The organism is Bacillus sp. N12A5, from assembly GCF_026790125.1.
Lineage (GTDB): Bacteria > Bacillota > Bacilli > Bacillales > Bacillaceae > Bacillus.
In genome coordinates this window covers 227,414-285,084 of record NZ_JALAMR010000008.1, presented here as the reverse complement: position 1 = coordinate 285,084, position 57,671 = coordinate 227,414, and the positions used below count along the sequence as shown (strand labels likewise).

The following is a 57,671-nucleotide window of genomic DNA, read 5'->3' as shown; positions in this document are numbered from 1 at the left end:
ACTTTCCTTTGTTTGAGGTTCCTTCGTTTCAGCAGCAGGAGCAGCCATAGGAGCAGCATCAGCTTCCTTCCTTTCAGGCTCAGAGGTTTCCGGCAGCTGGAAGGATTGAAAAGGAGTTTCTTCCTCAGGCTCTTCAGCCGGAGGTATTTTTCTCACTTCAATTTCAAAGCTTTCCTCCTCTTGTTCTTCCTTTTCCAGCAGCTTAGGCGCTGAATAAAAAGAATCCTCCTCTTCTTGTTCGGGCAGGAATGTACGGTATGCCGGTTCAAGCTCTGCTTCTTGAGGTGCCTCCTCCGAGCTTGCTTTTTGAGTGAATTGAAAGTGCAAAGCGGCTTCATCTCGCTTTACATATGCAGCTGATGCTGGTTCCCTCTCTCTTTCTTCTTTGGAAAGGACAGCCTCAGACACAGTCTTCGATGCTTCATCAGCTTCTTGACGAAGCACGGGCTCTGTTTCTTCCGTTCGATCCGCTTCTTTCGTTTCCTGACGAAGCACAGGCTCTCTTTCTTCTGTTCGATCTGCTTCTTCCACTTCTTGGCGAAGTGCGGGCTCGGCTTCTTCCGTTCGATCTGCTTCTTCCGCTTCTTGGCAAAGTGCGGGCTCGGCTTCTTCCATTCGATCTGCTTCTTCCGCTTCTTGGCGAAGTGCGGGCTCGGCTTCTTCTGTTCGATTCACTTCTTCCGCTTCTTGACGAAGTACAGGGTCGGCTTCTTCCGTTCGATCTCCCTCTCCTGCTTCTTGGCGAAGTGCGAACTCCGCTTGTTTGGATTGATCAACTTCTTCATTTTGAGCCTCTTGGCGCATCGCATATTCAAGTATAGGAGACACTGCTTTTTCCTCCGAGATCGCAGTCTCTCCTTCCAAAACAGGAGATTCTTCTGCTCCAGAATCTTCACGAATCTCTGCTGAAGAGTTCGCTTTTTCACGAGCGTCCGCTATTGAAGCTGCTGCTAGCTCTGGCGTTTCTTTTTCTGCATTAACGATCTCTTGACTCTTCACTTCTGAAGTTTCAAGCTCTGGGTCAACTTCTTCTGTTTCCGCTTCTTCACGAAATTCTTCTTCCGGCGCGATAAATTCTTCCGGCTCGGCTTTCACTTTCACATCTTCTCGTGCCTCTGCTTCCGAAGCAACTGATTCCGGCGCCTCAGATTCTGCTTTTTCTGTTTCAAGCTCTTCACGGAGACCCGCTTTCGAGACAAAAAGCTCCGGCGTTTCAGCTGGCGTAACATCTTGGAAAACCGCTTCCTCTGCCGGAGGTGCATCCGGTTCTAATCCACTTCGTCTTGGCGGCTCAGAAAGTTCTTCCTCTCTGAATGCCGCAGGAGCTTCATATAATGGAATTTCCGGCTCTTTATCTGCCGCATCATCCAGAAGCCCTTCAATCGCTAAATCAGCCTGAATCGTTAATATGCGAGAATCAGTTAATTGATAGTCGAAGGCATCAATAAAGACGAAGACATCCTGTAAATGGCTCACTTTATTTTTCGGAATGGTAATATCCACAGGAAAACAGTGAGTCAGTTCCGCGCTCCCATCCTCTCTCTTTCTGACTTCTTCAACAAACCGCTTATCCGTATAAAACTCCTCAGTATGTTTGTTTTGATCTATGTTGTACTCACCTGTAAGTTCAAGCGATCCTCTGATTGATACATAATCATTTACTTCCTGAACCCTGATATCAGGATCTAATGAAATAGATAGAAGTTCAGAAACTTCCTGTCCTTTTTGGAAACAGATCGATTCTTCTACAGAAAATTGCAATCGATGATTTTGCGGCAAGTTCATATCCTCCTTTCATCTAATCCTTAAAATTAGATGTCACTAAAGGTGTATGTATGAACTAGGAAAAATATGAGTGGGGGAGCACACAAAAAAACCGGTACAAGGTTGTTCTTGTACCGGTTTTATACTCTTATCCGCGGCTGATCTCAGCGAATACTTTCTCAGCTGCCTGGATTGTGTTTTCAATATCTTCATCAGTATGGGCCGTTGAAAGGAAAAGGCCTTCGAATTGTGATGGCGGAAGGAATACACCTTCATTTGCCATGCCTTTATAGTAGTTAGCAAACAGCTTCAAATCAGAGGCTTTGGCTGTTTCATAATTGATGACAGGTTCGTTTGTAAAGAAGAAGCCGATCATTGAACCTGCGCGGTTAAAGGTATGCGGAATGCCGTGAGCCTCGGCGGCTTTTGAAATGCCTTCTTCCAGCCTGTCGCCTTTTTTGATGAAATTCTTGTAGGATTCAGGTGTCAGCTGCTTCAATGTTTCTAAGCCAGCCGTCATCGCAAGCGGGTTGCCTGACAATGTGCCGGCCTGATAAATCGGACCGCTCGGAGCGATCTGCTCCATGATTTCAGCCTTGCCGCCATAAGCACCGACAGGAAGCCCGCCCCCGATCACTTTTCCTAAACAAGTCAGATCAGGCGTTACGCCGAAGTATCCTTGAGCACAATTATAATCGACGCGGAAGCCTGTCATTACTTCATCAAAAATCAGCAGGGAACCGTATTGCTCAGTGATATCACGCAGCCCTTGCAGGAAGCCTTCTTGCGGCGGAACAACGCCCATATTTCCGGCAACCGGCTCTACAATAACACCCGCAATGTCTTCACCGTATTGCTGGAAAGCAAGCTTGACACTTTCTAAATCGTTGTATGGAACGGTGATGGTGTTTTTTGCAATTCCTTCAGGCACACCGGGACTGTCAGGCAGACCAAGAGTCGCCACACCAGAACCCGCTTTAATCAAGAGGGAATCGCCATGTCCGTGGTAGCAGCCCTCAAATTTTAAAATCTTGTTGCGGCCCGTATAGCCTCTTGCCAAACGGAGGGCACTCATTGTGGCCTCTGTTCCGGAGCTGACCATTCGTACAATTTCTACAGATGGCACACGATCAATGACGAGTTTTGCCAGTTCATTTTCTGCTTCAGTCGGAGCACCGAAGCTTGTCCCGTATTCAGCCACTTTTTTGAGGCTTTCTACGACGCGGTCATTTGTATGCCCTAAAATTAAAGGTCCCCATGACAAGACGTAGTCAATATATTCATTTCCGTCAATATCAAAGATTTTTGAGCCTTTTCCGCGCTCCATAAAAATCGGGTCCATATCAACCGATTTAAAGGCGCGAACGGGACTGTTCACACCGCCCGGCATGAGTTTTTGCGCTTCATTAAAAGCTGCTTTTGATTTTTCATAGCTTCTCATCTGCCTCAACTCCTGTCAACTGAATAAAATTACTCCGCAAGCCATTTCGCTGCGTCTTTCGCATGATACGTAATAATCAGGTCTGCACCTGCGCGCTTCATGCTTGTCAAAATTTCTAACACGATTTCTTTTTCTTTGATCCAGCCGTTCTGCGCTGCAGCCTTGACCATTGAATACTCTCCGCTTACATTATAAGCGACGAGCGGCAAAGTAAACTCATTTTTTACGTCACGCATGATATCCATATATGAAAGCGAAGGTTTGACAATCAAAAAGTCCGCGCCTTCCTCGACATCTGATTGTGCTTCGCGGAGTGCTTCCATACGGTTAGCAGGGTCCATCTGATATGTTTTTCGGTCCCCGAATTGCGGCGTGCTGTTTGCTGCATCACGGAACGGACCGTAAAACTCACTTGAATATTTCACAGCGTAAGACATGATCGGAATATTGACGAATCCTTCTTTATCAAGCGCTTCTCTGATCACTGTAACAAATCCGTCCATCATGTTTGACGGCGCAATGATATCCGCACCTGCTTTCGCCTGGCTGACTGCTGTCTGCGCCAAAAGCTCCAGCGATTCATCATTGAGGATGACCCCGTCTTTGACAAGTCCGCAATGGCCGTGGTCTGTGTATTCGCATAAGCATGTATCAGCGACAACAATCATTTCAGGGAAGTGTTTTTTAATCTCTGTGATGGCTTTTTGGACAATCCCGTGATCGTGGTACGCTTGCGTTCCGCAATCATCTTTTTCTTCAGGGATGCCGAACACGATGACAGATTGAATGCCCAGTTTGACCAGCTCCGCCACTTCCTCCTTCAATAGATCTAATGATACATGGTAAACATCAGGCATTGATGGAACAGCTTTTTTGCCTTCCAGCCCTTCAACGACAAAAATCGGATAAATAAAATCTGATGGATGTAAACGTGTTTCCTTTACCATCTCTCTCATTGCTTTTGATGACCGCAGGCGGCGGTGTCTGTTAAATGATTGACTCATATTCTCTCTTCCTCTCTTGACATGCTGCACATTAACTCAAGCATGCCATCTATTGTAAATGTATCAGGCGTATGCGAGGTGATGCCATACGTCAGCAGGGCGTCCCTTGTTAAAGGTCCAATGCTGATACAGGACGTCCCGTTCGCCTTCCATTTTTTCAATTCTTCCCCCACGACATGCATAAACGTATGTACGGTTGATGAACTCGTAAATGTTACATAGTCAAATGAATATTGACCCGCAGCCTCTTTCAGTGCCTCGATGCCTTCTTCATCAGGAATCGTTTCGTAAACAACCCATTCCTTCACTTCAAAACCGAGCGGGACAAGCTCTTGTTTTATCACATCACGTGACAAATTGCCTTTCACCACTGTAATCCGTTCCGCCGGTTCAGCATGCTGCTTAAGAGCCTCCGCCAATTGTTCAGCAATATAGTCCTTAGGCATGACATCAACCGATACGTTATACGTTTCCAAACGGCGGGCCGTTTTTTCACCGACAGCCGCAATTTTTTTATGCGCAGGAAGAATGAGCTGATTTTCCTTTAGATAAGAAAAAAAGAAGTCCGCTCCATTCACACTTGTGAAAACAAGCCAGCCGGGTGCAGCAAGATCCGCTTTCACCTGTTTCGCAACATCATTCGGCAAAGCCGGGCGAAACGTAATCAAAGAGGTCAAAACCGTTTTTCCGCCAAGCTCCTCCACTTTTTGCCGAAACGACTTTGCCTGCGCCTTATTCCGGGTGACCAGCACAGTTTTTCCTTTCAGCGGAACATCATTTTCCATCCTCATCAAGCTCCCGTTTCACACGATCGATTAATTCTTTAGCTCCTTTGTCAGCCATAAGAGCGGCACAGCGCTTTCCGACTTCCTCCGGATCGCTTCCTGTTACGGTTTCTTTAAAAATGATCTTGCCGTCAGGAGAAGCGACAAGCCCTGTCAGTTCAATTTCATCCTGCCCGTTTAACACTGCGTAGCCTGCGATCGGAACCTGGCAGCCGCCCTCCATCGCGTTTAAATAAGCACGTTCCGCTAACACGGTTCGTTTTGTATATTCATCCGTAAACTGAGAAAACAACGCCAGTAGCTCATCATCCGATTCTCGGCACTCAATCGCCAATGCTCCCTGACCCACAGCAGGCAAACAGCGCTCAGGTTCAAGGAATTCAGTTACGACGTCTTGCTTCCACCCCATTCTGGAAAGTCCGGCAGCAGCTAAAATAATTGCGTCATAATCCTCAGTTTCCAGCTTTTGAAGTCTCGTATCTATATTACCTCTAATCCATTTAATTGTAATGTCAGGACGCTCGATCAAAAGTTGTGCGCTTCTTCTTAAACTGCTTGTGCCGATGACAGCGCCTTCCTTCATTTCTGAAAGCTTAACGCGATTCTTTGAAATAAGGGCATCACGAGGATCTTCCCGTTCAGGTATACAGCCGATCATAAGGCCTTCAGGCAAAACAGCAGGCATGTCCTTCATGCTGTGTACCGCCATATCAATCTCTTCGTTTAAAAGCGCTTGTTCAATCTCTTTGACAAACAGCCCTTTCCCGCCCACCTTTGAAAGCGTAACATCGACGATCCGGTCGCCCTTTGTCACGATTTCTTTAATTTCAAAGGCAAACGAAGGATTGATTTCCTTCAGTTTTTGAATGACCCATTTTGTTTGAGTCATAGCGAGTTTGCTCCGTCTGGAACCTACTTTAATCGTTCTCATCATTTTCTTTCCTCCCGAATCTGCTTGGGACGTCATTTAACTGAACCAATGGAATTGCGACAGGCTTCCAAGCAGGAAATAATTGATCATCAGCACGAGAAAACAAGCCGTATTCCACAGTGCCGCGACCTTTCCTTGCAGCTCTTTAATCAGCCTGATATAAAGATAATAGCTGTACAGCAGCAGAACGACAAACGAACCAAGCACTTTGGCGTCGAACCAATACAGCGTTTCTAGTGAGACATACGCCCAAATGACGCCGAGAATCAAACTCAGCAGCAGCATCGGGACCCCGATGACATTCAGAACATATGCCATATAATCAAGCTTAGACAAATCTTCTATTCTCAACATCCATTTTCCCCATTTTTTCTTTTTCAGCAAATGATATTGAAACAGATATAGCACAGAAAAAACGAAAGAAAGGGAAAACGCGCCGTATGAAAGAATCGCCATTGTAATATGAATCACCAAAAGCTCAGATACAAGCTGCCCTGAAAAAGCGGCTGACTGCTGCTCTGTCGGTGAAAATGTATGAATGGCGATCATAGAAAACCCTATTACATTTGTAAAAAACACAATAAAGTCAACTCGTAGAAGCTTTGTCAGTACAAGTGACAGCGTGACAAGCACCCAGGCATAAAAATAAAGCGCCTCCGTCACATTTAATACCGGAAACCGCCCCGTCACCCACATAAAGTAGGCCAAGTATACGGTTTGCAGAGTCCAGACAATAGAAAGCAACCAGAAGGCCATTTTTCCAGCCTTCCGGTTGTGTTGAAGAAAATCTATAAAATAAAAGAGTACACTTAATGCGTAAATGACGATTGTCCCCTCATTAAGTCTTGCCATTGCAGTATCAATCATTCAGCTTTCACTCACTTACAAGTGGGGCAAAGCCCGCTTTTGATTCAGCCTTCTTAAAAGAATGGACCTTTTGGCTGCTTTCAACAGTTTTCATCATTTGACGGCCCGCAGCTTCTTCAATATCAAAAATCTGCATAAACAAGGCCAGTTTCTCTTCAGAATCAGCATCTGCCGCAAGCTCTTTCACCTTTAATATCGGATCGCGCAGCATTTGGTTAATGATACTTTTGGTGTGTTTGTTCAACAGTTTTTTCTCTCTAGTGCTTAAGTGAGGCAGCTTCCGCTCGATGCTGTCCATTGTTTCTGACTGGATGGCAAGCGCCTTTTCCCGCAATGCGGAAATAACCGGCACAACGCCAAGTGTATTCAGCCATTGTTTAAACTCCACAATGGTTTCTTCAATTAACAGTTCAACTTTTTCAGCCGTTTCTCTCCGCTCTTTCATGTTCGCCTCTACAATGCCTTCCAGATCATCGATATCATACAGAAAGACTCCTTCAAGATCATTCAGCGCGGGATCAAGGTCTCTTGGAACCGCAATGTCCACCATAAACAGCGGACGTCCCTTGCGAAGCTTATTCGCGTTTTCCATCATTTCTTTGGACACAACAAAATCACTTGCGCCAGTTGAACTAATTAAAATATCGGCCTCCGCAAGCGCGCTTTCCAGCTGATTCAAGCTTCTTGCTTCACCGGAGAAACGGTCTGCAAGCTCCTTCGCTTTCAAGTATGTTCGGTTAATGACAGTGACCTTGCCGATTCCCTGTCCGTGCAGGTTTTCCGCAGCAAGCTCGCCCATTTTTCCCGCACCGAGAATCAAGATGTGCTTGCTTGAAAGGTTCCCGAAGATTTTTTTGGCAAGTTCAACTGCTGCATAGCTTACTGACACTGCATTTGAGCCAATGTCGGTTTCAGCGTGAGTCCGTTTGCCTACTGTAACAGCCTGCTTAAACAGCTCATTAAAAATAGTCCCGATCGTTTTTTCTTGCTGAGCTGTTTTGAAGCTGTCGCGCACCTGGCCAAGAATCTGGGTTTCACCAATCACCATAGAATCAAGTCCGCAGGCTACACGGAATAAATGCTCAACAGCCGCATCACTCTCGTAAAATGTTAAGAACGGTGACAGCTCTTCTTTGCTTAATTGAAACCAATCAGCTAAAAACTTTTTTATATAATAACGGCCGGTATGGAGCTGGTCGACTACCGCATAAATTTCAGTGCGGTTGCAGGTGGAAACGATGATGTTTTCAAGAATGCTTTTCTTTTCCTTCAGCTGCACCATCGCTTCTGCCAGCTCATTCGGCTGAAAGCTTACTTTTTCACGTATTTCAATAGGGGCGGATTTATAATCTACTCCCACAACAAGTATATGCATCGCTTTTTACACCCCCAACACCCAATCTTTATTTATAATTATTCTAACATAGAACTCATTATTTGTAATAATTATAACATAGTTTCTTTCACAAAATGTGAACAGATTTTAAAATTCTTATGCTATATTAGAAAAAGCTTCATGGAAAAGAAGCATTCCTATTGACAATACCAAAAACAACAGAAATTTACTACACATCAGCTCTAAAGAACAAGAAGGTGATATGCATGAAACAAAAATCAATTTTATTCCCTTGTCTGCTCCTTGCCGCAACTGTATATGCATGGCTTGAAAGCGGCCAAGCCGAACTGTTTTCTGGACAGGGGCAATGGCCTGTTCTCCTCATGCTGTTAGGCGCTGCCTTTGTATATCAAGGAAAAAAGGAAGCCGTCACACCCCATTTCTTTATCGGTTTGCTTCTTTTCGGGATTGGTTTACACTTTTTCGCAAAACCAAAATGGGCATGGTGGCCGGATGATTTTGAAATGCTCCTCTTTATGATCGGCTTCTCACTTTTCGTTTCAACCGTTCAGAAAAAAGAATATGTATATGAGGCTGTGTCGATGATTTGTTTTTCCCTGTTTCTGTACTTTTTCAAACAAATTATGGCGTGGCTTGAGTCTGCACATATTCCGACAGCGCTTCTGAAAGAGTATTGGCCGTTTGTCTTTATTGGAATCAGTTTATTGTTATTATTGATAAAACGAAAAAAATCTATACGATAAATAAAACCGGCAGAGAGTCTTCTCTACCGGTTTATCATTTTTTTGATCGCTCCCCAAGCTTCGTCTTTCCCCTTTTTCGTTTCTGAGGAGAAGAGAATCAGCTCGTCTTCCGGATCAATATTTAATGTCTGTCGGACAACCTTCGCGTGTTTGTCCCATTTTCCTTTCGGGATCTTATCAGCCTTTGTAGCGATAATGATAACAGGAATGCCGTAATACTTTAAGAATTCGTACATCTGCACATCATCATTAGATGGCGCATGCCGCAAATCAACAATCTGCACCACTGCTTTCAATTCCTCGCGTGTCGTGATGTAGGTTTCGATCATTCTGCCCCAAGCTTCCCGCTCAGACTTTGACACTTTGGCAAAACCGTAACCCGGTACATCCACAAAATGAAGCTCATCATTGATAATGTAGAAATTCAGCGTTTGTGTTTTTCCCGGTTTTGATGATGTTCTCGCTAGATTTTTGCGATTGATTAGTGAATTGATAAAAGACGATTTTCCTACGTTCGATCTTCCGGCCAGTGCAATTTCCGGAAGCCCGCCCTCTGGGTACTGTTCCGGCTTTACGGCACTGATCACGATTTCTGACTTTGTGACTTTCATTTCTTCTCTCCTACTAAGGCATGTTCCAAAACTTCATCTAAGTGGGACGCCAATATAAATGTCAGCCCCTCTCTGACGCTTTCCGGAATATCCTCTATATCTTTTTCATTCTCTTTAGGCGCAATAATGGTTGTTAATCCCGCTCTATGCGCGCCAAGCGCTTTTTCCTTCAATCCTCCGATCGGCAGCACGCGCCCGCGAAGCGTGATTTCTCCAGTCATTCCGACTTCACGAGAAACCGCCCGTCCCGTTAAAGCAGAAACAAGCGCTGTCGCCATCGTGATACCGGCTGACGGACCATCTTTAGGCACCGCACCCTCAGGCACATGTATATGAATATCATACTTCTCATGAAAGTCAGGTTCAATGCCAAGTTCTTTTGTTTTCGAACGCACATAGCTGAAGGCAGCCTGAGCTGACTCTCTCATTACATCTCCGAGCTTTCCTGTCAGGATCAATTTTCCTTTCCCCGGAGAAAGTGATACTTCAATCGACAGCGTATCTCCGCCGACCGTTGTATAGGCTAGCCCTGTCACTACACCTACCTGATCTTCTGTTTCAGCTTGTCCGTATCTGAAAATTCGTTTTCCGATAAAGTCCTGAAGGTTCTTCTCAGTGACCGTAATCCGTTTTCGCTCTTCAGCTACAATGGCTTTTGCCGCCTTCCGGCAAATCGCGGCAAGCTGGCGCTCAAGGCTTCTCACTCCCGCTTCTCGCGTATAGTAGCGGATGATATCAAGAATCGCCTGGTCACGCAGCTGAAGGTTGCTTTTCTTCAGCCCGTGTTCCTTAATCTGTTTTGGAAGCAAGTGATCTTTTACGATTTCGAGTTTTTCCACTTCTGTGTAGCCCGCAATATTAATAATTTCCATTCTGTCTCTGAGCGGGCCCGGGATCGTTGCCAAATTGTTCGCAGTAGCGATAAACAGCACTTTTGATAAATCAAAGGTTTCTTCAATATAGTGATCACTGAAAGTGCTGTTTTGCTCTGGATCAAGCACTTCAAGCATAGCCGATGACGGGTCGCCTCTGAAATCAGATGACATTTTGTCAATTTCGTCTAATAAGAAGACCGGATTCAGCTTGCCGGCTTTTTTCATGCCTTGAATAATGCGTCCAGGCATTGCTCCGACATAGGTCCGTCTGTGTCCGCGGATTTCTGATTCGTCACGCACTCCGCCGAGTGAGATTCTGACGAATTTCCGACCCAAGCTTTTTGCAATTGATTTGGCTAAAGACGTTTTCCCGACCCCTGGAGGTCCTGCCAAGCAGAGAATAGGCCCTTTCAGGGATTTTGTCAGCTTCTGGACAGCTAAATATTCTAAAATGCGTTCTTTTACTTTTTCAAGTCCGTGATGCTCTTCGTCCAAGAGACGTCCTGCTTCCTTCAAATCAAGCTTATCATCTGTCTCATCCGTCCACGGGAGAGCAATCAACCAGTCAATATAGTTGCGGATTACAGAGCTTTCTGCGGAACTCGACGGAATTTTTTCGTATCTGTTCAATTCCTTGAGCGCGGTTTCCTTCACATGATCCGGCATGCCTGCTTCTTCGATTTTTTCCGTCAGCGTCTGAACTTCGCCTGTTTTTCCTTCTTTATCGCCAAGCTCTTTTTGGATCGCCTTCATTTGTTCACGCAAATAATATTCCTTTTGCGTCCGCTCCATTGAACGTTTGACGCGCTGGCCGATTTTTTTCTCGATCTCCAGCACTTCTTTTTCATTATTAATAAAATCAATAACCTTGTTCAGCCTCTCTTTGACATCAGCCGTTTCTAAAATATCCTGCTTATCCTTTAGTTTTAGGGGCAGATGAGAAGCAACAATGTCTGCCATTCTCCCCGGCTCTTCGATATCAGTAACTGCGGCGTACGTTTCGGCCGAGATTTTTTTAGAAATTTTTATGTACTGATCAAAGTGGTCTAACAACGTCCGCATCAATGCTTCGTCTTCTGTATCTTTTGAATCATCTTCATGAATGAGTTGGATGTCGACCGACGTGAAATCCTCATGCTCATTGTATTTAACGATTTGGGCGCGCTTGAGGCCCTCAACCAACACACGAATCGTACCGTTAGGAAGCTTCAGCATTTGCTTGATTTTCGTATAGGTGCCCACAGTAAAAATCTCGTCTTCACCAGGTTCGTCTATCGAAATATCCTGCTGAGTGGCTAAAAATATCATATGATCATGCATCATTGCCTGTTCAAGAGCCTGAACCGACTTGTCACGTCCTACATCTAAATGCAAAACCATCGTCGGGTACACTAATAAACCTCTTAAAGGGAGGAGCGGGATGCTGCGTTTTAATTCTTCTGCCATGTGACTGACACCTCCGTGACTTTAGTATGAACCATTATAATACAACTTTTTCATCCTTGTACAATAAACGGCATGGTTCCATTTTCTATAAAACAGTCTCCTCGTAGTATACCCTTTCTTTCTGATATGAAAAAGGAAAAGATGTCCTTCATGAAAAAAACCCTATTTTTAAAATAGGGTTAAACGGATTCTTTATTGATTTCAATAAACGGTTTTTGTTCCGTTGGCGGATTCACTAAAATTTCATCAAGCACTTCCTGGAACGTCTTTACTGCAATAATGGTGATTCCGTCAATCTGCTTTAAGATCGACTGCTGATTTTCATATGGGATAATCACTTTTTTTGCACCGGACTGCTTGGCTGCTTTTATTTTCGGAATCACGCCCCCAATGGGTTTGACAAGGCCGTTCAGGCTGATTTCACCTGTCATGGCAATGGTATTGTCAATTGGGATTTTGTGAATTGCCGAGAAAATACCTGCTGCCATTGCGATGCCCGCTGACGGCCCGTCAATCGGAATCCCTCCTGGGAAATTGATGTGAATATCATAATCAGACGGCTTCATTCCCATCGTGCGGAGTACGGTTAACACGTTTTCAACCGAACCCTTCGCCATGCTTTTTCGGCGGATTGATTTTGATTGGCTGCCGATGCTTTCTTCTTCAGCTATTCCTGTGATATTAATAGACCCTTTATCCTGAGCTGGGGTTACACTCACTTCAATTTCCAAAAGCGATCCGCTGTTAGGTCCATATACGGCAAGCCCATTTACGATGCCAACTTGCGGTTCTGCGCCGATTTTCTGCTCGTGCTTCGGAGTAAGCTGGCTGGAATGAATGACCCATTCAATATCCTCAATCGTAATGTCTTTCCGATTCTCCGTCACTGCCATTCCCGCTGCAATTTGAATCATATTAACAGCTTCCCGCCCGTTCCGCGTATAACTGGTCAGCAGGTCCAGACTTTCATCAGAAATGTTTTTTTCAATTTTATCCGCCGCTGTTTTGGCAACGGTTTTCAGCTCATCCTTTTCAAGCTCACGGAAAAATACCTCTAAACAGCGGGAACGGATGGCTGGCGGAATTTCGTTCGGCATTCTTGTCGTCGCGCCAATCAGGCGAAAATCAGCCGGCAGCCCATTTTGAAAAATATCGTGAATATGATTCGGAATTTGTGTGTTTTCTTCACTGTAATACGCACTGTCTAAAAAGACTTTTCTGTCTTCAAGCACCTTCAGCATTTTATTCATTTGAATAGGATGCAGCTCTCCTATTTCATCAATAAACAGCACACCGCCATGGGCATGGGTGACAGCGCCCTGCTTCGGCTGCGGGATCCCCGCCTGCCCCATTGCTCCGGCCCCTTGGTATATAGGGTCATGGACAGAGCCGATGAGCGGGTCGGCAATCCCTCTTTCATCAAAACGTGCAGTTGTTGCATCGAGTTCCACAAAAACGGCCTGCTCCTTAAACGGCGATTGTTTATGTTTTTTTGCTTCTTCTAATACAAGCCGTGCAGCAGCTGTTTTTCCGACGCCCGGAGGTCCATAGACAATGACATGCTGTGGATTCGGCCCGCACAAAGCTGCCTTTAATGCTTTAATGCCGTCTTCCTGTCCGACGATATCTTGAAAGCTTTTGGGGCGGACTTTTTCAGATAATGGTTCGGACAAGCTAATAGCGCGCATTTTCCGAAGCTGCTCCATTTCCTTCTTTGATTCCTTATCTATCGTGACCTTTTGTGTCCTTTGATTTTTAAGCAAATTCCAAAAATACAACCCAATGATGATCCCAAAAAACAGCTGAATAAATAACGCGATCCCTGTCCAACTCATGATGGTCCCTCCTGAAAAACAATTTATGTATCCAATTCATTCCTCTGATTGCTAGTATCTCCCACAGAAGACGGGAATAAACGTTTTTCCGGAAGAGTTTACATGACAAAAAAACCTCCTGAATGTCACCATTCAGGAGGTTCGTGCTTAACATTATGCAGATGTTTTATCTTGGCTTGCCTCAGTGCCGTCTTTTAATAAGAGGCGAGGCGGCTCTCCATGTGTCACCGTTGCGCCGGTAATTACACATTTTTCAATGTCATCACGAGAAGGCAGCTCAAACATCACATCAAGCATGATGCCTTCAATGATAGAACGGAGTCCGCGCGCGCCAGTCTTGCGTTCAATTGCTTTTTTAGCAATTTCAGAAAGCGCTTCTTCTTCAAACTCAAGCTCAACGTTGTCAAGCTCAAGCATTTTTTTGAATTGCTTAACAAGAGCGTTTTTCGGTTTTGTTAAGATCGCAACTAAAGCTTCCTCGTCAAGTTTTTCAAGGCTTGCGATAACCGGAAGACGTCCGATGAATTCAGGAATTAACCCGAAGCGAAGCAAATCTTCAGGAAGCACTTTTGAAAGAAGGTCTTCTTTCTCAAGATCAGCAGCTTTATTGTCCGCACCGAATCCAATCACTTTTTGGCCTAAACGGCGTTTGATGATTTGTTCGATACCATCGAAAGCACCGCCGCAAATGAACAAAATATTTGTTGTGTCGATTTGAATGAATTCTTGATGAGGATGCTTACGTCCTCCTTGAGGCGGCACGCTTGCCACTGTACCCTCAAGAATTTTAAGCAGCGCCTGCTGTACACCTTCACCTGACACATCACGTGTAATAGACGGGTTTTCTGATTTTCTTGCCACTTTATCGATTTCATCAATATAGATAATGCCTTTTTCGGCTTTTTCCACATCATAATCAGCAGCTTGGATGAGCTTCAAGAGAATATTCTCTACATCTTCACCCACGTATCCAGCTTCAGTTAAAGACGTAGCGTCTGCAATCGCAAACGGCACATTTAAAATGCGAGCCAATGTTTGCGCCAGAAGGGTTTTACCGCTTCCTGTAGGGCCGATTAATGAGATATTACTTTTCGAAAGCTCAACATCATCAACTTTGCTGTTGGAGTTAATGCGCTTATAGTGGTTATACACAGCAACAGCAAGTGATTTTTTCGCTTGATCCTGGCCGATGACATATTCATTCAGAATTTCGCGGATTTCCTGAGGCTTTGGTACGTCTTTAAATTCAACTTCTTCTTCAGTTCCGAGTTCTTCCTCCACAATTTCAGTGCAGAGTTCGATACATTCGTCACATATATATACACCAGGTCCTGCTACAAGCTTACGAACCTGATCTTGTGTTTTTCCGCAGAACGAGCATTTTAATTGTCCTTTTTCCTCGTTAAATTTAAACATTCTTTCACCCCTTAATCTTGTCTCACTTTTTCTTTCACCGGCAGAGCAAAAGAAAATGATTCTTGAAACGAACGAGTATGTATTGCATTTTACCATACTTTCCAAAAAGACGGTAACAATGTGTTTCTGACTAGCACATTCTATATGTATGACAAAAAGCAGCCCTGCATTAACTATCTTGCCCCAAGAAAAAGAGATATATCATAATTGTACAAAACAAGGCACGAATGATTCGCGCCCTGTTTTATTATTACTATTATTATGCACCATATTAACGGTTTTCTACAAGAAAATCAATTGCTTTGCGAACTTTTAAATCTTCTTTCATCGCGTCAGTAGAACCGATGGCTTGTTTAATATTTTCAACAGGCATGTTGTATGCTTCAGCCATTTTAGAAAGCTCAGCATCAACTTCCTCATCTGATACTTCAAGGTTTTCCGCTTTCGCAATCGCCTCAAGAGTCAGGTTAGATTTTACGCGTTTTTCAGCATCTTCTTTCATTTGCTCTTTTAACGCAGCTTCATCTTGGCCTGAGAATTGAGTGTAAAGCTCAAGGTTCATGCCTTGCATTTGCAGACGCTGTTCGAATTCTTTCAGCATGCGGTCAAGCTCAGTGTCGATCATCGCTTGCGGCACATCGATTTCAGCATTTTCAGAAGCTTTCAGAACAAGCTCTTCACGCAATTTAGCATCAGCTTCGTTTTCTTTTGCTTCTTCTAAACGTTTCTTTGTTTTCTCAGTCAATTCAGCAAGTGTTTCCACTCCTTCATCGATATCTTTTGCGAATTCATCATCAAGTTCAGGAAGCTCTTTCGCTTTGATTTCGTGAATTTTCACTTTGAATACAGCTGGTTTGCCTGCAAGCTCTTCAGCGTGATACTCTTCAGGGAATGTCACTTCAACATCCTTCTCAGCACCCGCTTCAAGGCCGATTAACTGATCTTCGAAACCAGGGATGAATGACCCAGAACCTACTTCTAGAGAGTAGTTTTCAGCTTTTCCACCTTCGAATGCTTCGCCATCAACGAATCCTTCGAAATCAAGAACAACTGTGTTTCCTTCTTCAACAGCGCCTTCTTCTTTTACAACAAGCTCAGCTTGACGCTCTTGAAGCGCTTTTAGTTCGTTTTGAACATCTTCGTCAGTTACAGCTGTGTCGTCTTTTTCAATGCCTAGGCCTTTGTATTCGCCAAGCTTCACTTCAGGTTTTACTGTTACTTTCGCAGTGAAGATTAAGCTTTCGCCTTTTTCGATTTTTTCAACATCGATTTCAGGACGGTCTACAGGCTCGATTCCAGCTTCTTCAACCGCTTTAGGGTATTCTACAGGAAGAAGAATATCCAAAGCATCTTGGTAAAGAGCTTCTACGCCAAAGCGCTGTTCGAATAATCCACGAGGAATTTTACCTTTACGGAATCCAGGAATTGAAACTTGTTTCACTACTTTTTTAAATGCATCATCAAGTGCTGTTTTAAACGTTTCAGCATCAACTTCAACCGTTAAAACGCCTTCGTTGCCTTCTTGTTTTTCCCATTTTACAGACATGTGTTTCCCTCCAAAAATCTATTCAGGTTGTGTCGGTCTTCCATTCTAAAGCAATCATTCGGCTTCGTCCAACAAAAACAAAGCTGCCAAAGATCAGAATCATTATGTATAGATGTGAATAATGAACTGCAAAGCCTGTCCAACCGTATTTCTTATAACCCGTTATACACAAATACAACCATTATATTATAACATAACACATACCGCTTTCAACTATATGGCGCGATTTACAAATAAGAAATTTCTTCAATATCTTTTATCATTGTGCACGCTTCGTCGAGTTCTCTGTCGGTAAACTCATACATCATATGAAGTTCTTCTCTTTCAATTTCAATCCCGTGCATCTCGTAACCGACTTTATGCAGGGCAGCCGCCCAAAGATCGGCCGACAGCAATTTTGGCTGGAACGGATATAAAACGTACAAATGTCTTCTCCACAGTTCTTCTACTGCCGCATATAAAGTAGGGTTTTCATTTCCGAGCGTCTCATCCAGAACCCTGAGAACGCGGTGCAAAATCGGCGCAGCATCTGGAGGGACAATTTCAGACGGTTCAATTGTCATCGACTCGCCAAATTTCGTAATATGCACAGGTTTGCTATACTCGTGCTCCGCCAATAGCATGACAATCATCGTTTTGATAATCGGATGAGCTGACGGGTCTTGAAGAATTGTCTTCAGCAGTCCTGTATACTTCGTTACATTGCGGTCTTTTAAGGAATGAATTAAATTCATTTGCTCCTCAGGGCTTGCCAGCACTTTCTCCGTGTCAATTGTATCCTCATACTCCTCGGCCCAAGCCTCGTCTTCACGATCCGGATCGGTCATTTTACGGCTGAAATCAAGCAGCTTATAAAATTGCTCGGCACTTTCCGCAGGCAGCTGGTTTTCTTCCAAAACGGCTTCAATCGTGCTTTTGACTTCATCGTATTTTTTAAGCTGAATTAAGATGGTCATGTACACCTGCAAAACGGTAAAGTAATGGCCGTAGCCTTCTTTAAGCATCTTCTCGCACACGCTTTTTGCCTCTTCCAATTCGCCCAGCTCTAAAAAGCAGATGGCCATCCCTAAGTGAAGATCAGATTCAGTATCATCATATTTCATCGCTTCCGAAAACAGCTCAAGCGCTTCTTGATACTTTTTTTCCTTCAGTGATGACATCCCTTTTTCCACAAGACGGTCTTTTAGATGAGGAAAAGGAATAATTTTTGCGTTCTTCTTGTCATGCGTCATACCTATATTCCTTTCAGGCATTTATTTTGTTCAAGTGTATCAACACCTGTGAACAAACACAAGAAATGAAAGGTTTCATCAGGCAAAAAAAGCTGCCGGACAATTGCCGGCAGCTTTTTCAGGCTTGAAGCCAAGAGCTTCTCTGTGATTCAAACCGCTTGATTTCATCTTCAAGCAAGAGCGTTAATGAAATTTCATCATAGCCGTTGATAAGCATCTCTTTCCAATGCGGATCAACTTCAAATGAAATTTGATTGCCTTCACTATCATGAATAAGCTGATTCTCAAGATCAACAGTCATCTGCAGTGACTGGTTTTCATACTGGCCGACAAGCTTTTTCCAATTGTCATATGGCATGCGAATTGGCAGCATACCGTTTTTAAAGCAGTTCTGGTGGAATATATCAGCAAATGACGGCGCAATAATGATTTTAAATCCATAATCATCAAGCGCCCACGGAGCATGTTCACGTGATGACCCGCAGCCGAAATTTTCTCCTACTATTAATATGGAAGCGCCTTGGTAAGCTGGCTGATTTAATTCAAATTCAGGGTTCGGTTCACCGTTCGCATCATATCTCCAGTCAAAGAATGCAAATCGGCCATAGCCTGTTCTTTCAATTCTCTTCAAAAATTGTTTAGGAATAATCTGGTCTGTGTCAACATTGATACGATTTAATACGGCTGCTTTCCCCGTATGTGTTTTCAAAGGTTCCATCTCGCGCACTCCTTACACAACTGTTTTTTCCTGATAAAACTTTCTGACATCAACGAAGTGTCCGTGAATGGCGGCCATCGCAGCCATTGCCGGGCTGACGAGATGTGTTCTTGCCCCTTTTCCTTGTCTGCCCTCAAAGTTACGGTTAGAAGTGGACGCACAGCGCTCTCCCTCAGGAACAACGTCATTATTCATGCTTAAACACATGCTGCAGCCTGATTCTCTCCATTCAAATCCAGCTTCCAAGAAAATTTGGTCCAACCCTTCTTTTTCAGCCTGAAGCTTTACGCTTTGGGATCCGGGAACGACGATGGCTCTTACGCTGTCCGCTACCTTCTTCCCTTTGATCATACCAGCAGCCTGACGTAGGTCAGTCATGCGGGAATTTGTGCAGGAACCGATAAATACGTGCTCCACTTTGATGTCTTCAATTTTCTGATGAGGAGTCAGCCCCATATATTCATAAGCGCGAATCGCTTCTTTTTTGTCATCTTCCGCGGAAAAGCTTTCCGGCGCAGGAATTTCAGAATCGACAGGAAGAACCATTCCCGGGTTGATGCCCCAAGTCACCATAGGTGAAATTTCGTTGCCGTTAAGGACGATAGATTTATCATAAACAGCGCCCGGGTCTGTGCGCAGCGCTTTCCATTCCTCTACTGCCTTGTCAAATTCTTCGCCTTTTGGCGTGTACTTGCGATTTTTGCAATATTCAAATGTCACCTCGTCAGGTGCAATCAAACCTGCTCTCGCCCCTGCTTCAATTGACATGTTACAAACGGTCATCCGCTCATCCATCGTCATATTTCTGAATACTTCCCCAGTGTATTCAATGACGTAGCCAGTTCCGAATTTCACACCGTATTTGCCAATGACAGCAAGAATGACATCCTTTGCCGTTACCCCTTTTTGAAGCGTTCCGTCTACACGCACTTCAAGTGTTTTCGGGCGCTGCTGCCAGAGTGTCTGTGTGGAAAGGACATGTTCAACTTCACTCGTCCCGATTCCGAATGCAAGAGCGCCGAATGCGCCATGTGTTGATGTATGGCTGTCGCCGCATACAATCGTTTTCCCTGGAAGGGTTAATCCCAGTTCAGGGCCGACGACATGCACAATCCCTTGGTCTACACTGTGAAGATCGGCAAGGCGCACGCCAAATTCTTCACAGTTTCGTTCAAGTGCCGTCACTTGGCGTTTCGCCACTTCATCCTTTATCTCAAAGCGATTGACAGTTGGGATGTTGTGGTCCATTGTCGCAAATGTATTCTGGGGTCTTCTGACCTTTCTTCCCTTTTGTCTCAACCCTTCAAATGCCTGAGGAGACGTCACCTCATGAATAAGATGCAAATCAATATAGAGAAGATCCGGTTTTCCCTCACCATGTTTTACAATATGCTGATCCCAAATCTTTTCGATGATTGTTCGAGGCATCATCTTTTGTTTCCTCCCTCTACCTATGAACTAAGACCGCTTAACGTAAGCTGTCACACATTAGAAATAGTATTTTCACACATTATTGCTGCCTTAACTTCCTCTGTAATGGCCTGAGTGCTGCTGAACTCTTCGCCTCGTGCCAAGTCTCTTGTTCTTTTTCCGGAAGCCAATACTTTGTTAACCGCATCTTCTACAGTTTTCGCTTCCTCTTTGAGCCCGAAAGATGTTCTCAAAAGCATTGCCGCTGACAATATGGCCGCGAATGGATTTGCCATCCCTTTGCCGGCTATGTCAGGCGCGGAGCCATGAACAGGCTCAAACAGATGAAGACCTGAGCTTGATAGGCTGGCTGACGGGAGCATTCCGAGTGAGCCTGTAAGCATGGACGCTTCATCGCTTAAAATGTCTCCAAACATATTTTCAGTCACCACGACATCAAATTGATTTGGTGCATAAATCAGCTGCATGGCCGCGTTATCCACAAGCATGTGCTCCAGCTTCACATCAGGAAAGTCTTTTGCAACGTCCTCAGCCACTTCACGCCACAGTCTGCTTGATTCCAGAACGTTTGCTTTATCAACAGAGGTTACTTTTCCTTTTCTGGCTGCTGCCATTTTAAAGCCCTCTCTGATCACGCGTTCAATTTCCGTCCGCTTATAAAACAGCGTGTCTACCGCTTCCTGCTCACCTTCAGTGTTTACATAGCGTTTGCTCGGCTGGCCGAAATACAAACCACCTGTCAGCTCACGGACGATAACAAAATCAACGTTATCAATATATTCTTTTTTCAAAGGCGAAGCGTCAGAAAGGCTTTCAAACACCTTCACAGGACGTAAATTCGCAAACAAATCAAGCTGTTTTCTGATGTTGAGCAGCCCTTTTTCCGGTCTCAGCTCCGAAGGGTTTTGATCCCATTTCGGTCCGCCGACAGCGCCAAGCAATATAGCGTCTGCATTCTTACAAGCCGCAACGGTTTCCTCCGGGAGGGGATTGTTATGTTCATCAATCGCTGCCCCTCCAATTAGGCCATATTCAAATTCAAATTCATGATTAAATCGTTCGGCAACACTTTTCAGTACGTCTGTCGCTGATTCTAATACTTCAGGGCCGATCCCGTCTCCGGGCAATAGAGCAATACGTTTCTTCAAGTTAACCGTTCTCCTTTCTTTTATGATCCGACAGCTGTATGGTTTTTCAGTCCGCTCATATTCGATTGGAAAACCAATTGACGGTTGACTGCGTTCAAATAGGCTTTCGCTGAAGCTTCCAATACGTCTTGCGCTATGCCCCGCCCTGCTGATTCTTTTCCATTCACCAAAACTCTTACATACACCTGGGCAAATGCGTCTTCGCCTTTTCTATTGGATTGAATGCGGTAGTCCAAGAGCTCCACGTCTTTATCAATGCAGCGCTCAAGCGTGTTGTAAATTGCTTCCACGCTCCCGGCTCCAGTTGCTGCTTCCTGAATTAGCTCTGCGTTTTCTTGATTTTTCAAAGAAAGCGTAGCCGTAGGAACCTGGCTTGTTCCGTAATGCACTTGCAGGGAAAGAAATTCATACCCAATCTTGCGGTCTGTTACTTTTTCTTCTAAAATAAGAGAAACAAGATCCTCATCAGTAATTTCTTTTTTCTTCTCAGTCAACTCTTTGAACATCGTAAAGAATTTATTAATCTCGTCACTATCAAATTGGAATCCTAAAGCCGTCAGCCGGTCTTTAAATGCATGGCGTCCGGAATGTTTTCCCAGGACAAGCGCATCTGCTGTTACACCGACAAGCTCCGGTGAAATAATTTCATAAGTGGACTTTTCTTTTAAGAAGCCGTCCTGATGGATGCCTGATTCATGAGCAAAGGCATTATCGCCAACAACCGCTTTATTGCGCGGAACAGCCATACCTGTCAGCTTGCTTACTAAATCGCTTGTACGCTTAATCTCGTTCAATGTAATGCCTGTTTCAACTTGATAGAAATCTTTTCTGATATGAAGGGCGACGGCAATTTCCTCTAATGCCGCATTTCCGGCTCTTTCACCGATGCCGTTCACAGCACATTCAATTTGATCAGCGCCATTTTCAATGGCGGAAAGAGAGTTTGCGACTGCCATTCCCAAATCATCATGACAGTGGGCCGAAAGCTTTGCTTTGTAAATGTTCGGAACGTTTTCCTTCATATATTTAAAGATATTTCCGTATTCCGCTGGAGCCAGGTAGCCGACCGTGTCTGGAAGATTGATAACACTGGCGCCTGCGTCAATGACTTTCTCGACGATTTCTGCTAAAAACGGCAGTTCAGTCCGACAGGCATCTTCAGCTGACCATTGCACAACGGGAAAGCGCTCTTTTGCGTATTTCACCATTCCAACTGCTCTTTCTATCACTTGCTCACGAGTCATTTTCAGTTTGTGTTTCAAATGAATGTCCGATGTGGCAATAAATACGTGAATTCTTGGTTGAGCGCCATCCTTTAACGCTTCCCAAGCGGCATCAATATCACCTTTTACGCAACGGGCAAGACCAGTCACTGAACAATTTTTAATGGTTCTCGCAATTTCCTGAACAGCTAAAAAGTCACCTCGGGACGAAGCGGGAAACCCCGCTTCAATGATATCTGCCCCGAGTCTTTCGAGCTGCTTAGCTATGGCAAGTTTCTCCTGTGTATTTAAGTTCACGCCAGGGGACTGTTCACCATCACGAAGCGTCGTATCGAAAAAATTAATTTTGCGCAACGGAGACCACCGCTTCCTTCTTCTTGCCTTGTTTCACAAACGGCATCATTTCACGAAGCTTTCTTCCCACTACTTCGATTTGATGTTCGTTCTCGCTTGCATTGATAGCGTTGAAACGAGGACGGTTTACTTGGTTTTCGACGATCCACTCTTTTGCGAATGTACCGTTTTGAATATCTTTTAATACTTCTTTCATAGACTCTTTTACTTTAGCATCAACAACGCGAGGCCCTGATACGAAATCCCCCCACTGTGCTGTGTCAGAGATTGAATATCTCATTCCTGCAAGTCCTTCTTCGTACATAAGGTCTACGATTAATTTCAGCTCGTGCAGACACTCAAAGTATGCAAGTTCAGGCTGATAACCCGCTTCAGTTAATGTTTCAAATCCAGCTTTTACCAGAGCGCTCAATCCGCCGCAAAGAACTGCTTGCTCACCGAACAAATCTGTTTCTGTTTCTTCCTTAAATGTTGTTTCCAAAACGCCCGCTCTTGCGCCGCCAATTCCTTTTGCATATGCAAGGGCTTTGTCTCTTGCTTCTCCCGTCACATCTTGATAAATCGCGAACAATGCCGGTACGCCAGCACCTTGCTCGTATGTTCTTCTTACCAGGTGTCCCGGGCCTTTAGGCGCTACCAAGAATACATCTACATCTGCCGGAGGAACAATTTGATGGAAATGAACGTTAAATCCGTGAGCAAACACCAATGATTTTCCAGCTGTCAATTCATCTTTAATTTCAGCTTCATATACTTTTTGCTGCTGTTCATCAGGAAGCAAAACCATGATGATTTCAGCTTGGGCTGCCGCTTCTTTTACTGAAAATACTTTATGACCGTCTTCTTGAGCCTGAGTGAAAGATTTTCCTTGTCTAACACCGACGATCACGTCAACTCCGCTTTCTTTAAGGTTCAGGGCATGTGCGTGGCCTTGTGAACCGTATCCGATAACCGCTACTGTTTTTCCAGCCAATACGTTCTCTTTGATATCACCGTTATAATATACTTTTACCATTTCAATCTCTCCCTTGTTATGTTTTATACAATTGATATTGTTTTATTGGATGACGCCTTTTGCTGGGTTCCCCTCGCAAAAGCCGTTGTACCTGTTCTCGCGATTTCTTTAATGCCATAAGGTTTTAACAATTCAATAAGCGCTTCAATTTTGTTAGATTCGCCTGTCACCTGAACAACGATGCTGTCTCTGCTGACATCAACAACAGAGGCTCTGAACGGTTCTATGATTCCATTAATCTCTGATCTCGTTGACGGTGCGGAAACGACCTTGATTAAGGCCAGCTCCCTCTGGACAATCGATTGATTTGTGATGTCTGTGACTTTTAGCACATCAATCTGTTTGTTGAGCTGCTTTGTCAGCTGTTCAACATCATTTTCTCCTTCAACGTGAACCACAAAGGTGATTCTGGAAACGCCGGTTGTTTCTGTGTGTCCAACTGTAATGCTTTCAATGTTGTAATGTCTTTTTGTAAATAGACCGGTGATCCGGTTTAACACACCGGAACGGTTCACCACAGTCAATGTGATAATTCTTTTCAAGGTTTCACCCCCACCATTTCATGCAGCCCTTTCCCCGGAGCCACCATCGGGAATACTTTTTCTTCTCTGGCCACCCGCACGTCAATAACAACAGGTTCTCTTGAAGTTAATGCCTCTTCCAGCTTTTCTTTCGCTTCCGCTTCTGATGAAATTCTCATGCCTTTAATGCCATATGCTTCTGACAATTTGACAAAGTCAGGCTGAGAAGCGAATTTAGATTCTGAATAGCGTTCTTCATAGAAAATTTCCTGCCACTGTCTGACCATTCCGAGACAAGCGTTATTTAAAATCACGACTTTGACTGGAAGATTCAATTCGCGAATGACATCAAGTTCTTGGAGCGTCATTTGAAAACCGCCGTCTCCGAGAACTGCCACAACAGTAGCATCTTTATCAGCCAGCTGTGCGCCGATCGCTGCCGGAAGGCCGAATCCCATCGTTCCAAGTCCGCCTGATGTGACCCATCTATCTGCTTTTTGGAACGGATAAAATTGGGCTGACCACATTTGATGCTGGCCGACATCCGTTGCGACAATGGCTTCTCCATTTGTAAATTGATGAATATATTCAATCAATTTCTGAGGTTTAAAACCCTCTTCTTCATTATCTACATACCAGAGCGGGTACTCTTCTTTCCATTCGGCGAGCTGTTTTTTCCATTCTCTTGAATCGCTTTGTTTGCCGTCTTGTTTGATCAGCTCCTGCAGGACAATTTTGCTGTCTCCGACTACAGGAATCTGTGTTTCCATGATTTTTCCGATTTCAGCCGGATCAATATCGATGTGGGCAATCTTTGCGTTTCTTGCAAAATGCTTCAGGTTTCCTGTGACGCGGTCATCAAAACGGGCGCCGATGCTGATCAAAAGATCACAATCATGAAGGGCCATATTGGCTGTATATGTGCCATGCATTCCCGCCATCCCTAAGAAGAGCGGATGGTCAGCCGGGAAACCTCCGAGCCCCAACAGGGTGTGTGCCACAGGGATTTGCTGCTGTTCGGCATAATTTTTTAATTCTTCTGACGCTTTTCCGTGCAGTACGCCCGCACCAGCCAGGATTACCGGTTTCTTTGCGCTGCTTACTGCTTCCACAAGCTTGCGGATCTGCAAATAATTCGGCTCTGTTGTCGGCTGGTAGCCCGGGAGATTCATCTCGTGATCGTAGCTGAATTCTCCTTCAATTGTTGCTACATCTTTCGGAATATCAATCAATACAGGTCCGGGTCTTCCAGTTGTTGCAATATGGAACGCTTCTTTAATGATGCGCGGCAGATCTTCCGGCTGGCGAACCTGGTAGCTGTGTTTTGTCACCGGCATGGTAATTCCTAAAATGTCCGCTTCCTGAAATGCATCGCTGCCGATAACGGAGGTCGCTACCTGTCCTGTAAAGACAACTAATGGCAATGAATCAATCATGGCATCCGCAAGGCCTGTAACGAGGTTTGTTGCCCCCGGTCCTGACGTGGCAATGACGACACCCGGTTTTCCAGATACTCTTGCATATCCTTCCGCTGCATGAATCGCACCTTGTTCGTGACGGGGAAGGATATGTACCATCCCTGAATTGTAGAGCTTATCGTAGATCGGAAGCACTGCCCCGCCCGGATAACCGAATATCATTTCTACTTTCTCTTTTTTTAATGATTCAATCAGCATTAATGCTCCGCTCATCGTCTGTGTACATTTGGCAGATGCTGAATCCACCTGTACATTAGTCCCCATTTTTAGTTCCTCCTTTTGGATTTTCATCCTCTAAAGATCATCTTTACATTAGCTTGATAGCTGATTATTCAATAAAAAAAGCCCTTCCGCCCACAATCAGCCGCGCAGTGAATGCGATAGCTAAAAGGGGCGAAAAGGCTCTTCTTTCCGCGGTACCACCCTTGTTTACGGCCTTTAATCGGCCGTCTCATGGATATTTCTATCCGCTTTAATAACGAGTGAATCAAGTTCACCCGGCCAAGTCCTACTATGATTTCAGACTGGCACTCTGAGGCGAGTTCACCTTGTAAAGCTTCACCGGTTCTCAGCTAACCCGGTTCTCTGTGGAAAACTTCATCAAGGCTACTTATCCTCATCTGCGCTTTTCATATTCAGTCTCCGGAACGGCTTTTCAGCAGTTCAAGAGGATCAATTGTTTTTGATTTTTCAGAATCGTATTGCGATCATTTTTGCTTGTGAAGCTTGCGTTTATCTTTTGTTGAACTCATATTACGCCGCTTTGGACGCAGTGTCAACAGCATTTTTTAAAATTATTAGACAATTTTGATTAATCAATCTATATTGTATACGCTTTCATTATTGGTATGTAAGGAATTGCAAATGTTAAAAGTTTTTATAATTTTTTTATTAATCTATCAAGGATACACCAGAATTTTTCAATCTGATATAAACATGTCATAAAATATGACGTGCTATTAGTTTCGATGAGATATATGTATGAAAGATCTTCTTGCAAACATTTTCAATTCGGATAGGCTCTTTCATCAATTCCCGGCATAGACTGGTGATATCTTGCATAGAAAAGGTGATACGATGAATAAATCATTAGCAGACATCCAAGGATTCCCCGGAGGTTTTCCAAGCTTTCCGCAGCCATATTATCCGACGGCTCCTGCCTTTTATCAGCAAAGTTATCAGCCGTTTGGAGGCTATGGATACGGACAGCCGTACAGCCAAGCATACAGCCCGCTAAGCACTCCATCTGCTATGTACTCCTCATTTCCATATGCTTCAGGATTTTACGGACAGCAATTTGCAGGTGGCGGCTATAGCGGTCACGGCGGCGGTTTCAGTATCCCGGCAACGCACGCCGGCGGATTCAGCGGAGCAGCCGGTGTACACGGAGGCTTTAGATATTAAAGAAAACCACAAGGGGCCGAACATCTATTTCGGCTCTTTTTTTGCTTTGAAATGTCTTATCATTCTAAACAATAATCCCATACTGTCAGATTTTCTGTCTTTCTATTTGGAAACAGGACAGAATATGATTAAGATGAATTCAAAATACGTTCTGCAAATCAACAAGTTTCTGAGGAGGAACTAGAATTGTATATAAAAATAGATGATTTAACTGGACATCAAGTGATCTCACTTGTGAAGGAGCATTTACATAGCATGACACTCATGTCCCCGCCCGAAAGCATCCACGCCTTAGGCTTAGAAAGACTGAGAAAGCCTGAAATAACATTTTGGAGCGCATGGGAGGGAGATGAACTAGTCGGCTGCGGAGCGCTTAAAGAACTGGACAGCCGGCATGGAGAAATCAAATCAATGCGGACGTCTGCATCCCATTTAAGAAAAGGCGTTGCCAAACAAGTTCTTCAGCACATCCTAGAGGAGGCTGGGAAGCGAGGCTATGAGCGGTTAAGCTTGGAAACGGGTTCAATGGCTTCATTTGAGCCGGCAAGAAAATTGTATGAAAGCTTCGGTTTTCAGTACTGTGAACCTTTTGCAGACTATGTTGAAGATCCGAACAGTATGTTTATGACGAAGAAATTGTGAGGCGTTTTTTATGAGGATAGATACGTGCAGGGGAGGATTTCTTATCTATCCTATATATAATCTAATTCCCCAAAAATTTAATTGAGAAAAAGCACTTAACAAAATCGGTTATTGCTTTATTATACAAAAACCATCCAGCACTGCACTGGATGGTTTTTGTATGAATTATTTATATTTATTTACTTCATACATCAAAATGTTCTTAAACACAACATAATCCTTTTTACTTTCAAAAGGCCCTTTGTTGTTGTCATGCTCATCAATTTCATAAAAGCCTGGTCCCTCTCCAGCATCACGTTGCTTGTACCATTTTAGGAACCCGTTCACTTCTTTCATGGGAAGCTGATACTCTTTTTGCAAACCGTTTACCATTGTGATAACTAGGAGAGCGTCTCCGTCTTCTGCTGAATTATCCTCAGAAGGATCAGAAGGTGTTGTTGATCCTTTATCCTTATCTCCCGGACTCTCCTCCGAATCGAATGGTATGTTTAAATCCTTTAATGAAATTGACATAACTGATTTAAAATTAGAGGCTGCATTTCCAGTAAAACTGGATGTTTCCTCTCTTCCACCGATTACGTAAAGAGTATCATCAATAATGGCAGAAGAATGAGCCATTCTGTATGGGGCTTTAGGGTTTGTTACTGCTGTAACCGATTGACTTTTAGGATCGTACACCTTAATTCGGTTTACACCTCCTGTCATCAGTATTTTTCCTTTATAAACAAGCGCAGAATAATATCCTGCTGTAAATCCTTTACCATTTTTTGTCCAGCTATCTTTTTCTGGATCATAGACATAAACAATTTGGGGAATTAATTGCGTTCCGCCAAGGATATATAGTTTATTATCGATAACCGCTGTAGAAGCCGCAGTTGCTTCATAATCTAACTTCTGTTTTTTCTCCCATTTCTTCGTTTCGAGATCGTAACTGTAAGTGGTTGCATATGAGTTATTTTCATAACCTACAACATAAATTTTCTTTCCAATAGCTTCTGCATAAATCTTATAAGCTGGAACCTTTTTTTCAAAAGGAAGATCATCCAATTTCTCCCACGTATCTTTTTTTGGATCATATGCTTCTATTGTGTTGACAGCTCCATCGTTTGACATTCCACCCATGACATAAATTTTACCCTCAACTGTAACAGTCGCAGCTCCTCCCCTCTCTGTGGGCATGTCGGCTTTTTTTGTCCATTCATTTGTTTTAGGATCGTAGACAAACGTTTGATTCCCATAAGTACCTTGTTTTTGCGTCCCGCCACCAATCACATATATCTTTCCATCTACTACACTGCTGCTTGCACCGACACGCGGCTCAGGCAAATCTGCTCTTTCTTTCCATTCAACCGTTTCCGCGCTAACTGTCTGGAGCGATTGACATAGCGTAATAACGAATAAGAAAAAAACAATGAACCACTTTTTCAAAAGAAAACACTCCTTTTATTAAATTGTTTTACTTAACAAATATCGGCATAACTATGAATTTTTTCATATCATTTCCGGAATATTCATTTTTCAGGAAATTCATAGAATAAAAGATTTGCTCTGAAAAAACACGAATGTTTTCAATTTTGTTTATTTTAAAAAGCAGCGGGAATTACAAACGACATGAACGATAAAATATAAAATTGATAAAGGAGGAGATTGATATGAAAAGTATAGTTGGTGTATACGAAACTCCGCAGGAAACCATCGCAGCGATTGAAGGCTTATTAACAAAAGGGTATGATTCTGACGACATTTCTGTTGTGACAAGCCGGCAAGATACAGATTATCTGGAATCACGTACAGGAACAGAAGTCAATCAAGCCATCGATGCACATGAAGGCGATTCGGAATCTTTTTTCGATAAACTGAAAGATTATTTCACAATGGATGATACTGCTACACACAGCAAAGCATTATCCGATTTGGATATTAAAACTGATGAATTAGACAAGTATCAAGAAGATTTGGATGACGGAAAACTTCTGGTAGCCGTCGATACAGATGCAGATGTAATTGCTCCTATTGATAACGGCAATGCCCTTTCAGGCGGCTTTTCAAGCACAAATGAAATGGCGGATTATACAACGAAAGAAGAAAAAACGATGCCGCTCCTGGAAGAACAGCTGAAGGTCGATAAGGAAGACGTTCAAACCGGTGAAGTAGAGATAGGAAAAGAAGTGAAAACAGAAAAAAGAGATATGGACATTCCTGTGAGACATGATGAAATTTATGTCGAACGCCGCCCAGTGGATGAAAATAAAGCGGACGCTTCTCCTGTCAACGATTCGGAAGAGATCAGAGTTCCAATCGTTGAAGAAAAGCTGGAAGTGACTAAAAAACCGGTTGTCACTGATGAAGTGGTTGTCGGTAAACGCACTGTTGAAGAAAATGAACATATTTCTGAAACTGTGAAAAAAGAAGAACCTCGTCTGAATAAAGAAGGAAAAGTTGACGGCTTGGATGATGATACGTTAAATAACAAATGAAAATCATAAGCCGACAACAAAAAACCTCAAATCCTAAATGGATTTGAGGTTTTTCTTTTGGTACGTCCCAGGAGAGATTCGAACTCCCGACCGACGGCTTAGAAGGCCGTTGCTCTATCCAGCTGAGCTACTGGGACATGTTTTGTTTTTTGTTTTTTGTTTTTTGTTTTTCGCTTTAACTATCAGCGACAAGATTTATTATATATGGGATGCAACAATAAGTCAACGGTTTTTTTAGAATTTTTTTCATGAGGAAGAAAATTTTCTTCCTCATGACATTTTCATAGTGTAACCCGGTTTTGCAGATCCTCAATTTCATGGCCTGCTTGGTCGTAAAAACGCACTGCCGCAGCATCATTTTCTAATGTCAGTATAGCATAGCTTTCTGTCCTGCGCACCCTAGGAAGCCGGATGCTGCCTGGATTAATCATCAGTTTTCCGCGCAGCACTTCGCTTCCCGCGATGTGCGAATGGCCGAAACAGATAATATCCGCTCCTAGCTCCTCTGCACGATAGTATACGTTTAACAAGGTCTGTTTTATACCATGAAGGTGGCCGTGCGTGACCAGTATTTTTTTTGAACCGGCAGTCAGAAGAAGCTCGTCCTTAAAATCGCCGGCAAAATCACAATTGCCTTTGACAACCGCATAAGGCTCCAATGCCGGATGCCCGGTATCAAGCTCAGAGTCTCCGCAATGAATCATGAGATCAACTTCTGTTTCATGTCGTTTCGCGATGGTTTGGAGTTCTTCTTCAAGGCCATGGCTGTCACTGATAATCAGCACGTTCATTACAAGGTTCCCCCTTATGCCTCCAAAAGCTTAGCCAGCTTTTTAAGCGCGTCAGCCCTATGGCTGATTTTATTTTTTTCATCACTTGTCAGTTCGGCCATCGTCTTATCTTTATCTTTCACAATGAAGATTGGGTCATAGCCAAAGCCGTATTCTCCTCTGGGCTCATCAGCGATATATCCTTCCACATGGCCTTCGACTGTTTTTGTTTCCTCTCCTGGGATACTCACAGCAAGTGCGCATCGGAAACGGGCCGTGCGCTGTTCTTTTTCGATCCCTTTCAGCTCGCTGAGCACTTTATCGATATTTGCCTGGTCGTCTTTCTGCTCCCCTGCATAACGGGCTGAATAAACCCCGGGTCTGCCGCCAAGATTATCGATGGATAGACCGGAGTCGTCCGCAATCACCATTTTGTTCACTGCTTTGGCAACAGCTTCTGCTTTCAGTATGGCATTTTCTTCAAACGTATGGCCTGTTTCCTCAATTTCTTCTGTGAAGCCAATTTCAGCTAAAGATTTGACATCATAGCCTTTTGGCTCAAGGATCTCTTTAAATTCCTTCACTTTTCCCGGATTATGTGTCGCAATAATTGCTTCTTTCATGATGATCAAGCCTTTCTGTCTTTATTTCAGTTCTGGCAGAGAATCACCCAGCACTTCTTTTTGCTTGTCAATCAGCTCCTGAATGCCTTGTTCCGCAAGACCGAGAAGACCGTTTAGATCCTCCCTTGAAAAAGTCGCCTCTTCCCCGGTTCCCTGCAGCTCCACAAAGCGGCCGCTGCCTGTCATAATGACATTCATGTCAACTTCAGCGGAGGAATCTTCTTCATAATTTAAATCTAACAAAATTCCCTGCTCCTTATCAATTCCGACAGAGATCGCAGCAAGAAAATCAGTGATTGGGTTTGTCTTGACCGTCCCCGCTTTGATCAGCTTGCCAACCGCAATCGCCATGGCAAGAAATGCACCTGTGATGGAAGCTGTTCTTGTTCCGCCATCTGCCTGAATGACATCACAGTCAATCCAAATCGTCCGTTCACCGAGCTTTTCTAAATCTACAACTGCCCGAAGCGCGCGGCCGATCAGGCGTTGAATTTCCATTGTTCTGCCGGAAATTTTCCCCTTAGAAGATTCTCTGATTGTTCTTTGGTTTGTTGCCCGCGGCAACATGCTGTATTCAGCAGTAATCCAGCCTTTTCCCCCGCCCCGCAAAAACGGCGGCACGCGATCCTCAACAGACGCGTTGCAGATTACTTTTGTATTTCCCGCTGTTATTAGAACAGAACCTTCCGGATGGCTGATAAAATCCAAATCGAATGTGATTGGGCGCAGCTCATCATGTTGTCTTCCGTCATGTCTCATGTTTTACCTCCGATTGTATGTACATAAACCATTTTTGTCCCGGAATTGAATAAAGAAAGAGGCAGCCGGAACGCTAACCTCTTTCTTTCTAGTATATCAAAAATCCCAATTTAAAAACTACCCGTATTCACTTGAGAAGGTCTGGAGACCGGTTCTGTGAGCTTTTCGCCTTTTTCATTTACAAGCTCTGATTTTCCGTTCACTTTAACAGAGACGCTTTTTACTTCCGGCTGTTCTGTTAACGTTAGCACAATGCTGTTCAGTACTTCTGAAGAAATCATCTTCGTCTTTTCATCAGCGCTGCCGAATATAGATTGATTGAAATCTAACGTCACACGCCCATCTTTGATTTTCGGCTTGCTAACCAGCTTTACGTCTTCACTAAAATCCGTTAACAGCCCGCTCACCTTGCTCGGCCCTTTGGCCAATTCATTGATGGCTGCTGTAATGTCGTCTTTTTCCGAATTGTCGATTCGTTTCGTCACCGGCACGTAGTATTCACTGTCTTCGTTTTCCGCCAAATAGTAGACTGTCAGCGGGTGGGTCGCAGTGAGATCATTTACACCGGCAGTTTCTAAATTAATGCCGTCTTTGCGGCTTAAATCATCTGAGATCGGCGTTCCTCCCACAGGCATCTCCTTCAGTTCATGCCCGTTGATTCTCAGCTTCACTTTATCTATCGAACTGAATTGCGTCAGCGTCCACGTCACAGATTGAACGATTTTCTGTTCGTCTTCTTTCTTATAATTTTTGAATTCATTAGAGAAATCAGCTATCGCAGTCCCATCTTTTTTGATGTCAACGTTAACGGTTGTGTCAGCCGGCAATACAGCTCTGAAGCCATTCGGGAGAATTTCTGACACAGGACCGCCCTGTACGAGGTATTCAAGCGCCTGCTTGGCCGTGCTCTCACTTTTCGGAAGAGGCAGCGTTTGCGCAACGACATACCCGTTTTTATCAATGAGATAAAGCTCCCTCATGACAGTAGATGAGGCTTGATCCGCTTTTGCGGTATCACTTTTTTTACTTTCTGTTTTTTCGGCTGCTGTTGTATTTGAATTGGCACCCGCTTCATCGTTCACGAATGTAACGTCTTGAGGCGGATCAATTTCCTCGGCCGCCTTATCAGATTGAAACAAACCGCATCCGGATAAAAGCAAGGCAGAGGTGAGACAAGTGGCACCAATGACTGCAGGTCCTTTTTTCAGCATACTTTTCCCTCCTAAGGATGTTTGTACTATTATGTATACGAGCCTCTTTAGGAAATAGACCGAAGAATTCCGGCAAAACAGAAAAAACCCGCAACATACCGTTGCGGGCAAAACTATCTTCTAATCGGTTCTTGCAGTGAGATGCATTCCACATGGCCCACCTCATGGCCAAACCAATCGTCCGCGATTTTCGCAAACTGATCACGTTCTCCTGTTGTCAGGAACTGATGGTCCGGGGCAAACGGGGACTGATTCAGCAGCCCTTTATATGAGAGAATCGTACTGACTTCCCGGGCTGTTTCATCGCCGGACGAAATGATGTTTACGTGCTCTCCCATATATCGCTGAATGGCATCTTTTAAAATCGGATAATGGGTACAGCCTAAGATCAGCGAATCAATCGATGTGTCTTTTAACGGATGCAGCGATGCTTTGACAATCTCGTCTGCTGTTTTGTCGAGAAACTTCCCGCTTTCCACAAAAGGCACAAGCAGAGGACAGGCAAGGTTCTCAACCTTCAGGTCAGGATTTAATGCCAAAAGTGCCTCTTCGTACGCATTGCTCTTAATTGTATTCTCTGTGCCGATGACACCGATATGCTGATTCCCCGTCACTTTTATCGCTGCTCTCGCACCCGGCTGGATCACTCCGACCACCGGTATGCCAACGCTGCGCTGGATGTCTTCTAATGCGATCGCTGTTGCTGTGTTGCAGGCGATCACGAGCATTTTGATATGGTGGTTTTCGAGTAAATAATTCGTCAGCTCCCACGTATATTGAAGCACTTCTTCTTCAGGACGCGGACCGTATGGACACCGTTTTGTGTCCCCAACGTAGATAATATTTTCTTTTGGTAGCTGTCTCATGATTTCCTTTGCAACGGTTAAACCGCCAACCCCGGAATCAATGACTCCTATTGGTTGCTCCAACAAAATCGCCTCATTTTCTCTTCATTTCATGCTGCAGTTTCATCAATGATTTTTCGAAGATGGCTATTTCTTCATCTGTAAACGTTTCGAACATATCACGCAGATATTCCTGTCTTTTTGTAATGACCTCTTGGATAATCCGTTCTCCTTCAGGCAGCAGATGTATCCGGACAACACGTCTGTCGGCCGGGTCCTTGACCCGCTCGACAAGCTCATTTTTTTGCATGCGGTCGATTAAGTCCGTTGTCGTGCTGCATGCCAAATACATTTTGCCAGATAGTTCGCCGATTGTCATATCTCCTAATTCATAAAGCCATTGCAGGCCGACAAATTGCGGCGGCGTAATCGCATATTGATTAAGGATTTCTCGTCCTTTTTGCTTAATGATCGCGGCAATGTGGCGGAGTGACTTTTCAATGTCCGCAACATGCTCCAAAGGTTTTGATGTCATTTGTCCATCCCTCACTCAAGGATCTCTTACGCAGAAAAGCGTTCCGTGTCTATTTTCCTTCTTTTTTGAAGAAAATGCAAGACTCGCGGGAGAGAAAACAGAGGACTTTAGGCAAACAACATGACGTATAAAAATTCGGTTCACACTTGGCCATCTAAATTCTGCATGGCTCGAACTAACCGAACAAACAGCAATAACCGGCTCCTTCCTGAAAAGAAGGAATACCGGCAAGGATTAAAGCTCTAGCTCACCCATTCTAAGAAGCTCAACAACGGCTTGCGAACGCCCTTTCACACCCAATTTCTGCATGGCATTTGAAATATGGTTTCGAACGGTTTTCTCACTGATAAATAGCTCGCTTGCAATCTCCTTTGTTGTCTTATCTTGAACGAGCAATTCGAACACTTCTCTTTCTCTTTTCGTTAGCAGCGGCTTCGATTGAAATTCTTTCTCCTTCAAGTATTGTAACCCTCCTTGCTAAGGTGAGAGCGAATCAGAAACGAATGGGTTTTGATATAGTCGAGATATCATATGTAAGAAGGGCGCAGGAGGTGACGTTTACAAAAGAATTAGTTTATCGTGTATGGAGAAGCGTTTCTTTTTCTTCATCCGTCCAGCTGACAGCCTTGCCGTTTTCCTTGGAGATTTGGACCATCACGACTGCTCCGGTGAAGCAGGGCTCGCCCTTGCTGTTTTCTCCGAGATAATGCAAGGTAAGTGATGAGCTGCCGACGGCACTTGTTTTCACATAGATGCGAAGCTCTTCATAAGGCATGACTTGGCGCAGATAATCGCATTGCTGGCTCGCCACGACTGTCATGGTCTGTTTGTTTTGATTCATCATGTTCAGCCTTTTAAAATAAGAAATCCGTGCCTCCTCAAAATATATAAAAGGGGTTACATTATTCATATGGCCAAACATGTCCGTCTCGGAAAATCGCACGGATACTTCATTAAAAAAAGAAAAGGACGCTTTCCATTCTTGAAACGGCATATCAATATATGCGGGAAGCTTCATCTTTACTCATCTCCTTATTGTTAAAAAAACCTCTCCCATGCGGAAGAGGTTTTTTCTTCTTAGACTCTGTCGCTTCCGAAGAAATTGCGGAACGCTTGTAAGTTTGTATCTCTGTTTAAGGCTGCAATTGAAGTGGTGAGCGGAATGCCTTTCGGACAGGATTGAACGCAGTTTTGCGAGTTGCCGCAATCTGCAAGGCCGCCTTCATCCATCAATGCTTCTAACCGGTCAGATTTATTCATGGCGCCTGTCGGATGTGCGTTAAACAGGCGGACTTGAGACATCGGTGCCGGTCCCATGAACTTCGATTTGCTGTTCACATTCGGACAGGCTTCGAGGCATACGCCGCACGTCATACATTTTGACAATTCATATGCCCATTGACGGCGTTTTTCCGGCATTCTCGGTCCCGGTCCTAAATCGTACGTACCGTCAATCGGTATCCATGCTTTTACTTTTTTCAATGAATCAAACATTCTGCTGCGGTCGACCTGTAAATCACGCACGACTGGGAATGTTTTCATTGGTTTTAAGCGGATCGGCTGTTCAAGCTGGTCGATAAGTGCCGTACAAGACTGGCGGGGCTTTCCGTTTATGACCATTGAACATGCGCCGCATACTTCTTCAAGACAGTTCATATCCCATGTAACAGGGGTTGTCTTTTCACCTTTCGCGTTAACCGGGTTCCGGCGAATTTCCATCAGAGCGGAAATGACGTTCAGGTTCGGGCGGTATGGAATCTCAAATTCTTCATCGTAAGGCGTGCTGTCGGCTGTATCTTGACGTGTGATAATAAATCGTATGGTCTTTTTCTCACTCATGATTATTTCGCCACCTTCTTCTTCGAGTAATCCCGTTTCCGAGGCGCTATCAGAGAGACATCGACATCCTGATACTCAAATTCTGGCGCTTCATACGGGCTTACATGTTTAGCCATTGTTGTTTTGAGCCATTCATCATCATTACGTTCAGGATAATCCGGTTTATAATGGGCGCCCCTGCTTTCATTGCGGTTGTAAGCGCCAAGGGTAATCACCCTCGCAAGCTGAAGCATGTTCGAGAACTGGCGTGTGAACATTGCCCCCTGGTTGCTCCATTTTGTCGTGTCATTGATGTTGATCTTTTTAAACCGCTCCATTAATTCCTGAATTTTGTCATCCGTTTTCAAAAGCTTGTCATTATGGCGGACAACCGTTACGTTCGCCGTCATCCACTCACCGAGCTCTTTGTGAAGAACATAAGCATTTTCGGTTCCGTCCATACTCATAATCTCAGCCCATTTTTCTTCTTCTTTTTTGACGTGAGCGTCGAATAAAGATGAAGAGATGTCTTCTGCAGAAGATTCTAAGCCGTTTACATATTTCACCGCATTCGGTCCAGCCACCATTCCTCCGTAAATTGCGGAGAGCAGGGAGTTTGCTCCCAAACGGTTGCCGCCGTGCATAGAGTAATCACATTCTCCAGCTGCAAACAGCCCAGGGATGTTTGTCATTTGATCGTAATCCACCCATAAACCGCCCATAGAATAATGGACCGCTGGGAAGATTTTCATCGGAAGCTTCCGCGGGTCGTCTCCCATGAATTTCTCATAAATCTCAATGATACCGCCAAGCTTAATGTCAAGCTCTTTCGGATCTTTATGAGACAGATCGAGATACACCATGTTTTCGCCGTTAATGCCGAGCTTCTGGTTTACACATACATCAAATATTTCGCGTGTCGCAATATCACGCGGCACCAGGTTTCCGTAAGCCGGATATTTTTCCTCCAGGAAATACCACGGTTTACCGTCTTTATATGTCCACACGCGTCCGCCTTCACCGCGCGCTGATTCACTCATCAGTCTTAGTTTGTCATCACCCGGTATGGCTGTCGGGTGGATTTGAATGAATTCTCCGTTTGCATAATACGCTCCCTGCTGATAAACGATTGATGCAGCAGATCCTGTATTAATCATGGAGTTAGTTGACTTTCCAAAAATGATTCCCGGTCCGCCCGTCGCCATAATGACAGCGTCAGAACGGAAGGATTCAATTTGCATGTTTGTCAGGTTTTGCGCCACAATTCCGCGGCAGGTTCTGTCATCATCTAATACAGCGCCAAGGAATTCCCAGCCTTCGTATTTTGTGACCAGACCCGCAACTTCGTATCTGCGCACTTGCTCGTCCAGTGCGTAAAGCAGCTGCTGCCCCGTCGTCGCACCCGCATAAGCTGTTCTGTGGTGCTGTGTACCCCCGAATCGGCGGAAATCAAGGAGCCCTTCAGGCGTCCGGTTAAACATAACGCCCATCCGGTCTAATAAGTGGATGATCGAAGGCGCCGCTTCACACATCGCTTTGACTGGCGGCTGGTTGGCAAGAAAGTCTCCCCCATATACCGTATCATCAAAATGTTCCCACGGAGAGTCACCTTCCCCTTTTGTATTGACCGCTCCGTTTATGCCGCCTTGCGCACAAACTGAATGAGAACGTTTGACAGGAACGATGGAAAACAGCTTAACCGCCATTCCTGATTCCGCTGCTTTAATTGTCGCCATGAGGCCGGCAAGACCCCCGCCGACTACGATAATGCTTGATTGACTCATGATAGCCCCTCTCCCTCTAGTAATCTAGTACTCTTATACAAATGCAAAAATCGCTTTTAAGCCTACGTATGACAGTGCAACAAAGATAATCAGCGTAACGTATGTCGAAATTCTTTGAGAACGAGGCGTTACCGTGATGCCCCATGTAACAGCGAAAGACCATAAACCGTTCGAGAAGTGGAAAATTGTTGATAAAACACCGACAATGTAAAAGCCAAGCATAGCCGGAGAGCTTAAAATACTCGCCATCATATCGAAATTGACTTCAGCGCCCATTTGTGCGGCAATGCGGGTCTCCCACACGTGCCAGCTTACAAAAATGAGGGTGATGATACCGGTTACACGCTGCAGGACGAAGAGCCAGTTTCTCATATAGCTGTATTGGCCTGCGTTATTTTTTGCAGTAAACGCTATGTACACACCATAAACTGCATGATAAATTAATGGTAAGAAGATAATAAAAATTTCCAAAGCATACCTGAAAGGCAGACTATCCATAAAATGAGCAGCATTATTGAATGCTTCAGCGCCCCTTGCGGCAAACTGGTTGACGACTAAATGCTGAATGAGAAAGATGCCGACCGGTATAACGCCAAGCAAGGAATGCAATCTTCGAAAATAAAACTCTCTGTTCCCAGACATTACTTTACCCCCTGTTTGATAAGTGCAAAATGTGCTAAATCTCTTCCCCCACTTCTTTCAATTGTAAGCACTTTATTAAGATTTATTGACAATTTCATTTTACTCCTCCCTCAAAAGGGCGTCAAGAAAACGCGTACATAAATTATAATTTTCCGAATTGATTAGTTGATTTAAAAATTTTATTTTATCAATATATATTTCTGCTTAATTTTTCATTAGAATTACAGGATCATTCTGTAATCCTCCCCCCTGTTTGGGCTATAATATACGAAGGAGAGAGGGGAGACAGATATGAAGTCTAAATATGAAGCATCTATTGATCACCTAAAAGAAATTGAAATGAACGCCTATGCCTACGAACTAATACGAGAGATCGTTCTCCCAGATATGCTTGGCCAAGATTACTCTTCCATGATGTACTGGGCAGGAAAACATCTCGCCCGTAAGTTTCCTCTTGAATCATGGGAGGAATTTCCGGCCTTCTTTGAAGAAGCAGGCTGGGGAACTCTCACCAACGTAAGCGCTAAAAAACAGGAGCTTGAATTTGAACTTGAGGGGCCGATCATTTCCAACCGGCTTAAACATCAGAAAGAACCTTGCTTTCAGCTGGAAGCCGGTTTTATCGCTGAACAAATTCAATTAATGAATGATCAGATTGCCGAATCATATGAACAAGTGAAAAAGAGAGCCGATAAAGTGGTTCTGACTGTGAAATGGGATATGAAAGACCCAGTGTAATCAAAAAGGCGGTGACTGCATAGTCCCGCCTTTTTGATTGCCATTACACAGCTGAAGGGTGTTTTGAAAGCTCAAATGCATCGTGGAGCGCTTCGACTGCTTTCACCATGTCATTTTCGCTTACCACTGTTGACACTTTGATTTCAGATGTGCTGACCATTTTGATTAAAATGTTTTTTTCCGCCAGTACAGCAAACATTTCAGCCGCTACACCAGGGTTTGAGACCATCCCGGATCCGACAATGGAGACTTTAGCCAATTTGCTTTCTGTCTCAATTTTTTCGTATTCAAGCGCGTCTTTATATTCTTCAAGCACCGCAACGGTTTGGTCTGCGTCTTCTGTTTTGACAGAGAAGGAAATTCCGGTCTGATTGTCTCCGGCCTGCGTTTGGATAATGATATCCACGTTAATGTTTCTTTTGGCAAGCGTTGTAAAAATAGTAGACAAAGTTGTCAGGCCGCCAGTCAGCCCGTAAATGGTTACCCGTGTGATTTGATCTTCGAACGCAATGCCTCTGACAATTAAATTTTGCTCCATGGATGATTCCTCCTCAATTAATGTTCCCGCTTCTGTTTCTGTGCTTGAACGCACTTCTAAAGGCACTTGGTAATTTTTTGCGAATTCAACGGCTCTCGGATGAAGAACGCCGGCGCCTAAATTGGCTAGCTCGAGCATTTCATCGTATGAAATGCCGGCAAGCTTTCTCGCTGATTTCACATAGCGCGGATCGGTTGTAAACACTCCGGGCACGTCTGTGTAAATGTCACATTTATCCGCTTTTAATGCGGCAGCCAAAGCAACTGCTGTTGTATCTGAACCGCCCCGGCCCAATGTCGTGATTTCACAATCCTCCGTCATGCCTTGGAATCCTGCGACAATAACAACCTTTCCTTGCTCAAGCTGATCTGCTAAAACCGAAGTGTCGATATCTGTAATTCTGGCGTTCCCGTGAACGGCTTCCGTGCGGATTCCCGCCTGCCAGCCAGTATAGGACACAGCGTCATAGCCTTTTTCCTGCAGTGCCATTGAAAGCAGGGAAATGGTAACCTGCTCGCCTGTAGCCAGCAGCATATCCATTTCACGTTTGCTCGGCTGGTCAGAAATTGCTTTTGCAAGGCTGACCAATTCGTCAGTGGATTTTCCCATAGCCGAAACGACAACAACGACTTGATGGCCTTTCTGTTTTTCAGCAATCGCGCGGTTTGCCGCATTTTGAATTTTTTCGACTGAGCCGACGGAAGTCCCTCCGAATTTTTGTACGATAAGACCCATGTATTACCACCCTTTACATTTTGGTTCGTGCGGGTGAGGAGAAAGAGCGCTTTGTCCACAATAAAAAAAGCAATGAGAGGAATTGCTCTCATTGCTAATCAATTAATCATCATGAATGATTATGAACAACGAGATAGCCCTCCAAGAAAATGATTTCTTGACAGCCTTACATTTATTCAATGCACGGCCAGCAAATAATACCGATGGGGTTTTATTTGCTTCGGCGACGCTCCCCTTTCAGCCTTTTTCACAGAATCCATCTTTCTCCAAAGGCTTACTCTTGAAGTTCGCACCTCTATCTTCACCATATAACACGATCTAACTTTGAAATTAGTTCACATTTTATCAGATCTTTTTTAAAAGGACAACATTATTTTTGCAATTTTTCGTAAAGAAGTTGAGCCGCCGCTGAGGGAACGCCCGCTTTTTTGATGTCCTCAAGGCTTGCTTCCTTCATTTTTTTTACGGAACCGAAATGCTTTAACAGCATTTTCTTTCTTTTCTCCCCGATACCCGGGATGTCGTCCAATACGGATTGAAACGCGCTTTTTCCGCGGATTTGCCTGTGAAAGCTGATCGCAAAACGGTGCACCTCGTCCTGAATCCGCTGCAGGAGGTAAAATTCCTGGCTGTTTCGCTCCAGATACACCGCCTCCAACGGATCCCCGATCAGTAAATTTGAGGTTCTGTGCTTTTCGTCTTTCGCTAAACCGGCGATCGGGATATCTAAGCCGAGTTCATTTTCAATGACATCCCTTGCAGCATTGATCTGCCCTTTTCCTCCGTCGATGATGATCAGATCAGGCAGCGGCAGGTTTTCACGAAGCACTCTCGTATAGCGTCTTCTGACAACCTCTCTCATCGAACCGTAATCATCCGGCCCTGTAACGGTTTTGATTTTATATTTGCGGTATTCCTTTTTGTTCGGTTTGCCGTCGATAAACACGATCATCGCGGAAACCGGATTTGTCCCCTGTATGTTTGAGTTATCAAACGCTTCAATTCTGTAAGGCGTATAAATATTTAATGCATCTCCCAGTTTTTGCACAGCACCGATGGAACGTTCCTCATCCCGTTCGATTAAGGAGAATTTTTCTTTCAGCGCTATTTTCGCATTTTTATGGGCCAGCATGAGCAGTTCTTTCTTCGGGCCTTTCTTAGGTTGGTGGACGTTTGTTTCCAGCAGCTGCTCAATCATGGATTGATCTACGCTGTCCGGCACCAAAATTTCTTTCGGAAGGAAGTGGTTGTTTTTTGAATAGAATTGCCCGATGAATGTAAGAAACTCTTCATCTGCTTCCTGATAGAGCGGAAACATGCTGACATCGCGTTCAATGAGCTTCCCTTGGCGGATGAAAAAGACCTGTACGCACATCCAGCCTTTATCATATGCGTAGGCAAATACGTCACGGTCGACTAGATCGTTCATCGTCATTTTTTGTTTTTCCATCGTTGACTCAATATGGGCGATTTGGTCACGAAACTCTTTTGCCCGTTCAAACTCAAGATTCTCGGCAGCTTCACGCATTTTCTCTTCAAGTTCTTTTTTGACCTCATTATAGCCGCCCTTTAAGAAACGGGTAATGCTCTCAACCAGCTCTCTGTTCGTCTCTTCGGAAATGTCCTTTACGCACGGAGCGAGACATTGGCCCAGGTGATAGTAAAGGCACACTCTGTCCGGCAGCTTGGAGCATTTTCTGAGTGGATACAGCCGGTCGAGCAGTTTTTTTGTTTCCCTTGCTGCCTGTACATTCGGGTACGGCCCGAAATAGCGCCCTTTGTCTTTTTTGACATTGCGGGTGACAATCAGCCTTGGGTGGCGTTCATGGGTGAGTTTTATGAAAGGATAGGTTTTGTCGTCTTTGAGCATGACGTTGTATTTCGGATCATGCTTTTTGATGAGATTCATTTCTAAAATAAGCGCTTCAAGATTGGAGGACGTCACGATATATTCAAAATCCTCGATTTCCGTCACAAGCCTTTGTGTTTTCGCATCGTGAGAACCGGTGAAGTAGGAGCGCACTCTGTTTTTCAGCACCTTTGCTTTTCCTACGTAGATCACAGTCTGCTGCCGGTCCTTCATGAGATAACACCCGGGCTGATCGGGAAGGAGGGCGAGTTTTTCTTTCAGTTGTTTGTTCATATGTTACCCTTCCTTATGTTTAATCCTTTATTTCCAGTTTAACACGAACGTTTGTTTTTCTCTATGATTCACGATTGGCGAATAAAAAAAGCGATCCCTCCATCGGAATCGCTCTGGCATGTAAGCAGCCGAAAATTAAAGATGTTTGTTTACAAGCTCTTGAAGCGCTTCTTTCGGTTTGAAGCCGACTGAAGTTTCAACTACTTCGCCGTCTTTTAACACGAGAAGTGTCGGGATGCTCATAACGCCGTATTTTCCGGCAGTTTCTTGGTTCTCATCCACGTCGATTTTTACGATTTTCAGTTTGTCTCCCATTTCTTGATCAAGTTCTTCAAGAACAGGTGCAATCATTTTACAAGGTCCGCACCAAGGAGCCCAGAAGTCTGCCAGTACGACGCCTTCGCTTGTTTCAGCTGAGAAAGATTGATCAGTTGCTTTTACGATAGCCATTATTGAATTCCTCCAATTGTGAAATGATGATTTTTAGTATAGCATCTCCCATTCGTTCACGCTATTTTAATGCTTACAAATTATTTTTTCCTGATCACAACCGGTTTACTCATTTTTATCTGGATTGAATGGGATATGTCAGCTTTCATTAAAACACAAATCTTATAATGGCTCCGATCACTACAATAGCCCCAATAATCATTAAAATGGTACGAAGCATAGGGTCACATCTCCTCTTCACTGTCATGTACTTTACCATGCCCTGCCGAAGCTGTTTTAAAACCTGAAAAAGAGCGCCGGCATGAAGCGGCGCTCTCGCAAAGTTTAAGAATCAGCATGCAGTGTGAGTAGGACGACTGACATTGGCGGCAGTTTTACTTTCAATTTGTTTTTGTTGAGCGTATAGCGGCTGAAAGATTCCGGTTTGACGTGATGAGGATCGTCAAACGTATTATGCGCATTCATTTTTTCTGCCGTGAGAATGACTCCGGAATGGTCCGCTGTCTTGTGAAAGCCTCTCAGCTCAATCTCAGCCTCTGCTTTGTTTTGGTGATCGATGTTGCAGATCGTGATATGGATATCGCCTTGGGCTTGCTTCGATGCTGAAATGCTGATTTGCGGCAGCGTTTCGCCCTTCCATTCATAATCGGCAGACATTGTCTCTGTGTCTAAGAGAGAAGCGTCCTGGTGCACCTTGAACATATCAAATACATGGTACGTCGGTGTCAAAAGCATTTGCTCTCCCTCAGTCAAAATCATCGCTTGAAGAACGTTTACTGTTTGGGCGATGTTGGTCATTTGCACCCGGCGGCAATGCTGATGGAAAATGTGGAAATGAGATGCCGCAACCAGTGCATCGCGAATGGTATTTTGCTGATAAAGGAAACCAGGGTTCGTGCCTGGCTCAGGATCAAACCACGTGCCCCATTCATCAATAATCAGCCCGACCCGCTGCTCCGGATCATACCGGTCCATAATCGTCCCATGCTTTTGAATCAATTCATCGATGTATTTGGCTTTTTTCATCGTGATAAACCATTCATCCTCTGTGAATTCTGTTGCTGACCCTTTACCCTTCCAGAAATCACCCGGAATCGTGTAATAATGGAGGCTCAATCCGTCCATCAGGCCAGCGGCTTTTTTCATGAGCACGTCGGTCCAATTAAAGTCATCTACATTTGCACCGCCGGCAATTTTATATAATTCATTGCCGCTGTAATTGCGGACATAGGTTTGAAAACGCCGGTACAGATCTGCGTAGTATTCAGGGTGCATGTTGCCGCCGCAGCCCCAGTTCTCATTGCCCACGCCGAAATATTTCAGCTTCCAAGGCTCTTCTCTTCCATTTTGTTTTCTCCAGTCTGACATCGGCGTGCCGGCTTCAAACGTCATATACTCGATCCATTCCGCCATTTCCTGAACGGTTCCGCTTCCGACATTGCCGCAAATATAAGGCTCACATTCCAGCAGCTCGCAAAGCATCATGAATTCATGCGTTCCGAATTCATTTGATTCAATCGTTCCGCCCCAGTGCGTATTAAGCATCGTCTTACGGTCACCGACACCGTTTGCCCAGTGGTATTCGTCCGCAAAACACCCGCCCGGCCATCTGAGGACAGGAATGTGCAGCTGTTTGAGCGCTTCCAGCACATCCTTTCGTATTCCGTTTATATTGGGAATGTTTGAGTCCTTCCCGACCCAAATCCCTTCATAAATCCCTCTTCCTAAATGCTCTGCAAAATGACCGTATATATTTTTGTTAATGGTTCCTTTTACGATATCTGTTTGGATCACTGCTTGATGTTCAGACATGCCTGATCATTCCTTTCATACGAATATGAAAAGCACCACAGTCAAATATGTGATCTGTCTTTTGCCTGAGGAGTCAGCATGAATGTAAGCGCTTTTAAAGTAACCATATTATATATGTTCGTACATGTCAACGACATTTTTCCTAAACTTTTTATTTGTACGTATGTATTTTTTGAAAAAAATAAAACCCCGAACTTCAGCAGTCCGGGGTTTTCTTTACGAGTGTATCTTTAATTGTTTAAATTCCTCAGTTAATAACGGAACGACTTCAAATAAATCGCCTACAATCCCGTAATCCGCTATTTTAAAAATATCTGCTTCGGGATCTTTATTAATGGCGACAATTACCTTGCTGTTTGACATGCCGGCCAAATGCTGGATGGCGCCGGAAATGCCGCAGGCGATGTACAAATCAGGGGTGACGACCTTCCCGGTCTGCCCGATTTGAAGAGCGTAATCACAATAATCTGCGTCACACGCTCCGCGAGAGGCTCCCACTGCTGCTCCCAGCACCTCAGCAAGCTCCTGCAGCGGCTGAAATCCTTCCTTGCTTTTGACTCCGCGGCCGCCCGCAACGATAATTTTTGCTTCGGAGAGATCAACGCCGTCAGCTGTTTTTTTCACGACCTCTTGGATAACAGTGCGGAGGTCAGTAAGAGAAACATCAATGCTTTCGATGCTCCCCGACCTGCTGATGTCTTTTTCTGAAGCTTGAATGTTATTGGGGCGAATCGTTGCAAAAAGCAGCGGATCGGTTGAAATGACGCGTTCAAATGCTTTCCCCGAATAAATCGGCCTCGTGAATATGATGTTTTCTCCGGTAACGCTTACATCTGTAGCATCAGAAATTAAGCCTGTTTGCAGCCGGGCGGCAAGCTTCGGTGAAAGGTCCTTGCCCATTGCCGTGTGCCCGCATATGACAGAATCAGGCTTTTCTTTGTCAATAATGGCCCTCATGACCTGGCTGTATCCGTCTGCCGTATATGCTTTCAGCTTCGGATCTTCGGCGGTAAGAACTCTATCGGCTCCGTAATGGATAAGCTCTTCTGCGAGGCTTTGTACGTTTTCGCCGACCAGAACTCCGATGACTTCTCCATCACCTGAAATGGTTCTTCCTGCAGCTATTGCTTCAAAGGTGACATTCCGCAATTCTCCGTCGCGAATTTCCCCGAGTACAATCACTTTTTTTCCCATTCTAACATCCCCCTGTTTCTTTGAATGTCCAAGCTTTAAATGACTTTCGCTTCGCTGCGGAGCAATGAGACGAGCTCTTTTGCCTGTTCGGCAGGCTCACCTTGGAGAAGCTTCCCGGCTTCTTTTTTCGGCGGCAGAAAACGTTCAATGGTTTTCAGCTTCGGTTCGGCATCCTCTTCGTCCAGATCTAAATCATCAAGCTCCAGCTCTTCAAGCGGTTTTTTCTTGGCCTTCATAATTCCCGGAAGTGATGGATAGCGTGGTTCGTTTAAGCCCTGCTGAGCTGTCACCAGCAATGGGAGTGTCGTTTTGATTTTTTCAACATCCCCTTCGACATCCCTTTCTGCTTCTGCATCAGTGCCGTTGATTTCCAGTTTGGTGATTGTTGTGACGCATGGAATGTCCAGAAGCTCGGCAAGCCGGGGCGCCACTTGTCCTGATCCTCCGTCGATGGCAACATTTCCGCCAAGAATCAAATCAAACTCCTGGTCCTTCATATAGTGGTATAAAACTTGAGAAATCGAATATTGGTCGGGTTCTTCGAGATCATCTTCTATGTTGATTAAAACGGCTTGGTCACACCCCATGGCAAGCGCTGTACGCAATTCCTTCTCCGCTTCTTCACCGCCGACAGTGATGGCAGTAATCGTGCCGCCGTGCTTTTCCTTCAGCTGGATGGCTTCCTCTATTGCATACTCGTCGTATGGATTAATGATCCATTCCGCTCCGTCATCCTGAATCTTTCCTGCTTCAATGACGATTTTTTCTTCTGTGTCAAACGTCCGCTTCATCAGTACAAATAGATTCATGATCATATCCCCTTTTATTCGCCTTTGAACTGAGGCTTTCTTTTTTCGAGAAATGCCTGGATGCCTTCTTTGGCGTCCTCTGACTCAAATGCTTCTCCAAACCGCTTTGCTTCAAGCTTTAAACTGCCTTCATAGGAATACACCTTGTTTGAATAAAGAAGCTCAAGCAGAGATGCCAGCGTTTGCGGGCTTTTTTCTGCAAACTTAGCGGCAAGCGCTTTGGCTTTCTCAAGCACTTCTGCTTCATCTTTTGCTCCAATTGACACAAGTCCGAGGTCAAGCGCTTCTTTTCCGGATATCGGTTCTCCTGATCCGATGAGCTCAAGTGCTTTGGCTGTACCGATATACCTTGGAAGACGCTGTGTTCCCGCAAAACCCGGAATGATACCGAGGTTAAGTTCCGGGAGCCCCAGCTTGGCATCTTCTGCCGCGATTCTGATATGACAAGCCATCGCAAGCTCCAGCCCGCCTCCGAGAGCAGCGCCGTGAATCGCTGCGATAATCGGTTTCGGGAAGCCTTCAATTCTTTCCATCAGCTGCTGGCCGCGCTCAGCGAGTTGGGAGGAATCCTCATTGCCTTTAAGCGATGTAAATTCCTTAATATCAGCACCGGCTGAGAAAAATCTTCCCTCGCCGTGAATGATAATGCTTCGTACACCTGCATCTGTCTCACATTGATCAAGACAGGAGGACAGCTCTTCTAATATCCGGCTGGAAAGCGCATTTGCCGGCGGATTGTGAATCGTTAAAACTGCCACAAATTGATCAACTGCCAGTGATATTGCATTCATAGGACAGAACTCCTTTACTTATTGTGAATTCCGGATACCAACAATTCTAATACGCTGTCTGACAAGGAGGCGAGATCGTATTTTTGGTCATTCATCACCCAAGTCGTCACGGTTTCGTCAATCGTTCCAAAAATCATCTGCCGGGCGAGGCGGACATCGAGGCCTTTTTTTAATTCGCCTGTTTGTATGCCTTCCGTTAAAATGCCATCCAAAATATTTAAGTAGCCTTTTAATATTTCATTGATTTTCTGGCGCAGCTCCAAGTTGGACTGGCGGAGCTCCAGCTGAGTGACAATCGCGAGATTATGGTCACCCGCCAAAAGGGAAAAATGCTTTGAAATCACAAGCGCCAGCTTCTCTTTCGCTGTTGTCTTTTCTTTTATGTCCTCTTCCATCCGCTCAATAAATTGGCCCATTTTTTCTTTGAAAAGAGAAATTAAAATGTCTTCTTTGTTTTTGAAATAGAGATAGATGGTGCCATCCGCTACTCCGGCTTGTTTGGCAATTTTGGATACCTGTGACTGATGGTAGCCGTTTTCCGCAATGACTTCTACTGCTGCATCAATAATCTGCATATACTTTGGCCGTTTTTGCTTCAATGTTCATCGTTCCTTCCTATAGAAATGAATGACTATTCATTCATAATTTCATGATAAAAAGGATTTTTGGCTTTGTCAAGTTTATTCAAAGGTGTTCTCTTTTTCTTATGTTATTTGATGTGCTGATTTTCAATTTCTTCTTCTAGTAAACGCCGTCTTAAAATTTTTCCGACCGCCGTTTTCGGCAGCTCTTTTCTGAACTCGTAGGCTTTCGGCACTTTATAGGGAGCCAGCCGGGATCTGGCAAAAGCGTCCAGTTCTTCCGCATTGGCTTTTTCACCTTTCTTTAACACGACAAATGCTTTAACTGTTTCTCCCCTGTAGGAATCAGGGACACCTGCAACGACAATTTCCTGGATGGCTTCATGCTCATAAAGCACTTCTTCGACTTCACGCGGATAAATATTATAGCCTCCTGCGATAATGATGTCCTTCTTCCTGTCAGCAATATAGAAAAAGCCCTCTTCATCCATATAGCCCATGTCACCGGTGAACAGCCAGCCGTCTCTCAGTACAGCTGCGGTTTCCTCCGGTTTGTTCCAATATCCTTTCATAACTTGCGGACCTTTGACGATGATTTCTCCATGCTCATAAGGAGCGGCAAACTCACCTGTTTCATCAGAATAAATCGCTGCGTCAGTACTCGGCCAAGGACAGCCGATACTGCCTGGCTTGTTTTTCCCCCAGATAAAATTGGCGTGCGTCACTGGGGATGCCTCAGACAAACCATAGCCTTCCACAAGCTTTCCGCCAGTCACCTTTTCAAATTTCTGCTTTACCTCAACAGGGAGCGCGGCTGATCCGCTGAGACAGCTTTTAATGGATGACAGATCATATTGCTTCAAATCAGGGTGATGCAAAAGGCCGATGTAAATCGTCGGCGCACCTGGAAAGAGCGTCGGTTTTTGTTTGTCGATAATTTTGAGCGTTTCAAGCGGATCAAATTTAGGCAGAAGAATCATTTCGAAGCCTTGCTTAATCGAATAATTCATCACCGCGGTCAGCCCGTAAACGTGAAAAAACGGTACGATGCCAAGCACTTTTTCAGCACCTTCCTTCACGTCGTACATCCAAGCGGCGCACATTTCGGTATTGGCTAAAATATTCCGGTGCGTGAGCATAACCCCTTTTGGAGCTCCTGTAGTCCCTCCGGTATATTGGAGAACAGCGATATCATGTTCAGGATCGATCTTCGGGATTGTTAAAAGTTCAGTTTTCTCCCGCTTCATGCTGGAGGCGAACGTGTGAATGTTAGCTTTTTTGTCAAAATCGACGTGCACTTTCTGTTTTTGCGTCAGCGGGTATAGAATATTCTTTGGAAAAGGCAAATAGTCTTTTATGCTTGTGATCAAAATCTGATCGACTATTGACAGCGTTTTCATTTTTATTGCCTTCGGGAAAAGCAAATCTAGGGTGATGATCACGCTTGCCTCCGCATCTCTCAGCTGGTATTCAAGCTCACGCTCGGTATAGAGCGGATTTGTCTGCACCACGATGCCGCCGGCAAATAAGACGCCGTAATAAGAAATCACAGCTTGCGGGCAATTGGGCAGCATGACAGCCACTCTGTCTCCTTTTTGCAGGCCATTGCACTGCAAAAAAGCTGCGAGTTTAAGAGCATCCGTCAGAATGTCATGAAAGGTGATTTTTTTTCCAAAGAAAGATATGGCAGTTTTGTCAGGGAATCGTGCGGCGGAGTCTGTCAGGATGGATTGCAGGGTTTGGTTCGGCAATGGAAGCTCATGCGGGATATCGTCGGGATACTCGGCAAGCCACGGCTTTTGAGACTGCATAAAACCTCCCCTTTCGGATTTAGAGTTCCACCCTATCATTATAGCAGATGGACGGCAAAAAAAAGAAAAAGAAAGAAAATCTTTCTTTTTCTCATCATACGAACAGATAAATAAGACCAATTAACATAAAAATTCCCGCCGTGGCGAGCAGTATTTTTGCAAGCTTTTCCATCTACTATCCGTCCCCTTATATTCCGGCTGCCACCACAAATGAAAGCCCGACAGAAATGACAAATGAAATAAAGCCGACAGCCCGGTTATCATTCTCGATTTCCTGATCAATTTTAAACCGCGGAGTCAAAAACTCAAAAATGAAGTAGCTGATCAAAAGCATAACAAACCCGTACACGCCCCAGCCGATCATTTGCAGCAGCGAATTGTGCTGGGTGATGGAATGCTGAAACACGTTTGCGATTCCCAAAATTTTTCCGCCGGTCGCCATTGCCACCGCAAGATTTCCTTTTTGAATCTCTTCCCAGTTTTTATAAGCTGTCACCAGCTCAAACACAGTCAAAAAGAGGACGAGGCAGAGAACCGCGACACTGTAATACGCCGCGATTTCCACAAGCTCGTTTTCCCAAAAATCACTCATGGCCATACTCCCTTTTATTTTAGTTCAACAACCGTAACGCCTGATCCTCCCTCACCCGCTTCACCGAAACGGGAGCTTTTGACGCTGCGGTGGTTTTTCAGGAGATCCTGCACGCCTTTTCTTAAAGCGCCGGTTCCTTTTCCGTGGATGATTGACACTCTTGGATATCCGGCTAACACTGCATCATCCAAGTATTTTTCAACACGGCTGAGGGCATTTTCATAGCGTTCACCGCGAAGGTCAAGTTCAAGCGAAACGTGGTAGTCCTTTCCTTTGACCGCCGTAATGATTTTTTCTTTTTTTGGTTCCGGAGCTGATTTGATAAACTCCAGGTCCTTTTCTTTTACTTTCATTTTTAAAATGCCGATTTGAACATTCCATTCATTGCCGCCGGTTTTCTCGAGCAGTGTTCCTTTTTGCCCGAAAGTGAGGACTTTTACCTCATCACCAGGCTTGAAGTCGCGTTTTTGTGTTTTCGGTTTTTCCGGTTTCTTAGACTTTTCAAAAGTCGGCATCGCGCCTTCTAACCGTTTCTTCGCGTTGATCAGCTCGTGATCCTTGAAGGATTTGTGTTCTTCTTTTATGGAGCGCAATTCATGAATAATGTCTTCGGCTTCTTTTGTTGCCGCTTTTACTTTTTCAGCCGCTTGCTGTTCAGCCTCTTCAAGCATTTTGTCTTTTTTGCAGTTGAGTTCGATGATTTGCTGCTGCAGTTCTTTATGCAGCTTTTCTGCTTCCTTTCTGATTGATTCTGTTTCAGAAAGCTCTTCTTCCGCACGTTTTTTGCTCTGTTCGAGCGATGCAATCATCGTATCGACTTCGTTATGCTCGGCTGTCATTTCTGACTTCGCCTGTCCGATGATATGATCCGGAAGTCCGAGGCGTTTTGAAATTTCGAAGGCGTTGCTTCGTCCCGGCACACCAATTAAAAGTTTATAGGTCGGTGACAGTGTTTCGATGTCAAATTCGACACTGGCATTCATCACGCCTTCTCTGTTATAGCCGTACGCCTTCAATTCCGGATAGTGCGTCGTTGCTAACACTCTGGCATTGGTGCGGTGAACGTCATCCAAGATGCTCATGGCGAGGGCTGCCCCTTCCTGCGGGTCTGTCCCTGCGCCCAGCTCATCGAAAAGCACCAGGCTGTTTTCATTGACCTGTTCTAAAATGCTGACAATGTTCACCATATGAGATGAAAACGTACTTAAGCTTTGCTCAATCGACTGTTCATCGCCGATATCAGCGAACACATGCTCAAATACCGCGGCTTCCGACCCTTCATCTGCGGGAATATGAAGACCGGATTGCGCCATCAAGGTTAACAGGCCTAATGTTTTAAGGGTGACTGTTTTCCCCCCGGTGTTTGGCCCTGTAATGACAATGGTTGAAAAATCGCCGCCGAGCTCGATGTCATTGGCAACCACTTGATCAGGCGGAAGCAATGGGTGGCGGGCTTTTTTCAAACGGATAAAGCCGTTGTCGTTCATGATCGGTTTTGTCGCTTTGACCGCTTTTGCGTATCTAGCTTTTGCAAAAATGAAGTCAAGCGTCTGTAACACGCGCAAATCCTGAAAGAGCTCTTCTGTGTGTTCCGCCGTCTTCTCTGTCAGCACACGCAAAATCCGTTCAATTTCTTGTTTTTCTTTGACTTTCGCCTGCTGAAGCGCGTTATTCATATCTACAATCGCCTGCGGTTCAATGAACAGCGTCGCGCCTGAGGAAGAGGTGTCATGCACAATACCGCCGTAGCTTGATCTGTACTCTTGTTTGACCGGGATCACAAAGCGGTCATTCCGAATCGTAACGATCGTATCAGACAGCATTTTTGAAGCGGAGGAGGAGCGCAGCATTGACTCTAATCGGTCTCTGATTCTCGATTCGAGTGTTCTGAGCTGTGTGCGGATTCCTCTTAATGTTTCCGACGCATGATCAAGCACTTCTCCGTGGTCATCGATGCAGGAATTAATGTCCCGTTCTAAATCGGACAGCGTGATAAGCTGTTCAGCATGCTGATGGATCAGCGGAATGTCGACGCCGTCTTCTGCCATTTGGCTAATAAAATGTTTCATTTGCTTAACTGCGTAAAGCAGGCCTGAGATTTCAGTGAATTCTGAGGGACTGAGAACGCTGCCGATTTCCGCCCGTCTTAACGCTCCTCTAATATCAGCAAGACCGCCAAATGGCGCCTGCCCTCTCAGCCGGATAATGGCAGAAGCTTCGTCTACTTCATCCAGCTGCTTTTTGATTTCGTCTATAGAAGCAGAAGGCTTAAGCTCGAGAAGCATTTCTTTTCCGAGCGATGAAGCGGCGTGCTCAATAACCTGTTCTTTCACTTTATGAAATTCAAGAGCTGATAATACTTTTTGCTGCACGATTGTGTGAGCCTCCTTACTTAATCGTTGCGCTTCAGGAATGCCTCTACATCTTCAAGTGACCGGGCATTCAGAACGTTTTTCGTTTCCGTCCATCCTTTGCGCGCGGCAGTAACGCCGGTTTTCATATCGTCTAACATCTCAATATTATGGGCATCGGTATTAATGACCAATGTGACCCCTTGTTCGTTTGCTTTGATTAAATGTTCAGTGCGCAGATCGAGGCGCGCAGGGTTGGCGTTAAGTTCAAGCGCCGTATTGGTTTTCTTCGCAAGCTCAATCAGCTTATCAATATCAATTTCGTAACCGGCCCGTCTGCCGATCAGGCGTCCTGTCGGGTGGGCGATAATGTCAACATGCTTGTTTGTCAATGCCGTTTCAAGCCGTTTCATAATGACGTGTTCCGGCTGATTAAAGCTGGAATGAATCGATGCAATGACGATATCCATTTCAGCCAGCACATCATCATCATAATCAAGCGTGCCATCTGGCAGGATATCCATCTCGACGCCTTTTAGGATCCGGAAATTCTCAAACTCAGCATTCAGCGCGTCAATTTCCTTTGCCTGCTGCTTGAGTCTTTCTGCAGTCAGCCCGTTGGCAACCTTTAAATATTGCGAGTGATCGGTGATGGCCATGTATTGATAGCCTTTTTCCATGCATGCTTCAGCCATCTCTCTGATCGAAAACGCGCCATCGCTCCACGTTGAGTGCATGTGGAGGTCTCCCTTGATTTGCCCGGGCTCTATCAATTTAATGCTGTCGCTGTAGGTTTCCACTTCTTGCCCGCTTTCACGGAGCTCGGGCGGAATCAGCGGCAGGCCGAAGTGCGCATAAAATTCACGTTCACTCGGAAATGTTTTGATATCTCCGGTTTCAACTGTCTCGACGCCGTATTCACTGATCCGCTCACCGCGTTCTTTCGCGATTTGGCGCATTTTAATGTTGTGATCCTTTGATCCTGTAAAATGATGGAGTGTTGTCGGAAACTGCTCCTCCGTCACAAGACGGAAATCGACGCTTGTTTCATATTCAAACGAAAGGATGACGGACACCTTCGTATCTCCGCTCGCGATCACGCTTTTGATGTTTGGCAGTGCAAGAAGCTGCTCTCTTACTTCAGCCGGGTGATCTGTGGCAATGATATAGTCCAGATCCTTCACCGTTTCCCGCGCTCTGCGGAGACTTCCGGCACGGGAAAATTTGATGATATCCGTAAATTGAGAAAGATGCTCTTCAATGTCCCGGGCGATCCGGAGGGCGTAGCCGATCGGAAAGCGTTCAGGCTGTTTTCCGGCTTCACCGAGCGCCTGTAATATTTTTTCTTCTGATTTTTTGCCGAAGCCCGCAAGACCTTGTACCTTTTGCTGTTCACAGGCTTCCTTCAGAGATTCTGCATCATGTACGCCGAGCTCTTTATACAGCTTTGCGATTTTTTTGCCGCCGAGCCCCGGCAGCTTCAATAAAGGCACGAGCCCTTCCGGCACTTCTTTTTGCAGCGATTCGAGCGTGCTTGATTTTCCTTCATCTATATACTCTTTAATAACGCTGTACGTTCCTTTTCCAATGCCGGACAGCGACATCATATCGTCCATTTCTGATAAACTGCGGTCATCCTGTTCCAGGGCAGCCGCAGCTTTTCGGAAGGCAGATACTTTAAACGGGTTGTCCCCCTTGAGTTCCATGTAGACTGCAATGGTTTCAAGCAGCCGGATAATATCTTTTTTATGCATACTATAACCCCCAGACCTTCACATATGTTTCCATCATACTTGAAAAAAACTTCTCCGGACAAGAGAAGTTTTTTATGCCCCGTATTGTGTCCATAGCTCTTGTAGAAGCCCTGACAAATACGGTGTATGGTTAATGATCACATTTGCGAGAGACGATTGCCCCATCATTTGCTGTAAAGCATCTACCGGAAGCACGGATGCGACATACAGCAGCACAAATGTAAATAAATAGACTTCAAGAAAACCAAGAACGGCCCCCAGCACCTGGTTGATTTGTTTAATCACTGGAATGCCGGCTACAATACTCAAGAATGAGCCTATGATTCTCAGTAAGATTTTGGCGATAATAAATAAAATGATAAACGCAATCGCATTATAGTAGGCTGCTTCCAAATTTCCCGTAAAAAAAGAAAGAGCCGGCTGTCCCGCTGAAAAATCAGGTGCGGGAATCCACTTTAAATGCGGCGCCACATTTTTATAAAATAAAGCCGCAAAGGCGATCGATAAAATAAAGCTCGTCAAGCGGATAAACTGCAGGATAAAACCGCGTTTTAATCCCAGTAAAGTCCCCATCAGGAGCAAGATTAAGATGATGATATCTAGCATAGTTGTTCAATCCTTTTCTTTAAGCTGACGCTCCAGTTTTTCATATTTCTCTTGTAATTTGACATAATCGTGCACCACATTTACCGCTGTCAGCACTGCAAGTTTATTTATATCAAGGTATGGATTTTTTTCATTGATTTCTCTCATTTTATCATCAACAATTCCGGCGACATACCTCATATGGGCCCTGCTTTCTTCACCGACAATGGTGAAGTGCTGGCCGTAAATGTCAACGGTTGTTTTTGTTTTTTTGCCGTCAGACAACGTTTCTCCTCCATTCCGCGAGAATCCTAGTTCTTATCATAACACGTTTATTAAATGAATGGAAAGACGAGCCTCCCGCTGTTATGATACACTGGTATATACAGCGAAAAGTGTAAAAAAGGAGATTATTACGTGTCCCATTCTGTGATAAAAGTATCGTTGTCTGCTATTAATCAAATGAAAATGACGTACAGCGGTTCGCTTACCGCCTCTGTTCCGCAGGGAGCCGTTTTTCAGGCCAAACCGCCCGGCTGTACCATTACAGCATATCAATCCGGCAAGGTCTTGTTTCAAGGCAAAAACGCTGCGGCAGAATCCGCGCGTTGGGGAACAGCAGAGCCGCAGGAAAAAAAGAAATCGACCAAAAAGCCGGCTGATCCCCGCTATGCCCCTCCGGCAGATATCGCCGGAATGTCTGTTATCGGCTCTGACGAGGTCGGCACTGGTGATTACTTTGGCCCGATTACGGTTGTATGCGCGTACGTCGACAAAACCATGCTTCCTTTAATGAAGGAACTCGGTGTTAAGGATTCTAAAGACTTAAAGGATCCGCAAATCATTGAGATTGCCCGAAACCTGATCAAAACCATTCCGTACAGCCTGCTGGTTTTAAAGAATGAAAAGTACAACAGCATGCAGGAAAAAGGCATGAGCCAAGGGAAAATGAAAGCTTTACTGCACAATCAAGCCATAACCCATTTGCTAAGAAAAATGGACGGGATAAAGCCTGAGGCCATTTTGATAGACCAATTCGCTGAGCCCGGCGTCTACTTCAATCATTTAAAGGGCAGAGACATTGTGAAGGAACGGACCTATTTCAGCACAAAGGCTGAAGGCATTCACTTATCAGTCGCCGCTGCCTCTATCATCGCACGATATTCGTTTTTAATGGAGATGGATAAACTGTCGCGTGAGGCAGGAATGACGCTTCCAAAAGGGGCCGGCCCGCACGTCGATGAAGCGGCTGCGAAGCTGATCCTCAAAAAAGGAGCGTCCGCTCTCAGAACCTTTACAAAACTCCATTTTGCCAATACGCAGAAAGCACAGCGGCTTGCCGATAAAAAACGTTCATAGAAAAAAGCTTGCAGATTTCTCTGCAAGCTTTTTTTATCAGCCTCTCAACACAGCTTGATATGTGTCTTCTAACGCTTTCAGCACTTTGCTGTGCGCCTTTGTCACTTCTTCTTCAGTCAGCGTTTGTTCAGGGTTGACATATTGGAGTGAGAAAGCAACTGACTTTTTGCCTTCCTC

Annotated in this window: 53 protein-coding genes, 1 tRNA gene, 1 riboswitch and 1 other annotated feature (2 of these 56 running past the window's edge); of the genes, 6 read left to right on the top strand and 48 right to left on the bottom strand. The window is 44.7% G+C overall.

Translation table 11 applies throughout. The features are described from left to right. The 7 genes from MOC09_RS10770 to hemA form a co-directional block, all read right to left on the bottom strand. On the bottom strand, positions 1-1,779 hold the 5' portion of the coding sequence (locus tag MOC09_RS10770) for a LysM peptidoglycan-binding domain-containing protein (RefSeq protein WP_268370492.1). The gene continues 222 nt to the left of window position 1, outside the view; only the first 1,779 of its 2,001 coding nucleotides appear in the window; its start codon is at positions 1,777-1,779; the stop codon falls past the left edge of the window. Between the two features lie 133 nt (positions 1,780-1,912). Beyond that, positions 1,913-3,205 (bottom strand): glutamate-1-semialdehyde 2,1-aminomutase, encoded by a 1,293-nt coding sequence (gene hemL, locus MOC09_RS10765; protein WP_268359773.1) that lies wholly within the window; start codon positions 3,203-3,205, stop codon positions 1,913-1,915. 29 nt (positions 3,206-3,234) lie between these two features. Next, positions 3,235-4,209 (bottom strand): porphobilinogen synthase, encoded by a 975-nt coding sequence (gene hemB / locus MOC09_RS10760; RefSeq protein WP_268367075.1) that lies wholly within the window; start codon positions 4,207-4,209, stop codon positions 3,235-3,237. Continuing rightward, positions 4,206-4,994, bottom strand: a complete 789-nt coding sequence (gene hemD, locus MOC09_RS10755; protein WP_268362573.1) for a uroporphyrinogen-III synthase — start codon at positions 4,992-4,994, stop codon at positions 4,206-4,208. Before hemD ends, hemB begins: the two co-directional genes overlap by 4 nt. Continuing rightward, a complete protein-coding gene (hemC, locus tag MOC09_RS10750; protein WP_268362574.1) occupies positions 4,984-5,928 on the bottom strand; it encodes a hydroxymethylbilane synthase in 945 nt (314 codons plus the stop codon). The genes hemD and hemC overlap by 11 nt, the downstream gene beginning before the upstream one ends. 33 nt (positions 5,929-5,961) lie before the next feature. Then, positions 5,962-6,792, bottom strand: coding sequence for a cytochrome c biogenesis protein (locus MOC09_RS10745; RefSeq protein ID WP_268362577.1), 831 nt, complete (start codon positions 6,790-6,792; stop codon positions 5,962-5,964). Positions 6,793-6,799: 7 nt separating this feature from the next. Then, entirely contained in the window at positions 6,800-8,167 is a 1,368-nt protein-coding gene (gene hemA, locus MOC09_RS10740) for a glutamyl-tRNA reductase (protein WP_268362578.1), read from the bottom strand. Between the two features lie 227 nt (positions 8,168-8,394). Here hemA and MOC09_RS10735 point away from each other — a divergent pair, with 227 nt between their 5' ends. Next, a complete protein-coding gene (locus MOC09_RS10735; RefSeq protein ID WP_268370490.1) occupies positions 8,395-8,892 on the top strand; it encodes a hypothetical protein in 498 nt (165 codons plus the stop codon). Between the two features lie 23 nt (positions 8,893-8,915). On the opposite strand, the gene yihA is transcribed toward MOC09_RS10735, so the two are convergent. From yihA to ilvB, 13 genes are all read right to left on the bottom strand, one after another. Then, positions 8,916-9,503, bottom strand: a complete 588-nt coding sequence (yihA, locus tag MOC09_RS10730) for a ribosome biogenesis GTP-binding protein YihA/YsxC (RefSeq protein WP_014114673.1) — start codon at positions 9,501-9,503, stop codon at positions 8,916-8,918. After that, positions 9,500-11,824 (bottom strand): endopeptidase La, encoded by a 2,325-nt coding sequence (lon, locus tag MOC09_RS10725; protein ID WP_268362582.1) that lies wholly within the window; start codon positions 11,822-11,824, stop codon positions 9,500-9,502. The genes yihA and lon overlap by 4 nt, the downstream gene beginning before the upstream one ends. Positions 11,825-12,003: 179 nt before the next feature. Further along, the gene (gene lonB, locus MOC09_RS10720) at positions 12,004-13,659 is read right to left on the bottom strand and encodes an ATP-dependent protease LonB (RefSeq protein WP_268362583.1); all 1,656 of its coding nucleotides are present in this window, start codon (positions 13,657-13,659) and stop codon (positions 12,004-12,006) included. Positions 13,660-13,812: 153 nt separating this feature from the next. Continuing rightward, positions 13,813-15,075 (bottom strand): ATP-dependent protease ATP-binding subunit ClpX, encoded by a 1,263-nt coding sequence (gene clpX / locus MOC09_RS10715; RefSeq protein ID WP_268362585.1) that lies wholly within the window; start codon positions 15,073-15,075, stop codon positions 13,813-13,815. 271 nt (positions 15,076-15,346) lie between these two features. Beyond that, positions 15,347-16,621, bottom strand: a complete 1,275-nt coding sequence (tig, locus tag MOC09_RS10710; RefSeq protein WP_268370488.1) for a trigger factor — start codon at positions 16,619-16,621, stop codon at positions 15,347-15,349. Between the two features lie 227 nt (positions 16,622-16,848). After that, a complete protein-coding gene (gene ddcA / locus MOC09_RS10705) occupies positions 16,849-17,853 on the bottom strand; it encodes a DNA damage checkpoint antagonist DdcA (RefSeq protein ID WP_268370487.1) in 1,005 nt (334 codons plus the stop codon). 118 nt (positions 17,854-17,971) lie between these two features. Then, positions 17,972-18,571 (bottom strand): 3-isopropylmalate dehydratase small subunit, encoded by a 600-nt coding sequence (gene leuD / locus MOC09_RS10700; RefSeq protein ID WP_268370486.1) that lies wholly within the window; start codon positions 18,569-18,571, stop codon positions 17,972-17,974. A gap of 12 nt (positions 18,572-18,583) precedes the next feature. Next, complete coding sequence (gene leuC / locus MOC09_RS10695; RefSeq protein WP_268362603.1) at positions 18,584-20,002, bottom strand: 3-isopropylmalate dehydratase large subunit; 1,419 nt, start codon at positions 20,000-20,002, stop codon at positions 18,584-18,586. Positions 20,003-20,052: 50 nt separating this feature from the next. Further along, entirely contained in the window at positions 20,053-21,150 is a 1,098-nt protein-coding gene (leuB, locus tag MOC09_RS10690; RefSeq protein WP_268362606.1) for a 3-isopropylmalate dehydrogenase, read from the bottom strand. 20 nt (positions 21,151-21,170) lie between these two features. Then, positions 21,171-22,727, bottom strand: coding sequence for a 2-isopropylmalate synthase (locus MOC09_RS10685; RefSeq protein WP_268362607.1), 1,557 nt, complete (start codon positions 22,725-22,727; stop codon positions 21,171-21,173). Beyond that, positions 22,714-23,742, bottom strand: a complete 1,029-nt coding sequence (gene ilvC, locus MOC09_RS10680) for a ketol-acid reductoisomerase (RefSeq protein ID WP_003222549.1) — start codon at positions 23,740-23,742, stop codon at positions 22,714-22,716. The genes MOC09_RS10685 and ilvC overlap by 14 nt, the downstream gene beginning before the upstream one ends. A 23-nt stretch (positions 23,743-23,765) precedes the next feature. Beyond that, positions 23,766-24,284 (bottom strand): acetolactate synthase small subunit, encoded by a 519-nt coding sequence (gene ilvN, locus MOC09_RS10675; RefSeq protein ID WP_003222543.1) that lies wholly within the window; start codon positions 24,282-24,284, stop codon positions 23,766-23,768. Beyond that, on the bottom strand, positions 24,281-26,005 hold the full coding sequence (ilvB, locus tag MOC09_RS10670) for an acetolactate synthase large subunit (RefSeq protein WP_268370484.1): 1,725 nt from the start codon (positions 26,003-26,005) through the stop codon (positions 24,281-24,283). Before ilvB ends, ilvN begins: the two co-directional genes overlap by 4 nt. Before the next feature lie 122 nt (positions 26,006-26,127). Next, positions 26,128-26,373: a binding site (T-box leader), on the bottom strand. 445 nt (positions 26,374-26,818) lie between these two features. On the opposite strand from ilvB, the gene cotQ reads away from it, so the two are divergent. Both cotQ and MOC09_RS10660 read left to right on the top strand, forming a co-directional pair. Then, the gene (gene cotQ, locus MOC09_RS10665; RefSeq protein WP_060399220.1) at positions 26,819-27,145 is read left to right on the top strand and encodes an inner spore coat protein CotQ; all 327 of its coding nucleotides are present in this window, start codon (positions 26,819-26,821) and stop codon (positions 27,143-27,145) included. A 186-nt stretch (positions 27,146-27,331) separates the two neighbouring features. Continuing rightward, positions 27,332-27,787 carry a GNAT family N-acetyltransferase gene (locus MOC09_RS10660; protein WP_268370483.1) on the top strand — a complete coding sequence of 152 codons (456 nt, stop codon included), beginning with the start codon at positions 27,332-27,334 and terminating at the stop codon, positions 27,785-27,787. A 165-nt stretch (positions 27,788-27,952) separates the two neighbouring features. Here MOC09_RS10660 and MOC09_RS10655 read toward each other — a convergent pair whose 3' ends face one another. Then, entirely contained in the window at positions 27,953-29,215 is a 1,263-nt protein-coding gene (locus MOC09_RS10655) for a Kelch repeat-containing protein (protein ID WP_268362616.1), read from the bottom strand. A gap of 224 nt (positions 29,216-29,439) precedes the next feature. On the opposite strand from MOC09_RS10655, the gene MOC09_RS10650 reads away from it, so the two are divergent. After that, on the top strand, positions 29,440-30,264 hold the full coding sequence (locus MOC09_RS10650; RefSeq protein WP_268370482.1) for a YsnF/AvaK domain-containing protein: 825 nt from the start codon (positions 29,440-29,442) through the stop codon (positions 30,262-30,264). A gap of 63 nt (positions 30,265-30,327) precedes the next feature. Here MOC09_RS10650 and MOC09_RS10645 read toward each other — a convergent pair. From MOC09_RS10645 to sdhC, 12 genes are all read right to left on the bottom strand, one after another. Continuing rightward, positions 30,328-30,401 (bottom strand) — tRNA-Arg (locus MOC09_RS10645). 144 nt (positions 30,402-30,545) lie between these two features. Further along, entirely contained in the window at positions 30,546-31,055 is a 510-nt protein-coding gene (locus MOC09_RS10640; protein ID WP_268359118.1) for a metallophosphoesterase, read from the bottom strand. A gap of 14 nt (positions 31,056-31,069) precedes the next feature. Further along, entirely contained in the window at positions 31,070-31,666 is a 597-nt protein-coding gene (locus tag MOC09_RS10635; protein ID WP_133486547.1) for an XTP/dITP diphosphatase, read from the bottom strand. 12 nt (positions 31,667-31,678) lie between these two features. Next, on the bottom strand, positions 31,679-32,416 hold the full coding sequence (gene rph / locus MOC09_RS10630; protein WP_268359113.1) for a ribonuclease PH: 738 nt from the start codon (positions 32,414-32,416) through the stop codon (positions 31,679-31,681). Positions 32,417-32,526: 110 nt separating this feature from the next. Next, positions 32,527-33,627 carry a spore germination protein GerM gene (gerM, locus tag MOC09_RS10625; RefSeq protein ID WP_268359112.1) on the bottom strand — a complete coding sequence of 367 codons (1,101 nt, stop codon included), beginning with the start codon at positions 33,625-33,627 and terminating at the stop codon, positions 32,527-32,529. A 113-nt stretch (positions 33,628-33,740) separates the two neighbouring features. Continuing rightward, positions 33,741-34,559 (bottom strand): glutamate racemase, encoded by an 819-nt coding sequence (gene racE, locus MOC09_RS10620; RefSeq protein WP_268359110.1) that lies wholly within the window; start codon positions 34,557-34,559, stop codon positions 33,741-33,743. A 7-nt stretch (positions 34,560-34,566) separates the two neighbouring features. Further along, complete coding sequence (locus tag MOC09_RS10615) at positions 34,567-35,007, bottom strand: MarR family winged helix-turn-helix transcriptional regulator (RefSeq protein WP_003222521.1); 441 nt, start codon at positions 35,005-35,007, stop codon at positions 34,567-34,569. Positions 35,008-35,241: 234 nt separating this feature from the next. Beyond that, positions 35,242-35,466 (bottom strand): spore germination transcription factor GerE, encoded by a 225-nt coding sequence (gene gerE, locus MOC09_RS10610; protein WP_003184172.1) that lies wholly within the window; start codon positions 35,464-35,466, stop codon positions 35,242-35,244. Positions 35,467-35,581: 115 nt separating this feature from the next. Next, on the bottom strand, positions 35,582-36,025 hold the full coding sequence (locus MOC09_RS10605; protein ID WP_268359107.1) for an acyl-CoA thioesterase: 444 nt from the start codon (positions 36,023-36,025) through the stop codon (positions 35,582-35,584). Positions 36,026-36,084: 59 nt separating this feature from the next. Then, a complete protein-coding gene (gene sdhB / locus MOC09_RS10600; RefSeq protein ID WP_268359105.1) occupies positions 36,085-36,846 on the bottom strand; it encodes a succinate dehydrogenase iron-sulfur subunit in 762 nt (253 codons plus the stop codon). A 2-nt stretch (positions 36,847-36,848) separates the two neighbouring features. Further along, on the bottom strand, positions 36,849-38,609 hold the full coding sequence (gene sdhA / locus MOC09_RS10595) for a succinate dehydrogenase flavoprotein subunit (RefSeq protein ID WP_268370480.1): 1,761 nt from the start codon (positions 38,607-38,609) through the stop codon (positions 36,849-36,851). Between the two features lie 33 nt (positions 38,610-38,642). After that, a complete protein-coding gene (sdhC, locus tag MOC09_RS10590; RefSeq protein ID WP_268370478.1) occupies positions 38,643-39,251 on the bottom strand; it encodes a succinate dehydrogenase cytochrome B558 in 609 nt (202 codons plus the stop codon). Between the two features lie 291 nt (positions 39,252-39,542). Here sdhC and MOC09_RS10585 point away from each other — a divergent pair, with 291 nt between their 5' ends. Further along, a complete protein-coding gene (locus tag MOC09_RS10585) occupies positions 39,543-39,989 on the top strand; it encodes a YslB family protein (protein ID WP_268359102.1) in 447 nt (148 codons plus the stop codon). 43 nt (positions 39,990-40,032) lie between these two features. Here MOC09_RS10585 and MOC09_RS10580 read toward each other — a convergent pair whose 3' ends face one another. The 14 genes from MOC09_RS10580 to zapA form a co-directional block, all read right to left on the bottom strand. Beyond that, positions 40,033-41,262 carry an aspartate kinase gene (locus tag MOC09_RS10580; RefSeq protein WP_268359101.1) on the bottom strand — a complete coding sequence of 410 codons (1,230 nt, stop codon included), beginning with the start codon at positions 41,260-41,262 and terminating at the stop codon, positions 40,033-40,035. 126 nt (positions 41,263-41,388) lie between these two features. Further along, positions 41,389-41,568, bottom strand: a riboswitch (Lysine riboswitch). A 64-nt stretch (positions 41,569-41,632) separates the two neighbouring features. Then, positions 41,633-43,405, bottom strand: coding sequence for an excinuclease ABC subunit UvrC (gene uvrC / locus MOC09_RS10575; protein WP_268359100.1), 1,773 nt, complete (start codon positions 43,403-43,405; stop codon positions 41,633-41,635). 135 nt (positions 43,406-43,540) lie between these two features. Further along, a complete protein-coding gene (gene trxA, locus MOC09_RS10570; protein ID WP_003222500.1) occupies positions 43,541-43,855 on the bottom strand; it encodes a thioredoxin in 315 nt (104 codons plus the stop codon). 324 nt (positions 43,856-44,179) lie between these two features. Further along, entirely contained in the window at positions 44,180-45,667 is a 1,488-nt protein-coding gene (abfB, locus tag MOC09_RS10565) for an alpha-L-arabinofuranosidase AbfB (protein ID WP_268359099.1), read from the bottom strand. Between the two features lie 216 nt (positions 45,668-45,883). Continuing rightward, positions 45,884-46,861 carry an electron transfer flavoprotein subunit alpha gene (etfA, locus tag MOC09_RS10560; RefSeq protein ID WP_268359098.1) on the bottom strand — a complete coding sequence of 326 codons (978 nt, stop codon included), beginning with the start codon at positions 46,859-46,861 and terminating at the stop codon, positions 45,884-45,886. Between the two features lie 35 nt (positions 46,862-46,896). After that, positions 46,897-47,670: an electron transfer flavoprotein subunit beta gene (etfB, locus tag MOC09_RS10555; RefSeq protein ID WP_268359095.1), complete on the bottom strand. Its 774-nt coding sequence runs from the start codon at positions 47,668-47,670 to the stop codon at positions 46,897-46,899. A 14-nt stretch (positions 47,671-47,684) separates the two neighbouring features. Next, positions 47,685-48,461: an enoyl-CoA hydratase gene (locus MOC09_RS10550; protein ID WP_268359093.1), complete on the bottom strand. Its 777-nt coding sequence runs from the start codon at positions 48,459-48,461 to the stop codon at positions 47,685-47,687. A gap of 14 nt (positions 48,462-48,475) precedes the next feature. Next, the gene (fadR, locus tag MOC09_RS10545; protein WP_268359090.1) at positions 48,476-49,060 is read right to left on the bottom strand and encodes a fatty acid metabolism transcriptional regulator FadR; all 585 of its coding nucleotides are present in this window, start codon (positions 49,058-49,060) and stop codon (positions 48,476-48,478) included. 110 nt (positions 49,061-49,170) lie between these two features. Beyond that, positions 49,171-50,853 carry a long-chain-fatty-acid--CoA ligase LcfA gene (gene lcfA, locus MOC09_RS10540; protein WP_268370476.1) on the bottom strand — a complete coding sequence of 561 codons (1,683 nt, stop codon included), beginning with the start codon at positions 50,851-50,853 and terminating at the stop codon, positions 49,171-49,173. A gap of 187 nt (positions 50,854-51,040) precedes the next feature. Continuing rightward, on the bottom strand, positions 51,041-51,445 hold the full coding sequence (locus MOC09_RS10535) for a DUF350 domain-containing protein (protein WP_268359086.1): 405 nt from the start codon (positions 51,443-51,445) through the stop codon (positions 51,041-51,043). A 14-nt stretch (positions 51,446-51,459) separates the two neighbouring features. Next, the gene (locus MOC09_RS10530; protein ID WP_268370473.1) at positions 51,460-53,817 is read right to left on the bottom strand and encodes an endonuclease MutS2; all 2,358 of its coding nucleotides are present in this window, start codon (positions 53,815-53,817) and stop codon (positions 51,460-51,462) included. A 20-nt stretch (positions 53,818-53,837) separates the two neighbouring features. Further along, complete coding sequence (gene polX / locus MOC09_RS10525) at positions 53,838-55,550, bottom strand: DNA polymerase/3'-5' exonuclease PolX (RefSeq protein ID WP_268367072.1); 1,713 nt, start codon at positions 55,548-55,550, stop codon at positions 53,838-53,840. 72 nt (positions 55,551-55,622) lie between these two features. Further along, positions 55,623-56,156, bottom strand: coding sequence for a CvpA family protein (locus tag MOC09_RS10520; protein WP_268359083.1), 534 nt, complete (start codon positions 56,154-56,156; stop codon positions 55,623-55,625). A gap of 6 nt (positions 56,157-56,162) precedes the next feature. Next, positions 56,163-56,420 carry a cell division protein ZapA gene (zapA, locus tag MOC09_RS10515; protein ID WP_003222476.1) on the bottom strand — a complete coding sequence of 86 codons (258 nt, stop codon included), beginning with the start codon at positions 56,418-56,420 and terminating at the stop codon, positions 56,163-56,165. 132 nt (positions 56,421-56,552) lie between these two features. Here zapA and rnhC point away from each other — a divergent pair, with 132 nt between their 5' ends. After that, the gene (gene rnhC / locus MOC09_RS10510; RefSeq protein ID WP_268370471.1) at positions 56,553-57,494 is read left to right on the top strand and encodes a ribonuclease HIII; all 942 of its coding nucleotides are present in this window, start codon (positions 56,553-56,555) and stop codon (positions 57,492-57,494) included. Positions 57,495-57,530: 36 nt separating this feature from the next. On the opposite strand, the gene pheT is transcribed toward rnhC, so the two are convergent. After that, a protein-coding gene (pheT, locus tag MOC09_RS10505; RefSeq protein WP_268370469.1) for a phenylalanine--tRNA ligase subunit beta crosses the window boundary here: on the bottom strand, positions 57,531-57,671 show its 3' end. It continues 2,274 nt past the right edge of the window; the window shows 141 of its 2,415 coding nt (coding positions 2,275-2,415); its start codon lies beyond the right edge, outside the window; its stop codon occupies positions 57,531-57,533.

Coding starts and splice junctions, on each gene's coding strand:
- hemL (WP_268359773.1), bottom strand. CDS start 3,205: ATGAGAAGCTATGAAAAATCAAAAGCAGCTTTTAATGAAGCGCAAAAA.
- hemB (WP_268367075.1), bottom strand. CDS start 4,209: ATGAGTCAATCATTTAACAGACACCGCCGCCTGCGGTCATCAAAAGCA.
- hemD (WP_268362573.1), bottom strand. CDS start 4,994: ATGGAAAATGATGTTCCGCTGAAAGGAAAAACTGTGCTGGTCACCCGG.
- hemC (WP_268362574.1), bottom strand. CDS start 5,928: ATGATGAGAACGATTAAAGTAGGTTCCAGACGGAGCAAACTCGCTATG.
- MOC09_RS10745 (WP_268362577.1), bottom strand. CDS start 6,792: ATGATTGATACTGCAATGGCAAGACTTAATGAGGGGACAATCGTCATT.
- hemA (WP_268362578.1), bottom strand. CDS start 8,167: ATGCATATACTTGTTGTGGGAGTAGATTATAAATCCGCCCCTATTGAA.
- MOC09_RS10735 (WP_268370490.1), top strand. CDS start 8,395: ATGAAACAAAAATCAATTTTATTCCCTTGTCTGCTCCTTGCCGCAACT.
- yihA (WP_014114673.1), bottom strand. CDS start 9,503: ATGAAAGTCACAAAGTCAGAAATCGTGATCAGTGCCGTAAAGCCGGAA.
- lon (WP_268362582.1), bottom strand. CDS start 11,824: ATGGCAGAAGAATTAAAACGCAGCATCCCGCTCCTCCCTTTAAGAGGT.
- lonB (WP_268362583.1), bottom strand. CDS start 13,659: ATGAGTTGGACAGGGATCGCGTTATTTATTCAGCTGTTTTTTGGGATC.
- clpX (WP_268362585.1), bottom strand. CDS start 15,075: ATGTTTAAATTTAACGAGGAAAAAGGACAATTAAAATGCTCGTTCTGC.
- tig (WP_268370488.1), bottom strand. CDS start 16,621: ATGTCTGTAAAATGGGAAAAACAAGAAGGCAACGAAGGCGTTTTAACG.
- ddcA (WP_268370487.1), bottom strand. CDS start 17,853: ATGACGCATGACAAGAAGAACGCAAAAATTATTCCTTTTCCTCATCTA.
- leuD (WP_268370486.1), bottom strand. CDS start 18,571: ATGGAACCTTTGAAAACACATACGGGGAAAGCAGCCGTATTAAATCGT.
- leuC (WP_268362603.1), bottom strand. CDS start 20,002: ATGATGCCTCGAACAATCATCGAAAAGATTTGGGATCAGCATATTGTA.
- ilvC (WP_003222549.1), bottom strand. CDS start 23,742: ATGGTAAAAGTATATTATAACGGTGATATCAAAGAGAACGTATTGGCT.
- ilvB (WP_268370484.1), bottom strand. CDS start 26,005: ATGGGGACTAATGTACAGGTGGATTCAGCATCTGCCAAATGTACACAG.
- cotQ (WP_060399220.1), top strand. CDS start 26,819: ATGAATAAATCATTAGCAGACATCCAAGGATTCCCCGGAGGTTTTCCA.
- MOC09_RS10650 (WP_268370482.1), top strand. CDS start 29,440: ATGAAAAGTATAGTTGGTGTATACGAAACTCCGCAGGAAACCATCGCA.
- MOC09_RS10640 (WP_268359118.1), bottom strand. CDS start 31,055: ATGAACGTGCTGATTATCAGTGACAGCCATGGCCTTGAAGAAGAACTC.
- rph (WP_268359113.1), bottom strand. CDS start 32,416: ATGAGACATGACGGAAGACAACATGATGAGCTGCGCCCAATCACATTC.
- gerM (WP_268359112.1), bottom strand. CDS start 33,627: ATGCTGAAAAAAGGACCTGCAGTCATTGGTGCCACTTGTCTCACCTCT.
- MOC09_RS10615 (WP_003222521.1), bottom strand. CDS start 35,007: ATGACATCAAAACCTTTGGAGCATGTTGCGGACATTGAAAAGTCACTC.
- MOC09_RS10605 (WP_268359107.1), bottom strand. CDS start 36,025: ATGAAGCTTCCCGCATATATTGATATGCCGTTTCAAGAATGGAAAGCG.
- sdhB (WP_268359105.1), bottom strand. CDS start 36,846: ATGAGTGAGAAAAAGACCATACGATTTATTATCACACGTCAAGATACA.
- sdhA (WP_268370480.1), bottom strand. CDS start 38,609: ATGAGTCAATCAAGCATTATCGTAGTCGGCGGGGGTCTTGCCGGCCTC.
- sdhC (WP_268370478.1), bottom strand. CDS start 39,251: ATGTCTGGGAACAGAGAGTTTTATTTTCGAAGATTGCATTCCTTGCTT.
- MOC09_RS10585 (WP_268359102.1), top strand. CDS start 39,543: ATGAAGTCTAAATATGAAGCATCTATTGATCACCTAAAAGAAATTGAA.
- MOC09_RS10580 (WP_268359101.1), bottom strand. CDS start 41,262: ATGGGTCTTATCGTACAAAAATTCGGAGGGACTTCCGTCGGCTCAGTC.
- uvrC (WP_268359100.1), bottom strand. CDS start 43,405: ATGAACAAACAACTGAAAGAAAAACTCGCCCTCCTTCCCGATCAGCCC.
- trxA (WP_003222500.1), bottom strand. CDS start 43,855: ATGGCTATCGTAAAAGCAACTGATCAATCTTTCTCAGCTGAAACAAGC.
- abfB (WP_268359099.1), bottom strand. CDS start 45,667: ATGTCTGAACATCAAGCAGTGATCCAAACAGATATCGTAAAAGGAACC.
- etfA (WP_268359098.1), bottom strand. CDS start 46,861: ATGGGAAAAAAAGTGATTGTACTCGGGGAAATTCGCGACGGAGAATTG.
- etfB (WP_268359095.1), bottom strand. CDS start 47,670: ATGAATCTATTTGTACTGATGAAGCGGACGTTTGACACAGAAGAAAAA.
- MOC09_RS10550 (WP_268359093.1), bottom strand. CDS start 48,461: ATGAATGCAATATCACTGGCAGTTGATCAATTTGTGGCAGTTTTAACG.
- lcfA (WP_268370476.1), bottom strand. CDS start 50,853: ATGCAGTCTCAAAAGCCGTGGCTTGCCGAGTATCCCGACGATATCCCG.
- MOC09_RS10535 (WP_268359086.1), bottom strand. CDS start 51,445: ATGAGTGATTTTTGGGAAAACGAGCTTGTGGAAATCGCGGCGTATTAC.
- polX (WP_268367072.1), bottom strand. CDS start 55,550: ATGCATAAAAAAGATATTATCCGGCTGCTTGAAACCATTGCAGTCTAC.
- MOC09_RS10520 (WP_268359083.1), bottom strand. CDS start 56,156: ATGCTAGATATCATCATCTTAATCTTGCTCCTGATGGGGACTTTACTG.